The sequence below is a fragment of the Achromobacter sp. genome, from assembly GCF_057314935.1.
This window is the reverse complement of sequence record NZ_DBHKZA010000051.1, coordinates 1-47,724: the sequence shown is the minus strand read 5'-3', so window position 1 is coordinate 47,724 and position 47,724 is coordinate 1. Positions and strand designations below refer to the sequence as shown.

41 protein-coding genes and 1 pseudogene are annotated in these 47,724 nt (G+C 66.9%); 33 read left to right on the top strand and 9 right to left on the bottom strand.

The annotated features are described in order from the left end of the window. Positions 1 to 88: 88 nt before the first annotated feature. Entirely contained in the window at positions 89 to 1,429 is a 1,341-nt protein-coding gene (gene argG / locus ACO6D5_RS19020; protein ID WP_485826209.1) for an argininosuccinate synthase, read from the bottom strand. A 258-nt stretch (positions 1,430 to 1,687) separates the two neighbouring features. On the opposite strand from argG, the gene ACO6D5_RS19015 reads away from it, so the two are divergent. Genes ACO6D5_RS19015 through ACO6D5_RS18995 form a run of 5 tightly spaced genes read left to right on the top strand, consistent with a single transcriptional unit; the run spans position 1,688 to position 9,716 of the window. Then, a complete protein-coding gene (locus ACO6D5_RS19015; protein ID WP_485826208.1) occupies positions 1,688 to 3,187 on the top strand; it encodes an efflux transporter outer membrane subunit in 1,500 nt (499 codons plus the stop codon). A 4-nt stretch (positions 3,188 to 3,191) separates the two neighbouring features. Beyond that, the gene (locus tag ACO6D5_RS19010) at positions 3,192 to 4,370 is read left to right on the top strand and encodes an efflux RND transporter periplasmic adaptor subunit (RefSeq protein ID WP_485826207.1); all 1,179 of its coding nucleotides are present in this window, start codon (positions 3,192 to 3,194) and stop codon (positions 4,368 to 4,370) included. Further along, positions 4,367 to 7,576, top strand: coding sequence for an efflux RND transporter permease subunit (locus ACO6D5_RS19005; RefSeq protein WP_485826206.1), 3,210 nt, complete (start codon positions 4,367 to 4,369; stop codon positions 7,574 to 7,576). The genes ACO6D5_RS19010 and ACO6D5_RS19005 overlap by 4 nt, the downstream gene beginning before the upstream one ends. A gap of 30 nt (positions 7,577 to 7,606) precedes the next feature. After that, entirely contained in the window at positions 7,607 to 8,293 is a 687-nt protein-coding gene (locus ACO6D5_RS19000) for a heavy metal response regulator transcription factor (protein ID WP_315846706.1), read from the top strand. 22 nt (positions 8,294 to 8,315) lie between these two features. After that, a complete protein-coding gene (locus ACO6D5_RS18995; protein WP_315846707.1) occupies positions 8,316 to 9,716 on the top strand; it encodes a heavy metal sensor histidine kinase in 1,401 nt (466 codons plus the stop codon). On the opposite strand, the gene ACO6D5_RS18990 is transcribed toward ACO6D5_RS18995, so the two are convergent. Then, positions 9,713 to 10,621 carry a LysR substrate-binding domain-containing protein gene (locus tag ACO6D5_RS18990; RefSeq protein ID WP_315846708.1) on the bottom strand — a complete coding sequence of 303 codons (909 nt, stop codon included), beginning with the start codon at positions 10,619 to 10,621 and terminating at the stop codon, positions 9,713 to 9,715. The two genes, ACO6D5_RS18995 and ACO6D5_RS18990, sit on opposite strands and share 4 nt — an antisense overlap. A 96-nt stretch (positions 10,622 to 10,717) precedes the next feature. Between ACO6D5_RS18990 and ACO6D5_RS18985 the strand changes: the two genes are divergently transcribed. Genes ACO6D5_RS18985 through ACO6D5_RS18965 form a run of 5 tightly spaced genes read left to right on the top strand, consistent with a single transcriptional unit; the run spans position 10,718 to position 14,586 of the window. Further along, the gene (locus tag ACO6D5_RS18985) at positions 10,718 to 11,584 is read left to right on the top strand and encodes an amidohydrolase family protein (protein ID WP_315846709.1); all 867 of its coding nucleotides are present in this window, start codon (positions 10,718 to 10,720) and stop codon (positions 11,582 to 11,584) included. A 54-nt stretch (positions 11,585 to 11,638) separates the two neighbouring features. Further along, on the top strand, positions 11,639 to 12,592 hold the full coding sequence (locus ACO6D5_RS18980; RefSeq protein WP_315846710.1) for a tripartite tricarboxylate transporter substrate-binding protein: 954 nt from the start codon (positions 11,639 to 11,641) through the stop codon (positions 12,590 to 12,592). 2 nt (positions 12,593 to 12,594) lie between these two features. Further along, positions 12,595 to 13,125: a carboxymuconolactone decarboxylase family protein gene (locus tag ACO6D5_RS18975; RefSeq protein WP_485826205.1), complete on the top strand. Its 531-nt coding sequence runs from the start codon at positions 12,595 to 12,597 to the stop codon at positions 13,123 to 13,125. 12 nt (positions 13,126 to 13,137) lie between these two features. Next, the gene (locus tag ACO6D5_RS18970) at positions 13,138 to 13,701 is read left to right on the top strand and encodes a hypothetical protein (protein WP_485826204.1); all 564 of its coding nucleotides are present in this window, start codon (positions 13,138 to 13,140) and stop codon (positions 13,699 to 13,701) included. 33 nt (positions 13,702 to 13,734) lie between these two features. After that, complete coding sequence (locus ACO6D5_RS18965) at positions 13,735 to 14,586, top strand: alpha/beta fold hydrolase (protein ID WP_485826203.1); 852 nt, start codon at positions 13,735 to 13,737, stop codon at positions 14,584 to 14,586. A 73-nt stretch (positions 14,587 to 14,659) separates the two neighbouring features. On the opposite strand, the gene argF is transcribed toward ACO6D5_RS18965, so the two are convergent. Then, complete coding sequence (gene argF / locus ACO6D5_RS18960) at positions 14,660 to 15,601, bottom strand: ornithine carbamoyltransferase (protein WP_006224917.1); 942 nt, start codon at positions 15,599 to 15,601, stop codon at positions 14,660 to 14,662. A 66-nt stretch (positions 15,602 to 15,667) separates the two neighbouring features. Then, a pseudogene (locus tag ACO6D5_RS18955) lies at positions 15,668 to 16,840 on the bottom strand (acetylornithine transaminase); the annotation flags it as partial. A 261-nt stretch (positions 16,841 to 17,101) separates the two neighbouring features. Between ACO6D5_RS18955 and ACO6D5_RS18950 the strand changes: the two are divergent. Beyond that, complete coding sequence (locus ACO6D5_RS18950) at positions 17,102 to 17,392, top strand: DUF3579 domain-containing protein (RefSeq protein ID WP_006224915.1); 291 nt, start codon at positions 17,102 to 17,104, stop codon at positions 17,390 to 17,392. 122 nt (positions 17,393 to 17,514) lie between these two features. Here ACO6D5_RS18950 and ACO6D5_RS18945 read toward each other — a convergent pair whose 3' ends face one another. Beyond that, entirely contained in the window at positions 17,515 to 18,234 is a 720-nt protein-coding gene (locus tag ACO6D5_RS18945; protein ID WP_315847234.1) for an FCD domain-containing protein, read from the bottom strand. Positions 18,235 to 18,482: 248 nt separating this feature from the next. Here ACO6D5_RS18945 and ACO6D5_RS18940 point away from each other — a divergent pair, with 248 nt between their 5' ends. From ACO6D5_RS18940 to ACO6D5_RS18905, 8 genes are all read left to right on the top strand, one after another. Next, on the top strand, positions 18,483 to 19,220 hold the full coding sequence (locus tag ACO6D5_RS18940; RefSeq protein ID WP_485826202.1) for an aspartate/glutamate racemase family protein: 738 nt from the start codon (positions 18,483 to 18,485) through the stop codon (positions 19,218 to 19,220). Positions 19,221 to 19,321: 101 nt separating this feature from the next. Then, positions 19,322 to 20,899: an ABC transporter substrate-binding protein gene (locus ACO6D5_RS18935; protein ID WP_315847232.1), complete on the top strand. Its 1,578-nt coding sequence runs from the start codon at positions 19,322 to 19,324 to the stop codon at positions 20,897 to 20,899. A gap of 81 nt (positions 20,900 to 20,980) precedes the next feature. Next, positions 20,981 to 21,973 carry an ABC transporter permease gene (locus ACO6D5_RS18930; RefSeq protein WP_006224911.1) on the top strand — a complete coding sequence of 331 codons (993 nt, stop codon included), beginning with the start codon at positions 20,981 to 20,983 and terminating at the stop codon, positions 21,971 to 21,973. Continuing rightward, complete coding sequence (locus tag ACO6D5_RS18925; RefSeq protein ID WP_315847231.1) at positions 21,963 to 22,904, top strand: ABC transporter permease; 942 nt, start codon at positions 21,963 to 21,965, stop codon at positions 22,902 to 22,904. The genes ACO6D5_RS18930 and ACO6D5_RS18925 overlap by 11 nt, the downstream gene beginning before the upstream one ends. A 28-nt stretch (positions 22,905 to 22,932) precedes the next feature. Further along, entirely contained in the window at positions 22,933 to 24,126 is a 1,194-nt protein-coding gene (locus ACO6D5_RS18920) for an amidohydrolase family protein (RefSeq protein ID WP_485826201.1), read from the top strand. Beyond that, on the top strand, positions 24,126 to 25,613 hold the full coding sequence (locus ACO6D5_RS18915) for an amidohydrolase family protein (protein ID WP_485826200.1): 1,488 nt from the start codon (positions 24,126 to 24,128) through the stop codon (positions 25,611 to 25,613). The genes ACO6D5_RS18920 and ACO6D5_RS18915 overlap by 1 nt, the downstream gene beginning before the upstream one ends. Beyond that, a complete protein-coding gene (locus ACO6D5_RS18910; RefSeq protein WP_485826199.1) occupies positions 25,610 to 26,650 on the top strand; it encodes an ABC transporter ATP-binding protein in 1,041 nt (346 codons plus the stop codon). The genes ACO6D5_RS18915 and ACO6D5_RS18910 overlap by 4 nt, the downstream gene beginning before the upstream one ends. Beyond that, positions 26,640 to 27,626, top strand: coding sequence for an oligopeptide/dipeptide ABC transporter ATP-binding protein (locus ACO6D5_RS18905; protein ID WP_315847227.1), 987 nt, complete (start codon positions 26,640 to 26,642; stop codon positions 27,624 to 27,626). Before ACO6D5_RS18910 ends, ACO6D5_RS18905 begins: the two co-directional genes overlap by 11 nt. Positions 27,627 to 28,523: 897 nt before the next feature. On the opposite strand, the gene ACO6D5_RS18900 is transcribed toward ACO6D5_RS18905, so the two are convergent. The 3 genes from ACO6D5_RS18900 to ACO6D5_RS18890 form a co-directional block, all read right to left on the bottom strand. Beyond that, positions 28,524 to 29,801 (bottom strand): TRAP transporter large permease, encoded by a 1,278-nt coding sequence (locus tag ACO6D5_RS18900; RefSeq protein ID WP_485826198.1) that lies wholly within the window; start codon positions 29,799 to 29,801, stop codon positions 28,524 to 28,526. 36 nt (positions 29,802 to 29,837) lie between these two features. Continuing rightward, a complete protein-coding gene (locus ACO6D5_RS18895; protein ID WP_485826197.1) occupies positions 29,838 to 30,338 on the bottom strand; it encodes a TRAP transporter small permease in 501 nt (166 codons plus the stop codon). Positions 30,339 to 30,436: 98 nt separating this feature from the next. Further along, on the bottom strand, positions 30,437 to 31,411 hold the full coding sequence (locus ACO6D5_RS18890; protein WP_006224903.1) for a TRAP transporter substrate-binding protein: 975 nt from the start codon (positions 31,409 to 31,411) through the stop codon (positions 30,437 to 30,439). A gap of 102 nt (positions 31,412 to 31,513) precedes the next feature. Here ACO6D5_RS18890 and ACO6D5_RS18885 point away from each other — a divergent pair, with 102 nt between their 5' ends. The 9 genes from ACO6D5_RS18885 (at position 31,514) to ACO6D5_RS18845 (ending at position 40,407) form a co-directional block, all read left to right on the top strand. After that, positions 31,514 to 34,045 carry an ABC transporter permease gene (locus tag ACO6D5_RS18885; RefSeq protein WP_485826196.1) on the top strand — a complete coding sequence of 844 codons (2,532 nt, stop codon included), beginning with the start codon at positions 31,514 to 31,516 and terminating at the stop codon, positions 34,043 to 34,045. Then, entirely contained in the window at positions 34,045 to 34,467 is a 423-nt protein-coding gene (locus tag ACO6D5_RS18880; protein ID WP_485826195.1) for a group II truncated hemoglobin, read from the top strand. Before ACO6D5_RS18885 ends, ACO6D5_RS18880 begins: the two co-directional genes overlap by 1 nt. Continuing rightward, on the top strand, positions 34,457 to 35,191 hold the full coding sequence (locus ACO6D5_RS18875; protein WP_315847172.1) for a 3-deoxy-D-manno-octulosonic acid kinase: 735 nt from the start codon (positions 34,457 to 34,459) through the stop codon (positions 35,189 to 35,191). Before ACO6D5_RS18880 ends, ACO6D5_RS18875 begins: the two co-directional genes overlap by 11 nt. A gap of 145 nt (positions 35,192 to 35,336) precedes the next feature. Continuing rightward, positions 35,337 to 36,440 carry a polyamine ABC transporter substrate-binding protein gene (locus ACO6D5_RS18870; RefSeq protein ID WP_088590650.1) on the top strand — a complete coding sequence of 368 codons (1,104 nt, stop codon included), beginning with the start codon at positions 35,337 to 35,339 and terminating at the stop codon, positions 36,438 to 36,440. A gap of 6 nt (positions 36,441 to 36,446) precedes the next feature. Then, entirely contained in the window at positions 36,447 to 37,574 is a 1,128-nt protein-coding gene (locus ACO6D5_RS18865) for an ABC transporter ATP-binding protein (protein WP_485826194.1), read from the top strand. Then, the gene (locus ACO6D5_RS18860; RefSeq protein ID WP_035213161.1) at positions 37,571 to 38,491 is read left to right on the top strand and encodes an ABC transporter permease subunit; all 921 of its coding nucleotides are present in this window, start codon (positions 37,571 to 37,573) and stop codon (positions 38,489 to 38,491) included. Before ACO6D5_RS18865 ends, ACO6D5_RS18860 begins: the two co-directional genes overlap by 4 nt. Further along, a complete protein-coding gene (locus ACO6D5_RS18855) occupies positions 38,488 to 39,297 on the top strand; it encodes an ABC transporter permease subunit (protein WP_006224896.1) in 810 nt (269 codons plus the stop codon). The genes ACO6D5_RS18860 and ACO6D5_RS18855 overlap by 4 nt, the downstream gene beginning before the upstream one ends. Then, positions 39,294 to 39,653 carry a Spx/MgsR family RNA polymerase-binding regulatory protein gene (locus ACO6D5_RS18850; protein ID WP_485826193.1) on the top strand — a complete coding sequence of 120 codons (360 nt, stop codon included), beginning with the start codon at positions 39,294 to 39,296 and terminating at the stop codon, positions 39,651 to 39,653. The genes ACO6D5_RS18855 and ACO6D5_RS18850 overlap by 4 nt, the downstream gene beginning before the upstream one ends. 16 nt (positions 39,654 to 39,669) lie before the next feature. Continuing rightward, positions 39,670 to 40,407 (top strand): DNA-3-methyladenine glycosylase, encoded by a 738-nt coding sequence (locus ACO6D5_RS18845; protein ID WP_088590652.1) that lies wholly within the window; start codon positions 39,670 to 39,672, stop codon positions 40,405 to 40,407. Here ACO6D5_RS18845 and ACO6D5_RS18840 read toward each other — a convergent pair. Beyond that, the gene (locus ACO6D5_RS18840) at positions 40,404 to 41,105 is read right to left on the bottom strand and encodes a YrbL family protein (protein WP_315847175.1); all 702 of its coding nucleotides are present in this window, start codon (positions 41,103 to 41,105) and stop codon (positions 40,404 to 40,406) included. The genes ACO6D5_RS18845 and ACO6D5_RS18840 overlap by 4 nt on opposite strands. A gap of 108 nt (positions 41,106 to 41,213) precedes the next feature. On the opposite strand from ACO6D5_RS18840, the gene ACO6D5_RS18835 reads away from it, so the two are divergent. The 5 genes from ACO6D5_RS18835 to phoU all read left to right on the top strand — a co-directional run bounded on the left by ACO6D5_RS18835 (position 41,214) and on the right by phoU (position 47,628). Then, positions 41,214 to 42,650 carry a DNA recombination protein RmuC gene (locus ACO6D5_RS18835; protein ID WP_485826192.1) on the top strand — a complete coding sequence of 479 codons (1,437 nt, stop codon included), beginning with the start codon at positions 41,214 to 41,216 and terminating at the stop codon, positions 42,648 to 42,650. 129 nt (positions 42,651 to 42,779) lie between these two features. Continuing rightward, a complete protein-coding gene (locus ACO6D5_RS18830; protein ID WP_485826191.1) occupies positions 42,780 to 44,309 on the top strand; it encodes an amidase in 1,530 nt (509 codons plus the stop codon). Between the two features lie 21 nt (positions 44,310 to 44,330). Next, a complete protein-coding gene (locus ACO6D5_RS18825) occupies positions 44,331 to 45,992 on the top strand; it encodes an isovaleryl-CoA dehydrogenase (RefSeq protein WP_315847225.1) in 1,662 nt (553 codons plus the stop codon). Positions 45,993 to 46,032: 40 nt separating this feature from the next. Further along, positions 46,033 to 46,713, top strand: a complete 681-nt coding sequence (rpiA, locus tag ACO6D5_RS18820; protein ID WP_315847224.1) for a ribose-5-phosphate isomerase RpiA — start codon at positions 46,033 to 46,035, stop codon at positions 46,711 to 46,713. Positions 46,714 to 46,890: 177 nt separating this feature from the next. Next, positions 46,891 to 47,628, top strand: a complete 738-nt coding sequence (gene phoU / locus ACO6D5_RS18815; RefSeq protein WP_315847223.1) for a phosphate signaling complex protein PhoU — start codon at positions 46,891 to 46,893, stop codon at positions 47,626 to 47,628. Positions 47,629 to 47,724 lie beyond the last annotated feature (96 nt).

The window sequence follows — 47,724 nt, the reverse complement described above, 5'->3', positions numbered from 1 at the left end:
CATGAAAAACACCCCAAAGGTTGGATCGGTGTCCAACTTTTGGGGTGCAGTTCAGGTTCGCCGAGGGGCTTTTTTTCGGGCGGAAGAATTACTTCTTCTTGCCGTCGTCCTTCAACTGGGGCAGCGACGTGCCGCTGGAGGCCAGCAGGCCCGTCTTCACGTACGTGAAGAGCTTTTCGCGGGTGTCGACGATGTCGAGGTTGCGCATGGTCAGCTGGCCGATGCGGTCTGCCGGGGTGAAGGGGGCGTTTTCCACCTTTTCCATGGACAGGCGCTCGGGGGCGTACGTCAGGTTGGCCGATTCGGTGTTCAGCAGCGAATAGTCGTTGCCGCGGCGCAGTTCGATGGTGACTTCGCCGGTGATGGCGCGGGCGACCCAGCGTTGGGCGGTTTCGCGCAGCATGATGGCTTGCGGGTCGAACCAGCGGCCTTGGTACAGCAGGCGGCCCAGCTTGCGGCCGTTTTCGCGGTACTGCTCGATGGTGTCTTCGTTGTGGATGCCGGTGACCAGGCGTTCGTAGGCGATGAACAGCAAGGCCAGGCCCGGGGCTTCGTAGATGCCGCGGCTCTTGGCTTCGATGATGCGGTTTTCGATCTGGTCGCTCATGCCCAGGCCGTGGCGGCCGCCGATGCGGTTGGCTTCCAGCAGCAGTTCGACCGGGTCGCTGAATTCCACGCCGTTCAGGGCGACCGGTTGGCCTTCCTCGAAGCGGACGGTGACTTCTTCAGCCTTGACGGCCACGTCGTCGCGCCAGAACGCCACGCCCATGATGGGCTTGACGATGCGGATGCCGGAGTTCAGTTGCTCCAGGTCCTTGGCTTCATGGGTGGCGCCCAGCAGGTTGGAGTCGGTCGAATAGGCTTTTTCGGCCGACATCTTGTAGTCGAAGCCGGCTTGGCGCATGTACTCGGACATTTCCGAACGGCCGCCGAGCTCGTCGATGAAGCGCTGGTCGAGCCAGGGCTTGTAGATCTTCAGGTCCGGGTTGGTCAGCAGACCGTAGCGGTAGAAGCGCTCGATGTCGTTGCCCTTGAAGGTGCTGCCGTCGCCCCAGATGTTGACGTCGTCTTCCTTCATGGCGGCCACCAGCATCGTGCCGGTGACTGCGCGGCCGATCGGGGTCGTGTTGAAGTAGGTGATGCCGGCGGTCGAGATGTGGAACGCGCCCGCTTGCAGGGCAGCGATGCCTTCGGCCACCAACTGCGCGCGGCAGTCGATCAGGCGGGCGTTTTCGGCGCCGTAGGCCAGGGCCTTGCGCGGGATCTCGTCGTAATCGGACTCGTCGGGCTGGCCCAGGTTCGCGGTGTAGGCGTACGGGATGGCGCCGTTGTTGCGCATCCACAGAAGCGCTGCGCTGGTGTCGAGGCCGCCGGAAAAGGCGATGCCGACCTTCTGGCCGGTGGGAAGGTTCGGGAGGATAGTGGTCATTGTTTGAGGTGAGACGCCAACAGGACTTTGACAGCAACGAGCCGCCAAACAAGAAAGGTGACGGCATTTTAACTCTTTTGCCCGAGTGGGGCGGGTTGCCGGGCAGGCAGGCCGCGCGGATGCGCCGGACGGCCGGGTTCCGTCCCCGGTGGTGGCGCCGAACCTGTCCGAATTGTCAGGATCCGGACAGCGTGGGGTCCCGCAAGCCTTCCTACAGTGGGGGCGTACTGACTGTCGGCCGCATCGGCGGCGCTGAAAATGAACACTGGAAAGCGGATCGCGCCGCGCTGGGCGGTGGCCGGGCTGGCGGCCCTGTTGGGCCTGGCCGGCTGTGCGGCCGGCCCGGACTACCTGCGCCCCGCGATGGACCTGCCGGCCGGCTACAAGGAGTCGGGGCCATGGAAAACGGCCCAGCCCGGCGTGGTGGATGGGTCCCGGCCCTGGTGGGACGCCTATGGCGACCCGACGCTCAGCGGATTGATCGTGCAGGCCAATGCCGCCAACCAGACCATTCAGCAGGCCCAGGCGCAGTACCGGCAAGCGCGCGCCGCCGCCGACGCCGCCCGGGCGGGTTTCTGGCCCACCGCGGGCGTGAACGTGTCGGCGCAGCGGGCGCGGGCGAAGAGCAATGGCGTGACGGGAGTGTCCAACGGCTATGCCGCCGCGCTTGACGTGTCCTGGGAGCCCGACCTGTGGGGCGCGGTGCGCCGCCAGGTCGAAGCCAGCGATGCGTCGACCCAGGCCAGCGAGGCCAGCCTTGCCGCGGCCAGGCTCAGCATCCAGGCGGCTCTCGCGCAGGACTACCTGCAACTGCGGGCGGTGGACCGCGAGAAAGACCTGTACGCCCGCACGCTGGAAGCCTACACGCGCACGCTCAAGCTGACGCAAAGCCAGTACGACGCCGGCGTGGCGTTACGTTCGGACGTGGCGCAGGCCGAAGCGCAGTTGAAGACCGCGGAAGCCCAATCGATCGACCTGGATGCGACCCGCAGCCAGCTGGAACACGCGATCGCCATCCTGACGGGCCGGGCCCCGGCGCAGTTCAGCCTGCCGCCTGTGCCGGCCGGCCAACCCTGGATGTTCCAGGTGCCTGCCGTGCCTGCCGGCTTGCCGTCGGATCTGCTGGAGCGGCGGCCGGACATCGCCGCGGCGGAACGCGACGTGGCGTCGGCCAATGCGGGCATCGGGGTGGCGCGCGCGGCGTATTTTCCGTCGCTGGTGCTGTCGGCAAGCGGCGGCTTCGGCGCCGCCAGCTTTGCGCAATGGTTCAACGCGCCCGGCCGCGTCTGGTCGCTGGGCGCGCTGCTGGCCGAAACGGTGTTCGACGGCGGGTTGCGCAAGGCCCGCGACGCGCAGGCCGTGGCCGTCTTCGACGCCAGCGCCGCGCAATACAAGCAGACCGTGCTGGGCGCCTTCCAGGAAGTGGAGGACAACCTGTCCACCTTGCGCGTGCTGGACGACGAAGCGCGTGCGCAGGACGACGCGGTGACGGCGTCGCAGCTGAGCGAAAGGCTGGCCCTCGCGCAGTACCGGGCCGGCACGACCACGTTTCTGACCGTGGCCGTCGCCCAGGCGCTGACCCTGTCCAACGAGCGCGCCGCCGTGCAGCTGCGCGGCCGCCAACTGGTGGCCAGCGTGGCGCTGATCAAGGCCGTGGGCGGCGGCTGGAACGCCGATGCGCTCAATACCCCCGATGCGCAGGCGCTGGCGATTGCCGGCCAGCCGCAAGCAGCAAGCCAACCTACCGAGAACGAGTGAGTCCATGGACAAGGCGGTGACTTCCCCCAATCGACGCGCAGGATTGCGCGCAGGCGCCGTGGCGCTTGCCGTCGTGGCCTGCGTGCTGGCCGTCTGGCTGTTCCTGCGCGGCCGCGCCGCGCCGCCCGCCGCGCCTGAACCGGTGGTGCCGGTGGCGACCACGCCCGTGCGCCAGCAAGACGTGGCGCGTTACCTGACAGGCGTGGGCACGGTGACGGCGGCAGCCAGCGTGACGGTCAAGGCGCGCGTGGACGGGCAACTGGACAGCGTGGGCTTCGTCGAAGGACAGGACGTGAAGGCGGGGCAGGTGCTGGCCAATATCGACCCGCGCGCCTTGCAGGCCCAACTGGCCCAGGCGCAGGCGCAGCGGGCGAAGGACCAGGCGACGTTGTTGAACGCCCGCCTGGACCTGCAGCGCTACACCCGCCTGCAGCGCGAGGACGCGGCCACGCAGCAGACGCTGGACGCGCAACGCGCGCTGGTGGCGCAACTGGAGGCCGCGACGCAGACCGACGACGCGCAGATCAGCTATGCCCGCGTGCAGCTGGACTACACGCGCATCGTGGCGCCGATCGCGGGCCGGGTGGGCGCGCGGCTGGTGGACCCCGGCAACATCGTGCACGCGGCCGATGCGAACGGCCTGGTCGTGATCAACCAGATCGATCCCATCACCGTGCTGTTCTCGCTGCCTGAAGAGTCGGTGCCGGCGATCAACGCGGCCATGGACCGGGGGCAGCCGCTGCCGGTGGTGGCCTATGCGCGCGACAGCAATGAACCGCTGGAAACGGGAACGCTGGTCTTGCTGAACAACCAGATCGACACCGCCACCGGCACGGTGCAGCTCAAAGGCCGTTTCGACAACCCCCGCCACCGTCTGTGGCCGGGCTTGTATGTGAACGCCCGCCTGGTGCTGGACGCCAACGAAAGCGCGTTGACCGTGCCGGTGGCCGCCGTGCAGCGCAGCCAGACCGGCACCTACGTGTATGCGGTGGATGGCGATGGCGTGGCGCAGCCGCGTGCGGTGAAGGTCGAGCGGATGCAGGATGGCGTGGCCGTCATCCAGGACGGCTTGACCGCAGGGCAGCGCGTGGTGGTGGATGGACAGTACAAGCTGAAGCCGGGTAGCAAGGTGCGCGAGCTGGCGGCCGCTTCGGCCCCGGCCGCAGCGGGGAGCGCGAAATGAGCATCTCGGCCAGTTTCATCAAGCGGCCGATCGGCACGTCGCTGCTGGCGCTGGCGATCCTGCTGGTGGGGATCGCGGCATGGCCGTTGCTGCCCGTGGCGCCGCTGCCGCAGGTGGATTTCCCGACGATCCAGGTGCAGGCCAACCTGCCGGGAGGCAGTCCGGAGACGATGGCGTCCAACGTCGCGCAGCCGCTGGAGCGGCAGTTTTCGCTGATCGCCGGCCTGTCGCAGATGACGTCCGTCAGCGCGATCGGCAACACGCAAATCACCTTGCAGTTCGACCTGAACCGCAGCATCGATTCGGCGGCGGTGGATGTGCAGGCGGCCATCAATGCCGCCACCGGACAGTTGCCGGCGAATTTGCCGAACCCGCCGACGTTCCGCAAGGTCAACCCGGCCGATGCGCCCATCATGGTGATGGCGGTGCAGTCCGACACGCTGCCGCTGATCCAGGTGAACGATTTCGCCGACAACATCCTGGCCCAGCAGATCTCGCAGATTTCGGGAGTGGGGCTGGTGAACATCGGCGGCCAGCAAAAGCCCGCGGTGCGGATCCAGGTGGATCCGGGCAAGCTGTCGGCGTTGGGTCTGAGCCTGGAAGACATCCGGGGGGTGATCGCCACCACGACCGTCAACCAGCCCAAGGGCACGATCGACGGCGCGCGCCAGAGCTTCACCACCTACACCAATGACCAGTTGCTGTCGGCCGCGCAATGGAACGATATGGTGCTGGCCTACCGCAACGGCGCGCCGATCCGCGTGCGCGACGTGGGTGTGGCGGTGGACGGGCCCGAGAACACCAAGCTGGCGGGCTGGGCCTACGCGGGCAAGGCCTCGCCGCCCGACAACACGATCACCAACGGCCGTTCGATCGTGCTGCAGATCAGCAAGCAGCCCGGGGCCAACGTGATCGAGACCGTGGACCGCATCCGCGCGGCGCTGCCCCGGCTGGAGGCCTCGATCCCGCCGTCGGTGCACGTGAACACCATCATCGACCGCACCCAGACGATCCGCGCGTCGGTCACCGACGTGGAATTCACGCTGACGCTCACCATCATCCTCGTGGTGCTGGTGATCTTCCTGTTCCTGCGCAACGTGGCGGCCACGCTGATCCCGTGCGTGACGGTGCCGCTGGCGCTGATGGGAACGGCCGCCGTGATGTACGTGGTGGGCTTCAGCCTGGACAACCTGTCGCTGATGGCGCTGACGATCGCGGTTGGTTTCGTGGTGGACGACGCCATCGTCATGCTGGAGAACGTCTACCGGCATGTGGAGGCCGGCATGTCGCCGATGGAGGCCGCCTACAAGGGCGCCGGTGAAATCGGCTTCACCATCGTGTCGATCTCGGTGTCGCTGATCGCGGTGTTCATTCCGCTCTTGCTGATGGGCGGCATCGTCGGCCGCCTGTTCCGCGAGTTCGCCGTGACGGTGACGCTGGCCATCGTGGTATCGGTGCTGGTGTCGCTGACCCTGACGCCGATGTTGTGCTCGCGCTACCTGAAGGACCATCACGGCGAGCGGCATGGCCGCCTGTACCAGTGGTTCGAGCGGGGTTTCGACGCCATGCTGCACGGCTACGAGCGCGGGCTGAAGCTGGTGCTGCGGCACCAGTTCGCCACGCTGTGCGTGTTCCTGGCGACCGTCGCCTGCACGGTGGCGCTGTTCATGGTGATCCCGAAAGGCTTCTTCCCGCAGCAGGACACGGGCTTCATCTTCGGCTTTGCGGAGTCGGCGCAGGATTCGTCGTTTTCGCTGATGAACCAGCGCATGATCCAGATGGCCGACGTGATCCGGCAGGACCCGGATATTGCCAGCTTCGGGTTCAACGGCAGCCAAAGCACGTACAACACCGGCAACTTCTATATCGGCTTGAAGCCCAAGGATGAAGGCCGCAGCGCATCCGCCGACGAGGTGATCGCGCGGCTGCGTCCGCAGTTGGCCAAGCTGGAAGGCGTGACGCTGTTCATGCAGGCCGGTCAGGACATCAACGTGGGCGGGCGCTTGTCGCGCACGCAATACCAGTACACCCTGACGGATTCCAGCCTGGACGAACTGAACGTCTGGGCGCCAAAGCTGCTGACGGCGTTCCGGGGTCTGCCGCAACTGACCGACGTGGCGTCCGACCAGCAAAATGCGGCGGCCACGGCGTCCTTGACCATCGACCGCGCGCGGGCGTCGTCGTTCGGCATATCGCCCGCGCTGATCGACGCCACGATCTACGACGCCATCGGCCAGCGCCAGGTGGCGCAATATTTCACGCAGATCAACAGCTACCACGTGATCCTCGAGGTGACACCGAAGCTGCAGCAGGATCCCAGCCTGTTCGGGAAGCTGTACCTGACCTCGCCGCTGACAGGCCAGCAGGTGCCGCTGTCGACCTTCGTGAAGCTGGACACCGATAAGACGGCCTATCTGTCGATCAGCCACCAGGGCCAGTTCCCGGCCGTGACCATTTCGTTCAACCTGGCGCCGGGGGCGTCGTTGGGCGATGCCGTCCAGGCAATCCAGCAGGCGCAAAGCGGCATGGGCGCGCCGGCCAGCCTGGCGGGCGCGTTCCAGGGCACGGCCAAGGCCTTCGGCGATTCGCTGTCGACCCAGCCCTACCTGATCGCGGCGGCGCTGATCGCCGTGTACATCGTGCTGGGCCTGCTGTACGAAAGCTATATCCATCCGTTGACCATCCTGTCCACGTTGCCGTCCGCGGGCGTGGGCGCGCTGCTGATCCTGATGGCGGGGGGGTATGACCTGAGCGTGATCGCGCTGATCGGCATCATCCTGCTGATCGGCATCGTGAAGAAGAACGGCATCATGATGATCGACTTCGCGCTGACCGCGGAGCGCGAGCACGGGATGGCGCCGGCCGAGGCGATCTACCAGGCTTGCGTGCTGCGCTTTCGCCCCATCATGATGACGACCATGTGCGCGCTGCTCAGCGGCCTGCCGCTGATGCTGAGCCACGGCCAGGGGTCCGAGCTGCGGCGGCCCCTGGGGTACGCGATGGTGGGCGGCCTGATCGTGTCGCAGGCGCTGACCCTGTTCACGACGCCTGTCGTCTACCTGTACCTGGACCGCGCGCATTACTGGTACATGGAACGCAAGGCGGCGCGGGCGGCCAGGAAGGCGGCCAAGACGGCCAAGGCGAATGGGACGAGCGGGGCGAACCCGCCCGTGATCGCGCCGCCGGACGGACTTGAGTCAAAATAGGGGTCAACCGTAGGGCTTGCGGGGCGGCACATGAAAATCCTGATAGTCGAAGACGAACTGAAGACGGCGGATTACCTGCGCAAAGGCTTGGGTGAACAGGGCTGCGCCGTCGACGTTGCGCACAACGGCATCGACGGCCAGCACCTGGCGCTGGAACACGATTACGACGTGATCGTGCTGGACGCCATGCTGCCGGGCATGGACGGCTTTGCCGTGTTGCGGTCCCTGCGCACCGTGCGGCAGACGCCCGTCATCATGCTGACCGCCCGCGACGGCGTCGAAGACCGCATCCGCGGCCTGCACGACGGGGCGGACGATTACCTGGTCAAGCCTTTTTCCTTTCTTGAACTGCTGGCGCGCCTGCAGGCGCTGACCCGGCGCGGCCGTGCCCAGGAGCCCGTGCAGCTGCGCATCGGAGACCTGCAGATCGACCTGATCAGCCGCAAGGCCTGGCGGGCCGGCACGCGGCTGGACCTGACCGCCAAGGAATTCGCGCTGCTGGCCGTGCTGGCGCGCCGTCAGGGCGAGATCCTGTCCAAGACGGCGATCGCCGAACTGGTCTGGGACATGAACTTCGACAGCAACGTCAACGTGGTGGAAGTCGCCATCAAGCGCTTGCGCGGCAAGGTGGACGCCCCGTTCGGCCGCCGCCTGCTGCATACGATCCGCGGCATGGGCTACGTGCTGGAGCTGCGCGAGGACGGGGGCGGGCAATGAGGGGCGCGGGGTGAGGCGATCCTTGAAAACGTCGCTGAAGGCGCGGCTGCTGATCCTGTATGCGGTGGCGGCCGCAGCGACGTTTGCGCTGACGGGCGTGGCGCTTTACGGGGTGCTGGACCGCCAGCTGGATCGCATCCAACAGGACGCGTTGCGCACCACCGCGCAGGAAGTCGGCTATTCGCTGACCCGCAGCGTCGACCCCGAGCGCTGGGGGCGCTTCAAGACCAAGCTGGATACGTTGACGCCCGCCGACGGCAGCCTGCGCTTCTGGGTGCTGTCGGATGACCCCGCCTACGAATACGGCAAGGGGCTGGCCGACATCAGCAGCCTGGAACGCCACCCCGACGGCTTCGGCAAGATCACCTTGCCGGATCGCGAGGACGCCTTGCGCACGTTGACCGTCACGGTGGACGCGAACCAGGCCCGCCCGCAGGTGCGCCTGATCGTCGGCATGGACTCGGCGCCCTACGCCCATACGCTGCGCTATCTGCTGTGGGCGATGGCGGGCTTGTCGCTGACGGCCATCCTGCTGATGGCGTTACTGGGGTTCTGGGTGACGCGCGTGGGGTTGCGGCCATTGAACCGCCTGTCGGCCGAGGCCCGCGCCCTGCGGCCCAGCGCGTTGTCGCAGCGCCTGAGCATGGCGCAGTTGCCGGTGGAGCTGGAAGACCTGGCGACGTCCTTCAACGGCGCCTTGGCTCGCCTGGAGGATGCCTACAACCAGTTGGAGGCCTTCAATGCCGACGTGGCGCACGAGATGCGCACGCCGCTGACCAACCTGATCGGCCAGACGCAGGTGGCCCTGTCGCGCCGGCGCAGTTCGGACGACCTGCAAGAGGTGCTGCAATCCAACCTCGAGGAGCTGGACCGCTTGCGGGCCATGATCAACGACATGCTGTTCCTGGCGCGCGCCGACCAGGGCGAAGCCGCGACCGGGCGGATCCATGCGGTGCTGGCGGACGAAGTGGGCAAAACCGCCGAGTTCTTCGAATTCCTGTTGGACGAGGCCGGCATGCGGGTGCGCATCGACGGCGACCGCGAGGCCAGTGCGCTGATCGATACGGCCTTGTTCCGGCGCGCCGTGACGAACCTGTTGCAGAACGCGATCCAGTATTCCGCGCCGGGCGCGGAGATTGCGATCGACATCCTGCGGCACGGCGACAGGCTGGAAGTGGCCGTCAGCAATGCCGGGCCACCGATCGCGCCAGAGCATCTGCCGCACCTGTTCCAGCGCTTTTACCGCGTGGACGCGGCGCGCCGCGGCGACGGCGAGGAGCATAGCCACGGCCTGGGGCTGGCCATCGTGAAGGCCGTGGCCGCCATGCATGGCGGCGAGGTGTCGGCCAGCAGCGCGGACGGGACGACGCGCGTCGCGTTCAGCGTGGACGCGCAACCGCCGCGGCAGGCAGCGCACCGCTAGGCGGCGGGCGCGAACAGGCGGGCCAGTTCCAGTTTCTGGATCAAGAGGCCGGTGGCCGTGGCCAGGCGCGTGGCCGGCCGGTGGCGCGCGCTGGCCAGCACCAGGTTGTTGGTGATCCTGGGCGAACCGATGTCGCACAGCGACAACGCGTGTTCGGCGGCAGGGCCCCGGGCGGCCGAGCGCGGCAGGATGGCGTAGGCGTCGCCTTGCGCGGCGAGCTCCACGATGGTCTGCACGGCATCGACCTCGGCGGCCACCTTCAGGCGCACGCCTTGGGCGCGGCAGACGCTTTCCACCAGCGTGCGGATGGCGTTGGGCAGGCTGGGCAGCACCAGCGGATAGTCGCCCAACTGCGCCACCGCGACCCGGGCGGGCAGCGGCGGCTGGTGCCCGACGGCGGCCGCCAGCACAAGGTCTTCCCGAAACAGCGATTCATACGCCAGTTGGGGCGAGGGCGCCGGGTCGTACAGCAACGCCAGGTCGACCCGGCCGGCCAGCAGCCATTCGCGGACCTGTGCGCTCAGGCCTTCGGCCACGGCGATGGAGGCGTCCGGAAAGCTGCGGCGAAACGCCTGCACCAAGGGCGGGGTCAGCACGCGGGCAATGCGCGGCGGCAGTCCCACGACGACCTTGCCGGTCGGCGTTTCGCGCAACGTCTGCAAGTCTTCCTTGGCGCGCTCGGCCAGGGTCAGCAGGGCGCGGGCGTGTTCCAGGAACCGCAGGCCGGCTTCGGTGGGTTCGGCGCCGCGGCCGTTGCGGTACAGCAGATGCTGGCCCAGCTCCAGTTCAAGCAGGCGGACCTGCCGGCTGAGCGTGGGTTGCGCCACGTCCAGCATTTCGGCGGCGCGCGAGAAACTGCGCCGCTCGGCCACCCTGACGAAGTACTCGATCTGCTTGAGGTCCATCGGATATTTGGTTTATCTATATCTGAAATCAAAGATATAGCATTGTTTGGCGAGCCGCAATCCGGGACGATGTCGTTTTCCCCGCAGGAACCGCCCGTGCCCGATTGCCGTCCCCCGCTTGCGTCCCCCTCCCGCCCTCGCCGCGCCTTGCCGCCTGGCGCTTGCGACACGCATTGCCACGTCTTCGGACCGGGCGACGAGTTTCCATACGCCGAAGGCCGGTCCTATACGCCGCCCGATGCGCCGTACGCGAAGATGGCGGCGTTGCACGCCCATCTGGGCGTGGAGCGAGCCGTGGTGGTGCAGGCCAACTGCCATGGGGCGGACCATAGCGCCTTGCTGGATGCGCTGGCCCGAAGCGGCGGCCGCTACCGCGGCGTGGCGTTGCTGGGGGCGGATGCCACGGCGGCCAGCGTGAAGCTGTTGCATGACGGCGGCGTGCGTGCTGCGCGGTTCAATTTCGTGCCGCATCTGGGCGGCGCGCCCGAGCCGGCGGTGTTCGACCACGTCGTGTCCTTGATCGCGCCGCTAGGCTGGCACCTGTGCCTGCATGTGGACGGTGCGATGTTGCCGGACCTGTTGCCGCGCTTGCTGGCGCTGCCGGTGCCGTTCGTCGTGGACCACATGGGTCGGCTGAAGGCGGCCGACGGATTGGATTCGCCCGCGATGCGCGCGTTGCTGAGCCTGGCCGACGTGCCGCAGGCCTGGGTCAAGGTGTCGGGCATCGACCGCATCGCCTCGGGCCAGCGTCCGTTCGCCGAAGGCATCCCGTTCGTGCGCGCGCTGGTCGAGGCCTTGCCTGAACGCACCTTGTGGGGCACCGACTGGCCGCACCCGAATGTCGCGGGCGACATGCCCGACGATGGCGAACTGGTGGACACGTTCTTCGAAGCGTGTCCCGATGCCGCGCTGCGCCAGCGCGTGCTGGTGGACAACCCGGCGCGGCTGTACGGATTCATGTAGGCGGCGCGGCCGTCACGGCAAGCAAAAAAACATTCCATTCAACGAGGAGACACCATGTTCAAGAAAATTTTCTCGGCCACCGTGCTGAGCCTGGCCGCGTTCGGCGCGGCACACGCCGACGGCCCCGTCCGCCTGATCATTGCTTTCCCGCCCGGCGGTCCGGTGGATCTGGTGGGGCGAGTATTGGCCGAGCAGCTGGGCAAGGAACTCAAGCAGCAGGTCATCGTCGAGAACAAGGCCGGCGCCAACGGCAACATCGCGGCGGCCTATGTGGCCAAGGCGCCCGGCGACGGTTCGGTGCTGTTCTTGACCAGCGTCGGGGCGGTCGCGATCAGCCCGGCGTTGTACAAGGACCTGCCGTACGATCCGGTGCGCGACTTTGCGCCGGTCTCCAAGGTGGTGAACAACGCCACGGTGTTCGTGGTGAACCCGTCCAATCCGGCCACCGATGCCGCCGACTTCGTGGCGAAGTCGCAGGCGGCCAAGCAGTCGGTGGCGATCGGCTCGTCGGGCATCGGCAGCATTCCGCACCTGACCATGGAGATGTTCGCCGACGCCAGCAAGGCCAACGTGCTGCACGTGCCGTACAAGGGCGCCGCGCCTGTCATCAACGACGTGATGGGCAACCAGGTCGCCGGCTTCTTCGGCGACGTGCCGGGCCTGATCGGCCACATCCAGGGCGGCAAGCTCAAGCCGCTGGGCATCGCCGCGCCCACCCGCCATCCGCTGCTGCCGGATGTGAAGACGCTGGCCGAGCAGGGCATCGCCGGCGTGGAATCGAACAACTGGTACGGCATCGTGGCGCCGTCGTCCACGCCGGCGGCTACCGTCGACAAGCTGAACCAGGCCGTGCGTGCCGCCTTGGGCAACGAGGCCGTGCGCGCCAAGCTGGAGAAGTTCGGCGCCCAGGCCGCGGCCAGCTCGCCGCAGGAACTGGCCGCCTTGATCGCGTCGGACCGCGACAAGTGGACCGCGCTGATCCAGCGCAAGAACATCCGTCCGGAGTAAGCATGAGCGCAAGCCGAGTCTCACCCGTCGTGCCGGGCAGCCGCCCGGCGCTGGCCACGCTGGAGGCGCGCATCAGCGCCGCGCGCGGCCGGATATCGCCGCTGTACCAGGTGTTGCTGAACAGCCCCGCCGTGGTGGAAGGCTGGGAGGCCATGCTGACCGCCATCCGCCAGAAGACGTCGCTGGCGCCGCGCCTGCGCGAGCTGATCATCCTGCGTGTGGCGACGTTGAACAATGCGCCCTACGAGTTCGACGCGCACGTGCCGCACGCGCTGGCCGGTGGCATGCCGCAGGCGGTGATCGACGCGCTGCGCAGCAACCCGGCGCCGGAGACGGTGGAGGGGTTGGCGCCGGGAGAGGCCGAGGTGCTGGCGCTGACCGACGCGATGACGCGCGACATCGAGGTGCCCCACGCCGTGTTCGCGCCCTTGCGTGCCCGCTACGACGACACGCAACTGGTGGAATTGACGGCGACGGTCGGGGCGTACAACATGGTGTCGCGCTTCCTGGTGGCGTTGCGCGTCGGCCATTGACAGGAGAAGACAGTGCAGGAAACGGTATTGCTGGTATCGCTGGGCGAACGCTTCGACGAAGCGCGCGCGGCGGACATGGCCCAACGCTTGACTGAAGGGCTGGCGGGTGTCGCGGTCAGCGCGTTCGCCGCGGTGGAAGAAGAGGACACCTACGTGTACCTGCGTGGGGCGATCGAGGCGTTGCCTGAAATCCACGCGCGCCTGGCGGAAAGCTTTCCTGGCGCGCGGGCCCGCGTGCTGCACCAGACGCTGGACCTGCCGGGCGCGTCAGCCGGGCAGGATGCGCCCTGGCACTACATCGTGGAAACCGACGTAGTGCCCGAGGCCGAGGCGGACCTGAACGCCTGGTACGACCAGGAACATCTGCCCGGCCTGGCCTCGGTGCCGGGCACGGTGCGCGCGTTGCGCTATGAATGCCGGGACGAAGCGCCGCGCTACCTGGCCTGCTACGACCTGCATACCCGCGAGACCTTCGGCAGCCCCCCGTGGCTGGCCGTGCGCGCAACCGACTGGAGCAGCCGCGTGCGGCCGTCGTTCCGCAACACGCGCCGGACGATGTTCAAGAAGATCCTGTAAACGCAGCGGGCGGCAGACCCGATCGGAGGAGACATGATGATGAAACCATTGCTGGGCGGCCTGGCGCTGTCGTGCGCCGTCGTGGCGGCTTCACCCGCCTTGGCCGATGCGCCCCGGCACGTCAATGTGCTGGTAGGCAACGGCGCCAGTATCGAGGTGCTGGACCAGGGGCAGGGGCCCGCGCTGGTGCTGTTGCCGTCGCGCGGCCGCGGCGCGGAAGATTTCGATGAGCTGGCCGCGCGCTTCGAGCAGGCCGGCTACCGCGTGCTGCGTCCGCAGCCGCGAGGCATCGGCGGCAGCACGGGGCCGATGTCCGGCATTACCCTGCACGACCTGGCCGAGGATCAAGCCGCGGTGATCCGCAACGTGGCGCGCCAGCCGGTGGTGATGGTGGGCCATGCCTTCGGCAACTGGGTGGCCCGCACGACCGGCGTGGATCATCCCGAACTGGTGCGTGGCGTGGTCATCGTCGCCGCTGCGGCCAAGCAGTACCCCAAGGGCTTGAGCGAACATGTGGACCGCAGCGCCGAGCTGTCGCTGCCCGACGCCGAACGCCTGAAGTCCATCCAGTACGCGTTCTTCGCGCCCGGCAACGACGCCCGCGTGTGGTTGAACGGCTGGTACCCCGAGGTCAGCGAAAGCCAGCGCCTGGCCGGCAAGGCCACGCGCCAGTCCGATTGGTGGTCGGGCGGGGCCAAGCCCTTGCTGGACCTGCAGGCGGGGCTGGACTTGTTCAAGCCGCCCGCCACCCGCAACGAGATCAAAGACGAATTCGGCAGCCGGGTATCGGTCGTGGTGATCGACGGGGCAGGGCACGCCCTGGTGCCCGAGAAGCCTCAGGAAGTGGTCGACGCCATTGCGGCGTGGGAACGCACGCTGCGTTGATTGCCGCCAGCGCCAAAAGCCAAGGGCCTGGATACCGCAAGATATCCAGGCCCTTTTTCCGTGCCGGACCGTGTTATTTGATCTGGCCCAGCAGCAGGAACTCCATCAACGCCTTCTGCACGTGCAGGCGGTTTTCGGCTTCGTCCCAGACCACGCTTTGCGGGCCGTCGATGACTTCACCGGTGACTTCCTCGCCACGGTGGGCGGGCAGGCAGTGCATGAAGACGGCTTCGGCGTCGGCGGCGGCCATCATTTCGGCATCCACGCACCAGTCGGCAAACGCGGCGCGGCGTTCTTCGTTTTCGGCTTCGTAGCCCATGCTGGTCCAGACGTCGGTCGTGACGAGATGCGCGCCCTGGCACGCCTCCATCGGGTCCTTGAACTGGCGCAGCACCTTGGGCGACGGCGTGCCGATGCGCGAGGCCTCAAGCTCGTAGCCGGCGGGCGTGGACACATGCAGCGTGAAGCCCAGCATTTCTGCGGCGTGCAGCCACGTGTAGGCCATGTTGTTGGCGTCGCCCACCCAGGCGACCGTCTTGCCGGCGATGGGGCCGCGGTGCTCGATGTAGGTGAAGATGTCCGCCAGGATCTGGCAGGGGTGGAATTCGTTGGTCAGGCCGTTGATGACGGGCACGCGCGAGTGCGAGGCGAAGCGTTCGATGCGGGTCTGCTCGAACGTGCGGATCATGACGATGTCGACCATGCGCGAAATGACGCGCGCCGTGTCTTCGATGGGCTCGGAGCGGCCCAGTTGGGAATCGTTCGAGGTCAGGTTGATGACCGATCCGCCCATCTGGTACATGCCGGCTTCGAAGGACACGCGGGTGCGGGTGCTGGCCTTTTCGAACACCATCGCCAGCGTGCGGTCGTGCAGCGGCATATGGGGTTCGTAGCGCTTGAACTTTTCTTTGATCAGGCGTGCGCGGTCCAGCACGTAGGCGATTTCCGCGGACGAGAAGTCCTTGAACTGGAGAAAATGCCGCAACGGGCCGTTTTGAGTCGTGGGAGGAGTCATGGTGATGTCGCAGGTCATTGGGCCCCGGCCAGGCTCGTGGCCTGGGCGGGACGTGGAATTGGAGGTTTCGGCCAGGAACTGTTGGATGAGCGGAACCAGCGTGCTGACGATCTGGTCCGCCTCTTGCTGGTTCAGGATCAGGGGCGGCAGCATGCGGATGACGCGGTCGCGCGTGACGTTGATGAGCAGGCCGGCTTGCAGCGCGCGCAGGGCCAGCACGCCGCAGGGACGCGCCAGTTCGATGCCCAGCATCAGGCCGCGGCCACGGACTTCGACGACGCCGTCCATGCCCGCCAGGGCGCGCCCGAGCGCCGCTTTAAGGTAGGCGCCTACGGTGTGGGCGTTGTCCAGCAGGCGTTCGGATTCCAGGGCATCCAGCACGGCCAGCCCGGCCGCGCACACCAGCGGGCCGCCGCCGAAGGTGGTCCCGTGACTGCCTGGGGTGAAGACGCCCGCCGCGGGGCCGGCGGCCAGCATGGCGCCGATGGGCACGCCGCCCGCCAGGCCCTTGGCCAGCGTCATGACGTCCGGCGTGATGTCCGCCCATTGGTGGGCGAACCATTTGCCGGTGCGGCCGATGCCGGACTGTACTTCGTCGATCATCAGCAGCCAGCCGCGTTCGGTGCACAGGCGGCGTACTTCCTGCAGGTAGGCGATGTCGGAGGGGCGGATGCCGCCTTCGCCTTGCAGCACCTCCAACAGTACCGCCGCGGTGCGCGGTTCGGCGTCGCCGGCGGCGCGCACGGCGTCGATATTGTTGTAGGCCACCTGGATGAAACCCGTCGGCAGGGGTTCGAAACCCTTGCGGGCCTTGTCGCTGCCCGTGGCCGCCAGCGTGGCCAGCGTGCGGCCATGCCAGGACGAGTCCATGGTGATGATGTGGGCGTGCGTGTTGCCGCGCTGGTAGGCGTAGTAGCGCGCCAGCTTGATCGCGGCTTCGTTGGCTTCCGAGCCGCTGTTGTTGAACGCGACCTCCTGCATGCCGGACAAGGCCGCGAGGCGGGCGGCAAGCGCGGCCTGCTGCGGCACTTCATAGATGTTCGACGTATGGATGACGCGCGCGGCTTGCTCGCTGATGGCGGCGACGAGTTTCGGGTGGGCATGGCCCAGGCACGACACGCCGATGCCTGCCAGCGCATCCAGGTACTTGCGGCCGTTGGCATCCCACAACCAGACCCCCTGGCCGTGCGTGAACGCAACCGGCAGGCGGGCATAGATATTGGCCAGAGGCGAGGTCATTGCGGATCCTCCTGGGGGATTACCAAAAAAGCGCCCCTCGGGGGGCAGCAAGCCGAAGGTGCAGCGTGGGGCCCTTTGCCCCCGCGGGGGGCAGCAAGCCGAAGGCGCAGCGTGGGGGCCCTTTTTTGTGACGTTTTCTGTAAGAAACGTCATTTGGAAGAGGGCAAAGGATCAATCATATACAATTCGCGGCGCAGGGCGCATGTTTGATCACGCCGAAGATCCGGCTTTCGTGAAAGGCGCGCTGTAGTGAAAGAACTCATGGCAACTCGCGTCAGACAATTCGTAATTCATGGCGTTACCGAAAGCGGTAGCCGATTCCGCCCCAGCGATTGGGCGGAGCGGCTCGCCGGCGTAATGGCACAGTTCCGGCCCGCCGGCTGTGCCGGTAACCACCTCACCTATTCGCCCTACGTGCTGCCCGTCGTTATCGACGGCGTGCGCGGAGTCGTGGTCGACCTGCGTTTGCGCGACCTGGAACCGCTGGCGTACAAGTTCGTGGTGGATTTCGCTCGCGACAACAACCTCAAGACGGAAGAACGCGAAATCTAGGCCCCAGAACCGAAAAGCGCCCCGACCGGGCGCTTTTCTCATTCTCGGGGATCCTCTTGCGCGCCTGTCGGGCGGGTCCGCGCCTACGCGGTCCATCCTTGCCCCGCACCGCCGCGCCGCGTTCAGGTCCCGTAGCGGTCCAGGATCTTGCGGATGTCGCGCACGCCCGAGCCGTCCGTGGTGAGCAGCGCGCGCGCGGTGACCGACTCCAGATGGTGCTCCAGCAGATGCAGCACGTGCTTTTCGTCGCGCGCGCGCAGGCCTTGCACGATCTCCATATGCTCGCTGACCGCGCATTCGCTTGAATGCGGGCGGCCGTAGAGCGCCAGGATCAACGAGCAGCGCGACACGATCTCGTTCACATAGCGGGCGTACACCGCATTGCCCGACAGCTCGGCCATCAGGATGTGGAATTCGCCCGATAGCCGGATGGATTCGTTCGTGCTGTTGCGCTTGCGGGCCTCTTCTTCTTGCGCCACGTGCTGCGCCAGGCGTGTCAGCCCCGCTTCCGTGACGTGCTGCAGCAGCCGGCGGGCGACGTCGCGTTCCAGGCAGCGGCGCGCCTCGAAGATGTCGTGCGCCTCTTCCAGGCTGGGGCGCGCCACCGCGGCGCCCCGGTTGGGCCGCAGATCCACCAGGCCCTCGCTGAACAGGCGCGTCAACACCCCCCGCACGATCGTCCGGCTGACGCCGAAGCGTTCACCGATTACGTCCTCGGGCAGCTTGTCTCCGGGCAGCAGGGCTTGCTCGATGATGGCGCGGCGCAAATTTATGTATACGATTTCGCTGCGATTTATGTCTTTCTTGGCGGGCTCGTTAGCCGGCGGCGCGAGAGGTTTCATCTTCTTCTTAGGCTCCTGTGCATGCGCGTTTTCATTGTGTTGGAAAGGTCCGGCATCCTCTGCCGGCGCGCACGGCGGGGTGTAGGCAAGCATACTACACCGGGCGGTAAGGGTTAGCGATAGCTTGAAGGCAGCAACCAAGCGCGTACATTGTCGGCATAAATCGTATACAAATATTTATACAAAAATAGCCTGCCTCAGCAGAATTTTGTGGAGTGTTTGTATACAAACAGATAGAGGTTTGTTCCATGTCCGCCATGCCCGACGCCATCGCCACCGATCGGCCCGCTTCCACGCCATACCGCCTGCTGGTGGTCAACGGCAACACCACGTCCGACCTGACGGTCAGCCTGGCCGCGCAGGCACGGGCGTTTTTCGGCGGCGCCGCCGACGTGCATGCCGTCACCGCCGCGTTCGGACCGGCCTACATCGCCAGCCGCGTCGAGGCGGCCGTCGCCGCCCATGCGGTGCTGGAAACCGTTGAACGCGAAGCGGCCCGGGCCGAGGCCCCGTTCGACGCCTGTCTGCTGGCCTGTTTCGGCGAACCCGGCATCGGCGCCGTGCGCGAATGCCTGACCGTGCCGGTCGTGGGCATGGCCGAGGCCTCCATCATGGCCGCCATGCAGCGCGGCGACCGTTACGCCATCGTGACCGTGGGCCAGCGTTGGCCCGGCATGTTGCGCGAACAGATCCGCCAACTGGGGCTGGAGTCCCGCTGCGCCGCCATCATCGCCTTGCCCGGCAATGCGCTGGATTACGTATCGCGTTCGCCCGAGTCGGCGGCCGAGGTCAGCCGTGCGCTGGACGCCGCGGTGGCGCAGGGCGCCGACGTGGTGATCGTGGCGGGCGCAGCCCTGGCCGGCTACCTGCCCGCGCTGCCGCGCCGGCCTGCCGTGCCCATCATCGACTCCTACCGCGCCGCCCTGGCGCAGGTGCTGGCGCTGGCCTCGCTGGACCGGGCCCAGCGCCTGTGCGCGGCGGCCTGATCCGGCCGGCCCGATCCGTTTGCTTGACTCATTGCGCCGGGCTCGGTCCCGGCCACTTCAAACCGGTATTTCAGAACGATAGACAAGGGAGAGTTGCAGCCATGAAGACGTTGCTCAAATGGACCGCCGGGGCAGTGATCGCGCTGTCCGCCATCACCGGGGCCTCCGCCGCCAATACGCTGAAATGGGGCGCCGCGCGCGACCTGGATTCGCTGGACCCGTATTCCTACGGCAGCACCTTCAACCTGGCGTTCCTGAACCACGTGTACGAAGCGCTGATCCGCTACGACGACAAGTTCAACATCACGCCCGCGTTGGCCGAGTCCTGGGAGGCGGCGTCGCCCACCGTGCTGCGCTTCAAGCTGCGCCAGGGGGTGAAGTTCCACAACGGCGCGCCGTTCACCGCCGACGACGTGGTGGCTTCAATGACCCGCGTGTCGGACGACGCGTCGCCGCTCAAGGGCAACCTTCCCGCCTTCAAGGCGGTTCGCAAGGTCGACGATTTCACGGTCGACATCGAGATGACGCATCCGTACCCGCTGATGCTCAACGACCTGACCAACATCTTCATCTTCAACCGCCAGTGGCTGGTGGACAACAACAGCACCAAGCCGACCGACGCCGCAAAGAAGATCGAAGGCTACGCCACGCACAACGCCAACGGCACCGGCCCGTTCAAGGTGGAGTCGTACCGCCCGGATACACGGACCGTGCTGGTCGTGAACAAGGACTGGTGGGACAAGCCCCGGCACAATCTGGACCGCATCGAATTCACACCCATCGCGTCGGCCCCGACGCGGGTGGCGGCCCTGCTGTCGGGCGATATCAACTTCACGGAAAACGCGCCGCTGCAGGATCTGGACCGCCTGCGCGCCGCGCAGAACGTGAAGGTGCTGGCGGCGACCGAATTGCGCACGCTGTACTTCGGCTTCAACCTGGGCGACAAGCTCGTCGGCTCCAACATCACCGACAAGAATCCGCTCAAGGACCTGCGCGTGCGCCAGGCGCTGTACATGGCGCTGTCGCCCGATCTGCTGCAAAAGCGGGTGATGCGCGGCTTGTCGCGCACCACGGGCGCGCTGGTGGCCCCGTCCATTCCGGGCTATGAGGCCAGGCAGGAAGAGCGTCTGCCGTTCGATGCGGCGAAGGCCAAGAAACTGCTGGCCGACGCCGGCTACCCCGACGGTTTCACGCTGTCTCTGCTGTGCTCGAACGACATGTTCGTGAACGAGGAAGAGCTGTGCCAGGCGGCCGCCTCGATGTGGGCGCGGATCGGCGTGAAGGCCACGCTGGCCAGCGGACCGCGTTCGCTGCAGAACCCCAAGCGCTCGCGCGGCGAGTTCGACATCACCATCCACGGCTGGGCCAACGAGCCGCAGATCGATGCGTTGTCGATCCTGCTGCAAGTGATGCACAGCCGCACGGGTCCCGCGGGCGTCTTCAACTGGGGCCAGTGGGGCGACGCCGCGCTGGACGCGAAGATCGATGCCGCCGCCGCCGAGATGGACCGCCCGAAACGCATCCAGATGATGGCCGAGGTGTTGCAGACGCTGCACGACGACGTGCGCTTCCTGCCGCTGCACCAGCAGCCCATGGCCTGGGCGGTGGGCGCCAACGTGGGCGAAGTGCTGCAGATGCCGGACAACAAGGCGCGGCTGTGGAACGTGCGCATGCAGTGATGCGTGCGTAAGCGGGCCGCGGCGCGCCAGCTTCGGGCGCTGCGGCCCAGAGTCTGACATCGGGTCTGAAGGGAGCCGCACATGCTGGCATTCATTGTTAGACGGGTTTTCAACGCGGTTGGCGTGATGCTGGCGGTGGCGTTGCTGGCCTTCGTGATTTTCCGTTTCGTCGGCGATCCCGTCGACATGATGCTCAACGAGCAGGCCTCGCAAACGCAGCGCGACGAACTGCGCGAGCGGCTGGGCTTGAACGCGTCGGTGGGCATGCAGTTCGTGCACTTCGTGACCAATGCGGCCCAAGGCGAGTTCGGCATTTCCTACCGCAACCAGCAGGACGTGTTCGCGCTGGTGGCCGAGCGGTTTCCCGCCACTTTCGAACTGGTGATGATGGCCACGCTGCTGTCGCTGGTCATCGGCGTGCCACTGGGCGTGCTGACCGCCATCTACCGCAAGTCGCGCGTGGCGCAGGCCCTGCAGTTCGTGTCCATCCTGGGCATTTCACTGCCCAGTTTCGTGGTGGGCATCATGCTGATCCTGATCTTCTCGGTGCAACTGGGCTGGCTGCCCGGTTTCGGCCGCGGCGACACGGTGAAGATCGGGTGGTGGTCCACGGGGCTCTTGACGCCCTCGGGCCGCGCCGCGCTGGTGCTGCCTTCGATCACGCTGGCGCTGTTCCAGATCACGCTGATCATGCGGCTGGTGCGGGCCGAGATGCTTGAGACGCTGCGCACCGAGTTCATCAAGTTCGCCCGGGCCCGCGGCCTGCCGGACCGCGTGGTGCATTTCCGGCTTGCACTGCGCAACTGCCTGATGCCCGTCATTACCGTGACGGGCATGCAGATCGGCAACCTGATCGCGTTCGCGCTGATCACGGAAACCGTCTTCCAGTGGCCGGGCATGGGGCTGCTGTTCATCCAATCGGTCATGTTCGTGGATATTCCCGTCATGGCTGCCTATCTGGTGATCGTGTCCTTCATCTTCGTGGCGCTGAACACGCTGGTGGACATGATGTACGGCGTGGTCGATCCGCGCCTGCGCAGCCAGCACGTCAAAGGAGGCGCCAATGCTCACTAAACCTTTTTCGGGCGGCGCGCAGAGCCGGCTGTCCCGTTTCCTGCAAAGCGACCTGTGGTGGAGCCTGCGGCACGATTACGTCGCCCTGGGCGCGGGCATCGTGCTGCTGGTGGTGGTGCTGCTGGCCGTGTTCGCGCCGTGGATCGCGCCGCAGAATCCCTATGACCTGGCGCAGCTGGATCTGCTGAACGCCGAGCTGCCGCCCTTCTGGGTAGAGGGCGCCGACCCGCAGTTCCTGCTGGGCACGGACACGCAGGGCCGCGACGTGTGGTCGGCCATCCTGTATGGCTCGCGCATGTCGTTGGTGATCGGCCTGGCGACAGTGGTGCTGTCGCTGGCGATTGGCCTGCTGGTGGGGTTGGCGGCCGGCTATTTCGGCGGCTGGATCGACAACGCGCTGATGCGGGTGGGCGATACGTTGTTGAGCATCCCCACGATTCTTGTCGCCATCCTGGTGACGGCGGTGTTCCGGCAACTGCTGCCGCCGGGCCTGCGCGAAACGCTGTCGTCCGTGATCCTGATCCTGGCCATCTCCATGACCAACTGGGTGCAGTACGCCCGCACGGTCCGGGCGTCGGCGCTGGTCGAACGCGGCAAGGAATACGTGCAGGCGGCGCGCCTGATCCGGGTCAGCCCGCTGCGCATCATGCTGACGCACATCCTGCCCAACACGCTGACGCCCGTCATGGTGACCGCCACGCTGAATCTGGGGCTGGCCATCCTGATCGAGGCCACGCTGAGCTTCCTGGGCGTGGGCATGCCGCCCACCGAGCCGTCGCTGGGCACGCTCATCCGCCTGGGTAACCAATTCCTGTTTTCGGGGCAGTGGTGGGTGGTGGTCTTCCCCGCGCTGTATCTGAGCCTGATCGTGCTGGTGGTGAACCTGCTGGGCGACTGGCTGCGCGATGCCCTGAATCCCCGTTTGCGCTGAAGGCGCATCGTTTCAATAGAGGTCAAGCATGGAAAACGCAACGCTGTATACCCAGGTGCGCCCGGCGGGCGGCGAGCTGACGTCGGTGCTAGTGCGCGATGGGCGCATCCAGGCGCTGGGCGGCGCGGCCCCTGAGGGCGTGCCGGTGGTGGATGGCGGCGGCGCCCTGTTGCTGCCGGGGCTGATCGACGCCCACGCGCATCTGGACAAGACGATGTACGGCATGCCCTGGTACCGCAACGAGGTGGGGCCGCGGCTGATCGACAAGATCGAGAACGAGCGCACCGAGAAAAAGCGCCTGGGCATCGACCCGTACCGGCAGTCGGCGCGGCAGATCGTCATGTCGATCGCCGACGGCACCAGCCATATCCGCAGTCATGTGGACGTGGATACGGACATCGGGCTGGGCGCCATCGAAGGCGTGATGCGCGCCCGCGAGCAGTACCGCGATCAGATCGACGTGGAAATCGTGGCCTTCCCGCAAAGCGGCCTGCTGATCCGCCCGGGCACGCTGGAACTGATGGACGAGGCCTTGCGCATGGGGGCGGAAGTCGTTGGCGGGCTGGACCCGGCCGGCATGGACCGCGATCCCAAGGGGCATTTGGACGCCATCTTCGGCCTGGCCGACAAGCACGGCAAGCCGATCGACATCCACCTGCACGAGGCCGGCGAACTGGGCGCGTTTTCGATGCAGATGACGATCGACCGCGTGCTGGCGCTGGGCATGCAGGGCAAGGTGACCCTGTCGCATTCTTTCTGCCTGGGCATGACCGACACGCAGGCGGTGCAGGCGTTGACCGAGGGCCTGCTGGAGGCGGGCGTGCACATCATGACGACGGGATCCGCATCGCGCCCCGTACCCAACGTGGCGCGCTTGCGCCAGGCGGGCGTCACGGTCTGTACCGGCAACGACGGCATGCGCGACACCTGGGGCCCCTACGGCAAGCCCGACATGCTGGAACGCACGATGCTGGTGGGCTTGCGCAACAACTTCCGGCGCGACGACGAACTGGCGCTGGCGCTGGACGTGGCCACCTACGGCAACGCGCGCGTCATGGGTCTGGCGGACTACGGCCTGGCACCGGGTTGCCATGCGGACTTCGTGCTGGTGGACGCCGAAACGGTGGCGGAAGCGATCGTGTCGCGGCCCGTCCGCAAATTGGTCGTCAAGCGGGGCCGCGTGGTCGCCCGCGACGGCCACGCGCTGGCGGAGGCGCCCTGATGCGCGCCGCCGAAGGCCCGATCCTGCTGACCGCCCGCTGGGTGGTCGGCCATGAAAACGGGCGGCACTGCCTGTACGAGAACGGCGAAGTCGTCTTCGAAGGCAACCGCATCGTCTATGTGGGCCATCGTTATCCGGGGCAGGTCGCGCGCCGGCACGACTACGGCCGCGCGATGATCGGTCCCGGCTTCGTGGACCTGGACGCGCTGTCGGACCTGGATACGACCATCCTGGGTTTCGACAATTCGCCCGCCTGGCGCAAAGGCCGCATCTGGCCGGACACATACATGAAGCAGGGGCCGTACGAGATGTACACCCCCGCCGAACTGGCCTTCCAGAAGCGCTACGCCTTCGCGCAACTGATCCGCAACGGCATCACCACCGCGTTGCCCATCGCATCGCTGTTCTATCGCGTCTGGGGCGAAACCCGCGACGAGTTCCTGTCGGCGGCCAATGCCGCCGGCGAACTCGGGCTGCGCGTGTACCTGGGGCCGGCGTATCGCAGCGGCCATACCTATGTGGATGGCGACGGCAAGATCCGCTGCCATTACGACGAGGCGCGGGGCATGGCCGGCCTGGCCGAGGCCGTGGCGTTCTGCGATGAGATCGAAGGCCGCCACGGCGGCCGCGTGCGCGCCATGCTGTCGCCCGACCGTATCGAAACGTGCACGCCTGGCCTGTTGCGCGCATCGGCCGCTGCAGCGCGCGAGCGCGACATCCCGATCCGGCTGCATTGCTGCCAGTCGCGCCTGGAATACGACCTGGTGCTGGAGCAGCACGGCATGAGCCCGCCCGAATGGCTGCAAAGCCTGGATTTCCTGTCCGAACGCGCGTTGCTGCCGCACGGCACCTACGTGTCCGGTTCGCGCCATATCGACCGCCCCGGGCGGGACATCGACATCATTCGCGACGCGGGCGCCAGCATCGTGCATTGCCCGTTGGTGTCGGGACGCCACGGCGCAACTCTGGAGTCGTTTGCGCGCTACCGCAAGATGGGCGTGAACATCGGCATGGGTACCGACACGTGGCCGCCCGACATGGTGTTGAACATGCAGGTGGGGATGATGCTGTGCCGGGTGGCGGAAGGCTCCACCGAGGCCGTGCGCTCGGAGGACTATTACGACGCCGCCACGGTGGGAGGCGCCGATGCCCTGGGGCGGCCCGACCTGGGCCGGCTGGCGGTGGGCGCCAAGGCCGACATCGTCGTGTTCGATTTCTCGCATGACCGCAACGGCCAGATGATCGATCCGGTCCAGACGCTGATGGTCAGCGGCAGCGGACGCGACGTGTCGCAGGTGATCATCGACGGCCGCTTCGTCATGGTGGACGGGCATATCGCGGGCTTCGACGCGCGCCTGGCGCAAGAGCAGGCGCAAGCGCAGTTCGACGGCGTGATCGCCCGCTACCCCGACCGTACCTGGGGGCACCCCCCCGTCGACCAGATTTTCTCTTCCAGCTATCCGCGTCCCGTAAGGAGCCCGTCATGATGGCAACCGTACCGCGCCCGGCGGCGCCCGCGGCCAGCGCCGCACCCGCCACGACCCCGACTTTGTCCGTGCGCGGACTGTCGGTGGAGTTCCCGACCCGCCACGGCATCCTGGTGGCCACGCGCGACATCAGCTTCGACATCCAGCCAGGGGAAATCCTGGGCATGGTGGGCGAGTCCGGCGCGGGCAAGTCCTTGACCGGCATGGCGGTGATCGGCCTGCTGGAACCCCCGGGCCGCCTGGGCGGCGGCGAGATCCACCTGGCCGGCAAGCGCATCGACAACCTGCCGCCCAAGGCGCGCCAGCGGTTGCGCGGCAAGGAGATAGGCGCGATTTTCCAAGACCCGCTGACCAGCTTGCATCCGTTGTTCACGGTCGGCGACCAACTGGTCGAAACCATCCGCCATCACGACAAGTCCTCGGCCGCCGCGGCGCGCGCCCGGGCGCTGGAGCTGCTGTTGGCCGTGGGGATTCCGGCGGCCGACAAGCGCATCGACCACTATCCGCACCAGTTCTCGGGCGGCATGCGCCAGCGCGTGGTGATCGCGCTGGCCCTGGCGGCCCGGCCTGCGCTGATCATCGCTGACGAACCGACGACCGCGCTGGACGTATCCGTGCAGGCGCAGATCACGGCGTTGCTGCGCCGGCTGTGCCGCGAGCAAGGCACGTCGGTGCTGCTGGTGACCCACGACATGGGCGTGATCGCCGAGACCGCCGACCGCGTGGCCGTGATGTACGCGGGCCGCGTCGTCGAGATCGGCCCGGTGCTGGACGTGCTGCGCCGCCCCGGCCACCCCTACACCCAGGGCCTGATGAACGCCATTCCGGGCCTGCGCCAGCGCGCTGCCCGGCTGAACCAGATCGACGGCGCCATGCCGCGCCTGCACGCGATGCCCGATGGCTGTGCGTTCCATCCCCGCTGCGCCCACGCCGGGCCGCGCTGCGCGCAGACGCGCCCGCCGCTGGCCGCATCCCCCACGGGTGCGACCGTCAGCGCCTGCTGGCTGCATCAAGGAGGAGTCGCTCATGCCGCGTAACGATGACCTGTTGCTGCGGGCCGAAGACCTGGCCTGCTGGTTCGACGTGTCGCCGCCCTGGCTGGAACGGACGCTGTCGCGCCAGCCCGAGCAAACACTGAAGGCGGTGGACGGCGTGTCCCTGGCTGTGCCCCGAGGCACCACGCTGAGCATCGTGGGCGAATCCGGCTGCGGCAAGTCCACGCTGGCGAAGCTGCTGGTGGGCCTGGTGGCCCCCACACGCGGCAAGCTGGAATACGGCCGCAACCGGGCCGGCGGCGTGTTGCACCCCCAGATGATTTTCCAGGACCCGTACGCCAGCCTGAACCCGCGCTGGCGCGTCGGCAACATCGTGGCCGAACCGATCATCACGCTGGGCTTGCGCGCCACGCCTGCCGACACGCGCCGCCGGGTCGACGAGCTGCTGGAACTGGTCGGCCTGTCCGCCAGCGACGCCGGCCGTTTTCCCCACGAATTTTCGGGGGGCCAGCGTCAACGCATTTCGATCGCGCGCGCCTTGGCGACCGAAGCCGAGTTCCTGGTCTGCGACGAACCCACCTCCGCGCTGGACGTGTCGGTGCAGGCGCAGATCCTGAATCTGATGGGCGACCTGCAAAAGGAATTCGGCCTGACGTACGTGTTCATCAGCCACAACCTGTCGGTCGTGCGCCACGTGTCCGACAGCGTGGCGGTGATGTACTTGGGCAGGATCGTCGAGCAGGCGGCCGCCGACCAGTTGTTCGATTCGCCGCAGCATCCGTATACGCGGATGTTGCTGGACACGATTCCGGACCTGGAAGATCCCAGGCGCGACCGGGAACCCATGGGCGGCGAAGTGCCGAACCCGATCCAGCCACCGGCAGGGTGCACGTTTCATCCCCGCTGTCCGGATGCCCGGGATGAATGCCGCGTCGACGTGCCGGAGGTGAGTAGCGTGGGTGGACGGCAGTTACGGTGTCATGCTGTTCGGTGGGAGAGGAGGGCGGTGGCGGCTTAGGCGTTGGGAGGGCGGTTGTGGGTGTTCTTTTGACGTCTGGCGCGTGGGTGGCCTGGGGCGCGCGGGGCAACGATTGCGGTCCGGAGCCTTCGCTCCGGACTGCCCCGTTGTCATCCTTGTGGCGGCCTGCGGCCGCTGCCTTCGGATTCCCTCGGGCTTATCGACGCCCCGCGCGCCCCAGGCCACCCACGCGCCAGACTCCAGCAGTTGTGCCCTGACGTCAGCCGGGGAGAACGGCTTGCTTGGGGTTCCCACCAACGTCGGGGTGGTGGTGGAAGATCTTGCGAGGCCCGCTCCATGCCGGCCGCGCGGGCGGCCTCGTGGAGCTTACGCAGCGTCTTGCGTCGTAGCGCTTTGCGCTTCGCGTGTGGGTGACGCTGCTGATCGTGTTCGTCAGATGAACGGCAGTGCTTGGGCGGCACGACGGCCTTCCTACTAGACGGGGGGCGCGCGTACGGGTCCCGCCAAGCAAGCGGCTGCTCGCCGCGCGCCACCCGTCGCTCCACCTCTCCCAAATGAATGCGGGAACCCTTAAGAAACGGCCCTCCACCCGCGCGCAAGCGACCATCGCGCCAACATCTTCAGAACGCGTATGCCGACTGTGCCCGCCTGCGCGGGCGCAGTCGGCGGGCCCCGCAGCACTCGTCAGTCATCCCATCCCTGGCAGCGGACCAAGCCAAGACGTTATCAGCCCGTCGGCGCTATCGCCGTGGCGGCGCGCAACCTTGATGCGCCCGAGGGAATCTGAAGGCCGCGGCCGCAGGCCGCAACGAAGATGACGATGGGGTAGTCCGGAGCGAAGGCTCCGGACCGCAATCGTGGGCGCGCGTCGCCACGGCGATAGCGGCGGCGGGCGACCTACGAAGCTAGCAACCACGACCTACGAAGCCCCCAACATCACTTCCCGTAAACCAGATCCCTCAACCCCAACGACAGCCCCGGCCAATAAGTAATCACCATCAAGCAGACGATCACCACCCCGACAAACGGAATCAACGGCTTGATCAACCGCTCCAACGGCAACTTCGCCACTGCGCATGCCGCAAACAGGTTCACCCCGAACGGCGGCGTGATCATCCCCAGCGCCAGGTTCACCACCATGATGATCCCGAAGTGCACCGGCTCCACCCCGAACTTCAGCGCCACCGGCAGCAGCAACGGGGCCAGCACCACGATCGAAGCCGACGTCTCGATGAACATGCCGATCACGAACAGCGCCGCGTTCACGCCCATCAGGAACGAGAACTTGGTGTCGAAGATCTGCGACAGCCATACGCCCAAGGCATCCGGGATGCCTGCGCGGTTCAGCAGGAAGCTGAAGACGCCCGCGTTGGCGATCACGAACATGATCACGGCCGTGGACACCACCGACTTGTGCAGCGTCGCCGACAGTTGCTTGAACGTCAGGCGGCGGTAGATGAACTTGCCCACTACCACCGCGTACATCACCGCCACCACCGAGGCCTCGGTCGGCGTGAAGACGCCGCCGTAGATCCCGCCCAGGATGATGACGGGCATCAAGAGCGCCAGCCAGGCGTTCTTGAACGCCGGCCACAGGGGCTGGCGGCCTTCGCCGTCGCGCTTGCCCAGGTTGTTGCGCTTGGCATAGAGCCACACGTAGAACATCAGCGCCACGCCGATCAGGATGCCGGGCATGACGCCGGCGATGAACAATTCGCCGGTGGAGGTGTCCGTGGACACGGCGTACAGGATCATCGGGATCGACGGCGGGATGATCACGCCGAGTTCCGCCGCGCTGGCCTGCAAGGACGCAGCGAACGGGGCGGGGTAGCCGTGCCGGATCATCGCCGGGATCAGGATCGCACCTACGGCGAAGGTGGTGGCCACGCTGGAGCCGGCGACCGCCGCGAAGATCATGCAGGTCAGCACGCAGGTGCAGGCCAGGCCGCCCTGGATGCCGCCGACCACGCTCTTGGCGAATTCGACCATGCGTTCGGAAATGCCGCCGGCTTCCATCAGGTTGCCGGCCAGGATGAAGAAGGGGATGGCGACCAGGGGGTACTTGTCCAGCGCGGCGAACAGCTGCTGGGCGACGACCACCCAGGGCAGGCCGGTTGAACCGACGCCCGCCAGGCTGGCCAGCCCGATCGACACGGCGACCGGTACGGACAGCCCGAAGAAAATCAGCATCGAGACAATCATTAATTGGGACATGGCGATATCTGCTGCTCAGGTTCGATGGGGGACGGCTCAGCCTTGCGCGTCGTTGCGCACGGGCACGTCTTCTTCTTCGCCGGCGCACCAGCGGGCCAGCACGGCGATGGCGGCCAGCGTCGCGCCAACCGGGATCGCCAGATAGATCCACGAAATCGAAATATCCAGGCTGGGCACGGTTTGGAACCGGACGCGGTAGGTCATGTTGCCGCCGATCCAGGCCAGAAAACCCAGAAAACCGGCGCAAATCAGGCCGATGATGGCTTCGAGAGCGCGCCGTTTCGTGCCGCCCAGCAGGTTGCGCAGCAGCTCCACGCTGATCATGGCGCCGTGGCGGAAAGCCAGGGCCACGCCCAGCAGCACGGTCCAGATCAGGAGGGCGCGGGTCAGCACCTCGCTCCAGTCGGCGGGCGAATGCAGCACGAAGCGGGCAATGACCTGGTAGAAGGCGGCCGCGGCGGCGGCCACCAGCAAGAGTTGGGCAAGGACCGAAACCAGCTTGAACAAGCCGCGGTCGAAAGCGCATAGCAAACGCATGATGAATCCCGGTAGCGAGGGGCGCAAAGGACTTTGGGGGATGGCAAGCGGCGGGATATCGATCCCGCCGCAGCGCCGAACCGGGGCGGTGGCCCGGCTTACTTGGTGTCGCGGATCGAGTCGATCAGCTTCTTGTCGAACTTCTTGTAGTACTCGGGGTAGGCCGGCTCGACGGCAGCGGCGAACGCGGCGCGATCCACCTCGGACACCTGCATGCCTTCCTTCTTCAGTTGCTCGACGCCCGTCTTCTCGATGTTGTCGACATAGCCACGCATGGCCAGGGCGGAGTCCTTGCCGGCCTTGTCGAAGTTGGCCTTGTCGGCGGCCGACAGGCCGTCATAGACGTTGGCCGACATCAGCACCAGGGCGGGGCCATACACGTGGCCCGTCAAGGACAGGTACTTCTGCATTTGCGACAGCTTGGCCGAAGTAATCACCGACAGCGGGTTTTCCTGGCCGTCGATGGTGCCTTGCTGCAGGGCGGTGGCCACTTCGGGCCAGGCCATGGGCGTGGGCAGGATGCCGATCTGGCGGAAAGCCGTGATGTGGATGGGGTTTTCCGTGGTGCGGATCTTCAGGCCCTTGGCGTCGGCCGGCGTCTTGACCGGGCGCACGTTATTGGTCAGGTGGCGGAAGCCCTGTTCGCCCCAGGCCAGCGCGACGATGCCGCGGCTGGGAAACTTGGCCAGCATGTCCTGGCCGATCTTGCTGTCCAGCACCGTGCGGGCGTGCTGCAGGTCACGCAGCAGGAAGGGGATATCGAAAACCCCAGTCTCGGGAACAAAATTGAGGGTGGCGCCTGTCGAAACGATGGCCAGGTCGATGGTGCCGATCTGCAGGCCCTCGATGACTTCCCGTTCGCCGCCCAAGGCGCTGTTGGCGAATTGCTGTACCTTGTACTTGCCGCCGGACGAGGCCTCGATGGACTTGGCCATGGCGTCGGCGCCGGCGCCGTAGTGTGAAGAGGTCGACAGGGCGTAGGCCATCTTCAGGGTGGTCTGGGCTGCCGAGGGCAGCGAGGTGGCGGCCGCGCAGGCGGCCAGGATCGTGGCCGCAAGCCAGGATTTACGCATTGTCTTCTCCGGTTTTGAGTATCTTTATGGGCGGCTTTGCCTCCCGCCCCGGGATGATATCGGGATTCAGTTCCGTTTCAGACGGTTAGTTAACATAGATGAATGATGGATTTCCCTGATATGTCACAAGCCAAGCGCCCCGGTTTCTGGTCCACCCTGCGCCTGGGCGCCAGGATGATGATGCGCGATGCCCGGGCGGGCGAACTGCGCCTGCTGGTGCTGGCGCTGGTGGTGGCGGTGGCTGCGGTCACCAGCGTGGGCTTCCTGGCCGATCGCGTCGGACGCGCGCTGGAACGCGATGCCGGCCAGATGCTGGGCGCCGACCTGGTGCTGGACGCCGACGAACCCGTGCCTGCCGCGTTCCTGGACCAGGCGCGCGAGCGCGGCCTGGCGCTTTCCAGCACCTGGCAGTTCCCGTCCATGGTCGGGGCGGGCGACGGCGCGCAACTGGCGGCGTTGAAGGCGGTAGAGCCGGGCTACCCGCTGCGCGGGGCCCTGCGAGTGGCCGAGGCCCCGTTCGCCGCGGACGCGCCGACCCGCGACATCCCGCCTGAGGGCGCCGTCTGGGTGGACGCCCAATTGCTGTCGCTGCTGAACCTGAAGGTGGGTGACACCCTGAACGTGGGCGACGCGCATCTGCGCATCGACCGCGTGATCACCTACGAACCCGACCGTGGCATGCAGTTCGTCAATGTGGCGCCGCGCGTGCTGCTGCGCGCAAGCGACCTGCCGGCCACCGGCCTGATCGCGCCAGGCAGCCGCATCGGCTATGCCATGCTGGTTGCCGGCCAGCCCGACGCGGTGGCCGCGTATTCAGCCTGGCTCAACCAGAACCTGAAGCGCGGCCAGAAGGTCGCCACGCTGGAGTCCGGCCGGCCGGAGGTGCGCCGCACGCTGGACCGCGCGCAGCGCTTCCTGTCGCTGGTGGCGCTGCTGGCCGTGCTGATTTCGGCGGTGGCGGTGGCGCTTGCCGCCGGCCGCTACATGACCCGGCACCGCGACGGGATCGCCGTCATGCGTTGCCTGGGCGCCGTGCAGTCGCAGGTTTCGCGCATGCTGACGCTCGAGTTCACGCTGGTCGGCCTGTTTTCTTCCGCCGCGGGCTGCCTGTTGGGCTATGCGGTGCACCAGGTGCTGGTGATGCTGCTGGGGTCGTTGATCGACACCCAATTGCCCGCGCCGTCCGCCATTCCCGCCTTGCAGGGCCTCTTGACCGGGCTGTTGCTGCTGCTGGGGTTTGCCTTGCCCGCCCTGGCGCAGTTGCGCCACGTGCCGCCGGCGCGGGTGCTGCGGCGCGACGCCGACACGATCAGCGCCCGCAGCGCATTCGGCTACGCGCTGGGCGCCACGGGCTTTGCCCTGCTGATCTGGTGGTTCGCGGGCGACGCCAAGCTGGGCGGCGTGGTGGCGGGGGGATTCCTCGGCGCCTTCGCCGTGTTCGCGCTGGTGGCGTGGCTGTGCATCCTGGGCCTGGCGCGCGTGCGCGGCCTGGCCTCGGGGCTGCCCGCGTTGCGTTTCGCGCTGGCCGGGGTGGTGCGCCGGCGGGCGGCCACCATCACGCAGGTCTGCGCGCTGGCGGTCGGCCTGATGGCGCTGTTGCTGCTGACGATGACGCGCACCGACCTGATCCAGGGCTGGCAGCGCACCATGCCGCCGGACGCGCCCAACCGTTTCCTGATCAACGTGCAGCCCGACCAGCGCCAGGCCGTGACCGATGCGCTGACTCGCGAAGGCCTGGGCCGCATCAACTTGTCGCCGATGGTGCGCGGGCGGCTGATCGCCATCAACGGCAAGCCCGTCGGGCCGGACGACTACGAAGAACCTCGCGCCAAGCGGCTGGTGGATCGCGAGTTCAACCTGTCCTATGGCGACGAGTTGCCCTCGTCCAACAAGATCGAGCAGGGCCGCTGGCTGGCGCCCGGTTCGTCCGAGGTGTCGCTGGAGTCGGGCCTGGCCAAGACGCTGGGCCTGAAACTGGGCGACAAAATGACCTTCGACGTGGCCGGCCAGCAGGTCGAGGCGGCCGTGTCCAGCACCCGGCGCGTGGATTGGGATACGATGCGCGTCAATTTTTTCGCCATCCTGACCCCGGCGGCGCTCGCCGACATGCCCCAAAGCTGGATCACTTCTTTCTACCTGCCGCCTGAAAAGGCGGCGGTGCTGCCCGCGCTGGTGCGCGAATTCCCGAACCTGACCGTGTTCGACGTGGGCGCCATCCTGCAGCAATTGCAGTCCGTGCTGAATGAAGTGGGCAAGGCGGTCCAGCTGCTGTTCCTGTTCACCCTGGCGGCCGGCGTGCTGGTGCTGTCGGCGGCGCTGACGGCCACCCGCGACGAGCGCATGCGCGAAGCCGCGGTGTTGCGGGCGCTGGGCGCCACGCGCAGCCAGCTGGCGCGCTCCCAGCGCATCGAGCTCTGGGCCGTGGGCGGCCTGGCGGGCCTGCTGGCGGCTGCCGGCGCCACCGCGATCGCTTGGGTTTTATCAACCCAGGTGTTCGACTTCACCATTACCCTCAGCCTCTGGCCGTGGCTGGCGGGCATCGGCGCGGGTATGCTGGGCGCCTGGGCGGGCGGCGCCCTGGCCCTGCGCGGCGTGTTGCGTACGCCGCCGCTCGTCACCCTTAGAGAAACTTGATGACGTCCCGCGTCCAAACCATTACTGAACCCGTGGAAAATACCCGCAGCGTTTTTGACCTTCTTGGCGGCGAGCCCGGCGTGCGCGCGCTGGTCGACCGTTTTTACGACCTGATGGACATGGAGCCCGACCTGAAGGAGCTCCGCGCCGCGCACGGCCCCAGCCTGGACCAGACGCGCGACAAGCTCTTCTGGTTCCTGTGCGGCTACTTCGGCGGCCCCGACCACTATATTGAACGCTTCGGCCACCCCCGCCTGCGCGCGCGCCACCTGCCGTTCTCGATCGGCGAGATCGAGCGCGACCAGTGGGTGACCTGCATCGGACGCGCCATGGAAGACCAGGGCATCGCCCCGCCGCTGGTGGAGCGCTTGCTGGAATCGTTCTATGGCGTCGCCGACTGGATGCGCAACCGTGAAGGCTGAGGATACGCGGGGAGGCGCCCAGCGCCAGGCCTGGCCAGGGCCGCTTGCCGGCGCCATGCTCAGCGACGCGTCGCGCCTGGCCGGATCGGGCCCGGAAATCTTCAACCCGGCCCATTACGGAGACCGGGCCCGCCCCGTGGACGCGGGCGGCCGCCAGGCGGCCTGGTTCGTGCAGGGGCAGGGCTGGCAGGGGGTGCTGCGGCGCTACCGCCGCGGCGGCATGATCGCCCGCGTCAGCCGCGACGCCTACCTCTGGAACGGCGAAGACCGCACCCGCAGTTTCCGCGAATACCGGCTGCTGGCCGCCATGCGCGCCCAGGGCCTGGCCGTGCCCGCGCCGCTGGCCGCCGCCTATTGGCGCCAAGGTCCCATCTACCGCGCCGCCATCGTGGTGGAGCGGATTCCGGGCGTGCGCCCCTTGGCCCACGCGCTGGCCGAGCCGCTCTGGGGCGCGGTGGCTGACGCCATCGTCCGCATGCACCGCGCGGGCGTCTGGCACGCCGACCTGAACGCCTTCAACATCCTGATCGGGGGCGACGGCCAGGTCTGGCTGATCGATTTCGACCGGGGCACGTTGGGATCGCTGTCGGAACGGCAGCGCCAAGGCAACCTGGACCGCCTGCGCCGGTCGCTGGTCAAAGTGGCGGGCGAAGAGGGCGACCGCTTCTGGATGAAGCTGCGCGACAGCTACTGGACCGCCTGGGGCATCGGCGTCCAGCCTTGATCCGGGCCCAGGCGCCTATTTGCCGCCATCGGGCCCTAATTGCGTCGACCCGCCCGCAAAGTTGGGCGGGCGAGCGCCAAAAGGCTTTATGATTTCGCCTTTTGGTAGTCCTGTCATACACGGCATACAGCAAAGGGGGCTCGTAATGGAACTAAGGGCGGGAATGCGCTGGGCGCTAGGCGCGGTGTTGGTCGCGGCATCGGCATCGTCGGCGGTCGCGCAGAACAAGGTCGTCAACGTCTACAACTGGGCCGAATACACGGCGCCGGACACCATTCCGGGTTTCGAAAAGGAAACCGGCATCAAGGTCCGCTATGACGTCTACGACAGCAACGACACGTTGCAGGCCAAACTGCTGGCCGGCAAGTCGGGTTACGACGTCGTTGTCCCGTCCACCCATTACGCCTCGCGCCAGATCGAGGCCGGCCTGTTCCAGAAGCTGGACAAGTCCAAGATCCCGAACTGGAAGTACCTGGACCCGGAAGTGATGGCGCTGGTGGCGACCGTCGATCCCGGCAACGAGTACGCGATCCCCTGGGGCTACGGCACGAACGGCCTGGGCTACAACGTCACCAAGGTCAAGCAGATCATGGGCGACAACGTCGACCTGGCCAATTGGGACATGATCTTCAAGCCCGAAAACGCCGCCAAGCTGAAAGAGTGCGGCATTTCGATGCTGGACGAGGCCGCGCAGGTATTCCCCGCGGTGTTGAAGTATCTGGGCAAGGATCCCAACAGCACCAATCCGGACGACTACAAGGCCGCGCTGGATGTCTTGAAGCAGATCCGCCCGTACATCCGCCAGTTCAGCTCCTCGGGCTATATCGACGAACTGGCCGTGGGCGACCTGTGCATGGTCTACGGTTTTTCGGGTGACGTCATGATCGCCCGCAAGCGCGCGCAAGAAGCCAAGAAGACGTATGAAGTGAACTACTTCATCCCGAAGGGCGGCGCGCCCGCGTGGTTCGACCTGATGGTCATCCCGAAGGATGCCCCGCATCCTGAAGAAGCCCTGGCGTTCATCAATTACATCGAGACGCCGAAGGTGCATGCGGCCATCACCAACACCATGTTCTACCCCAACGCCAACAAAGAGGCGCGGCAGTACGTGGTGAAGGACGTGGCCGACAACCCCATGATCTACCCGCCGGCGGAAGTCTCCAAGACCCTGTACGTGATCAAGGCGCTGCCCTTGAACGTACAACGCCTGCAAAACCGGATGTGGTCCGAGCTGAAGTCTGGAAGATAAGTCATCATGAGCGATAGCCGTTACTCGGCGCCGCATACGGTAGATCCGGACGAATTCGTCCGGGTCTCCGATGTGGTCAAGATTTTTGGCGATGTGGTCGCCGTGCGTTCCGTCAACCTGTCCGTCAAGCGCAACGAGATCTTCGCGCTGCTGGGAAGCTCCGGCAGCGGCAAGTCCACCTTGCTGCGCATGCTGGCGGGTTTCGAGGAAGCGACATCCGGGCAGATACTGCTGGACGGCGAAGACATCACCGGCGTGCCGCCGTACCGGCGTCCTGTGAACATGATGTTCCAGTCCTATGCGCTGTTCCCGCACATGACGGTCGAAGCCAACGTGGCGTTCGGCCTGAAGCAGGAAGGCGTGGACCGAGCCGAAATCCACGACCGCGTGTTCGAAGCCCTGGACCTCGTCCAGATGGCGGGCTATTCGCGCCGCAAGCCGAACCAGCTGTCGGGCGGCCAGCAGCAGCGCGTGGCGCTGGCGCGCAGCCTGGTCAAGCGGCCCAAGCTGCTGCTGCTGGACGAGCCCATGTCGGCGCTGGACAAGCAGATCCGCCAGAAGACGCAGATCGAACTCGTGAAGATCCTGGAGCAGGTCGGCGTGACCTGCATCATGGTCACCCACGACCAGGAAGAGGCCATGACCATGGCGCACCGCCTGGCCGTCATGACCGAAGGGCAGATCGTCCAGTGCGGCACGCCGCAAGACGTCTACGCGTTCCCGAATTCGCGCTTCGTCGCCAGCTTCATCGGCTCGACCAACATGTTCACCGGCACCATCGTGGTCGACGAGCCCGACCACGTGGCGATCGAATGCGCTGAACTGACGCGGCCGCTGTTCGTGAACCATGGGGTCTCCGAACCGCTGGGCATGGAAGTGCACGTCTCCATCCGGCCCGAGCGCCTGGTGGTGTCGCGCGAGCAGCCCGAAGGCGAATACAACTGGGCCCATGGCATGGTCAGCCACATGGCCTGGATGGGCAGCTACGCGCTTTATCAGATCCGCCTGGATTCCGGCAAGACGGTCGAGGCCAGCGTGCCCAGCCTGCTGCTGGCCCAGATGGACGCCCCGGGCATCGACGAAGAGATCTTCGTCAGCTGGGACGCCGACAGCGCGACGGTGCTGGCGTCATGATGCGGTTTTCGCCCCGCGACTGGTTGCCGTCGGGCCGGGCGCTGGCGGTGGTGCCGCCGTTCGCCTGGCTGGTGCTGTTCCTGCTGCTGCCTTTCCTGCTGGTGCTGAAGATCAGCTTTGCCGAAGTGACGTTCGGCATCCCGCCCTATACGGCGCTGGCGGAATTCAAGGACGAGGCGGTGCAGTTCAGCCTGCACCTGCGCGGCTACATCCTGCTGTTCACCGACAGCCTGTATTTCAAGACCTACCTGAGTTCGGTGAAGATCGCCGGCATCACCACGCTGATCTGCGTGTTGATCGGTTACCCCATCGCGTACTACATCGCCCGGTCTTCGCCGCGCGTGCGCAACCTGCTGCTGCTGGGCGTGATCCTGCCGTTCTGGACGTCGCTGCTGTTGCGCGTGTACGCCTGGGTCGGCATCCTGCGCAACGACGGCCTGCTGAACAACCTGCTGCAAAGCCTGGGGCTGATTTCCAGTCCGCTGGAAATCTACCGCACCGACGTCGCGGTCTACATCGGCATGGTCTATGCGTACCTGCCGTTCTTCATCCTGCCGCTGTACGCGACGCTGGTGAAGATGGACCTGCGCCTGCTGGAGGCGGCCTACGACCTTGGCGCTAAGCCCTGGCAGGCGTTCTGGCAGATCACCGTGCCGCTGTCGCGCCAGGGCGTGATCGCCGGGGCCATGCTGGTGTTCATTCCGGCCGTCGGCGAATACGTGATCCCGGAAATGCTGGGGGGCGCCAATACATTGATGATGGGCCGCGTCATGTGGAACGAATTCTTCAATAACGCCGACTGGCCGATGGCCTCGGCGGTGACCTGCGTGATGGTCCTGCTGCTGCTCGTGCCGCTGGTCTACTTCCAGTACAACCAGGTCAAGCAGCAGGAACAGGCTGGCGGAGGCCGCAAATGAAGGGCCCCAACAAGACATTGCGCGCCGTGGTGCTGGGGCTGGGGTACTTCTTCCTGTATGTGCCCATCGTCAGCCTGATGGTGTTTTCGTTCAACGAGTCGCCTACCGTCACGTCGTGGGCGGGTTTTTCCTTCCGCTGGTACCACGCGCTGTTCAATGACGACGCGCTGCTGCGGTCGGCCTGGCTGTCGTTCCGCATCGCGGCGATGACGGCGACGGCGGCCGTCATCATCGGCACGTGGGCCGGCTACGTGTTGGGCCGCATGGGGCGCTTTCGCGGGTTCTCGCTGTACGTGGGCATGCTGAGCGCGCCGCTGGTCATCCCCGAAGTCGTGCTGGGTATTTCGCTGCTGCTGATGTTCGTGGAACTGCGGGGCAGCCTGGGCTGGCCGGCGGAAAACGGCATCTTCACGATCTGGGTCGGGCACGTGACGCTGTGCATGGCGTTCGTGGCGGTCGTCATCCAGACCCGGATCCGCGACCTGGACCGGTCGCTGGAAGAGGCGGCGCTGGACCTGGGCGCCACGCCCATCACCGTGTTCTTCAAGATCACGCTGCCGCTGATCGCGCCAGCGCTGGCCTCGGCCTGGCTGCTGTCGTTCACACTGTCGCTCGACGACGTCGTTCTGGCGTCGTTCCTGTCCGGCCCCAGTTCCAGCACGCTGCCGATGGAAGTGTTCTCGCGCGTGCGCCTGGGCCTGAAACCCGAGATCAACGCGCTTGCCACCTTGTTCATCCTGGCGGTGGGCACCTGCGTGATCCTGGCCAACCGCCTGCAATGGCGCAAGGAGTCCGAATCCAAATGAAGCCACAAACCACCCTGTATGGCCTGACCAAGTGCAGCACCTGCATCAAGGCGCGCGACTGGTTGTCGGCGCATGGCGTCGAGCACGCGTTCGTCGACTACCGCGATGATCCCGTGCCGGCCGACACGCTGAAGGCGTGGTCGGAAAAAGTCGGCGGCTGGGAAAAGCTGGTCAACCGCACGTCGATGACGTGGCGCAACCTGCCCGAAGACCGCAAGACCGCGCACACCGACGCCCAATGGAGCAAGCTGATCGCGGAATACCCCGCGCTGGTGCGCCGCCCCGTCACGGTCACGCCGGACGGCGAGGTCACCGTGGGTTTCAGCGAAAAGCGTTACGGCGCACGGTTCGCCTGACACGACGCCCGCGGCGATGGCATCCCCCATCCAGGCATCGGGCAGCGCCGGTTCGGCGTTGCCCGATGCCTTTTTTGACCGCGACGCATCCGAACTGGCGCGCGATCTGCTGGGCAAGGTCATCCGCCATCGCGTGGACGGCCTGTGGCTTGCCGTGCGCATCATCGAGACCGAAGCCTACTATCTGGAAGAAAAGGGCAGCCACGCCTCGCTGGGCTACACCCACAAGCGCCGGGCCCTGTTCATGGACGGCGGCGTGATCTACATGTATTACGCGCGGGGCGGCGATTCGCTGAACTTCAGCGCCGCCGGCCCCGGCAACGCCGTGCTGATCAAATCAGGCCATCCGTGGACGGACGCGCGCTCCGGCCCCGAAGCGCTGGCGCGGATGCAGCAGCTCAATCCCGACGCGCAAGGCCAGCCGCGTCCGCCGTCGCGCCTGTGCGCCGGACAGACGCTGCTGTGCCGGTCGTTGGGTTTGAAAGTTCCGGAGTGGGACGCGCGCCGTTTCGATCCGGACGCGCTCTATGTCGAGGACGTGGGCGATTCGCCCCAGGCATTGATCTGCACCACGCGGCTGGGCATCCCGCCCGGACGGGACGAGCATCTGCATTACCGCTATGTGGATCCCGCCTACGCCGCGGTCTGCACGCGCAACCCGTTGCGGCGGGGGCAACGCGCCGGACACGACTACGTATGGGTGGACCGCCAGGGCATCGTGTTGCCCGAAGACCCGCGGCCGAACGCGCGCTAGGCGCCGCCGGCGCCCTGGATGCGCTCGCGCAGCGCATCCCGCATTTCCTTGTACTTGCGCGCGATGCGCTTGCGGTTCAGCGACTTGCTCCACGCGTAGAGCGGGATCAGCGGCAGCACGCCGAATCCGTCGATCAGGTACAGGCCTTGCTTGCCGTCGGCGTTCTGGCCACAGGCGATATTGCTGGCCGACACGTCATGCAGCACGACGTGGGCGTCGGCCAGATCCGCGAAGAACTCGTCGAGCTGCCCGAAAAAAACGTCGTCGACCAAGCCTTGCTGGGCCAGATCGGCCACCGTGGGGGCGATATTGCCCGCCGGGTCGGTGATCTTCTCGACCAGCAGGCCCAGTCCCAGCGTGGTCTGCGCCACCCCCAGGATGCGCGCCATGGGCACCTGCCACACGCCGGAGGGGCGGGTGGTCGTCGTGACGTATTCGGCCAGTTCGTTCAGATAGACGCGGTAGGCGCTTTCACGCTGGTACTGCTTGTACCAGCGCTTGAATGGCCGGGCTTCGAGATAGACGGCGCGGGCGCGCATGTCCATCACTTTGACGAGCAAAGACGGCGCGTGGGGGTGCTGGAAAATGTGGCGGTCGCCGCCCGTCGCAAGCGGACGCTCGGCGTTCAGATCCAGCGGTCCGAAAACCGACTGGAACGACACCGCGGGTCGACAGGATGGAAGATCAGCGGGATTCAAATGAGATCGTGCGGTGGTTCAGAGTTGGGGGCAGTTTAATCCCGTTACGCGCCGGCTGGACCGAAGCGGGCGTCAAACTTGATGTCGTTTGGTTACAACGCGGCGCTGATGCGTCCTACAATTCCGCCTTTGGAGAGGCCTCTTTTGAACGACATACTGCTTTGGATCGCCGCCGGTGGCGCGGTGTTGGCTTGCCTGGCGGCCGTGCTGGCGTGGCTGCGGCCTCCCGACCGCGACGCCAGGCTGGACGCGCTGCTTGAAGGCCTGGAGCGCACCGAGCGCGCCCTGCGCGCGGACATCACGGAAGGCCAGCGCGGCTTGCGCAGCGAATTCGCGGAATCCACCCGCGCATTGCGGCTGGAGTTGTCGCAATCGCATGGCGACCTGCGCGCCGGATTGTCGCGCGACGCCCAGGCCTCGCGCGCGGAATCCGCCGAGTCCCTGGCGCGTTTCGCCGCCGGATTCGGCGAGCAGCTGCAGGGGCTGATCCAGATCAACGAACGCCGCCTCATGGAGGTGCGCGCCACGGTGGACCAACGCCTGCAATCGTTGCAGACGGACAACAGCGCGAAGCTGGACGAAATGCGCCGTACCGTGGATGAAAAGCTCCATGCCACGCTGGAGCAGCGCCTGGGCGAGTCCTTCAAGCTGGTGTCGGACCGGTTGGAGGCCGTGCATAAGGGCCTGGGCGAAATGCAGGCCCTGGCGGCCGGCGTGGGGGACCTGAAGCGGGTGCTGACCAACGTGAAGTCGCGCGGCACCTGGGGCGAAGTGCAACTGGCCCGGCTGATCGAAGACAACATGACGCCCGACCAATACGCCAGCAATATCAAGCCGGTGCCGGGCAGCGATGCCGTCGTCGAATTCGCCATCCGCCTGCCGGGCCGGGGCGACGGCGGCGAGCCGGTCTGGCTGCCGATCGACGCGAAATTCCCCAAGGAAGAATACGAGCGGCTGATGGACGCCCAGGAAGCGGCGGACGCCGAAGGCGTGAAGGCGGCCGGCGCCGCCCTGGGCCGCGCGGTCGAAGTGCAGGCAAGGCTGATCGCCAGCAAGTATGTCGCGCCGCCCCATACGACCGACTTCGCCATCATGTTCCTGCCCACGGAAAGCCTGTACGCCGAAGTGCTGCGGCGCCCTGGCCTGCTGGACAAGCTGCATGACCTGCGCATCAACGTGGCCGGGCCCAGCAATCTGGCCGCCTTGCTCAACAGCCTGCAGATGGGCTTTCGCACGCTGGCCATCGAGCAGCGCTCGTCCGAGGTCTGGCAGGTGCTGCGCGCGGTCAAGACCGAATTCGGCAAGTTCGGCGAAGCGCTGGCCAGCGTCAAGAAGACGCTCGACACGGCCAGCAACAAGATCGGCCAGACCGAAGTGCGCACCCGAGCGATGCTCCGTAACCTGAAAAGCGTCGAAGCCTTGCCCGAGGCGGAAGCCTTGCGCTTATTGGGGGCAGGGACGGATGCCGAGGCGGAGGGCGAGGCCGACAGCGACGTGAACGAAGACGCCGACGTCCCTCGCACGCCCGCCAGCGGCGCGATCTGATCCGTTTCTCCGGGCAGCGCACGTCTCGTTGAAGGGGCGAGGGTCGGCCTGCGAGCTTGTTGCCCAGGCGGACTGTCGATATCCTGGCATGTGCGGCAAGTTGCCGTCGAACCCTGGAGCATCGCAAGCATGAGCACCGCTGAACGCCATGATTCCTCTTTCCTCGACGCGACGGCGCTGGGCGCCGATATCGCCCAAGGGGTCACGACCGCGCTTGCTGCGATGCAGCAGGCGGTGGACCGGGTAGCGGCGCGCAATCCCTCGATCAACGCAGCCTGCGGCATGCAGCCCGAAACCGGGCTGCGCCTGGCCCAGGCGCTGGACGACGAACTGGCCGGGCTGACGCCCGAGCAGCGCGTGGCGCAATTGCAAAGCCGGCCCTTTTTGGGCGTACCTACCTTGCTGAAGGACCTGGGCACGGCGGCGTTGGGCTTGCCCAGCGCGATGGGTTCGGTGCTGTACGGCCACGTCGACTGGAATGTCGATGCCGAAATCGTCAAACGCTACCGCCGCGCGGGCCTGATTCCGTTCGGCCGCAGCACCAGCGCCGAACTGGGCCTGAGCCCCACCACCGAATCGCCGGCCTACGGGCCCCCCACGCAGAACCCCTGGAAAGCCGGCCACAGCGCCGGCGGATCCAGCGGCGGCGCGGGCGCGGCGCTGGCAAGCGGCATGGTGCGGATCGCGCACGGCAGCGATGGCGGCGGCTCCATCCGCATCCCGGCCTCGTGCTGCGGCGTGCTGGGCCTGAAGCCGTCCCGTGGGCTCATGCCGTTGGGGCCGCTCAAGGGCGAAGGCTGGGGCGGCCTGGCGACCGAACACATGATGACCCTGTCGGTGCGCGATTGCGCCGCGTCGCTGGACATCAGCGCGGGCGCCGACGTGGGGGCGCCCTATGCGGCGCCGGCGATACCGGCCGAGTCCTACCGCGCCGTGGCGGCGCGGGTCTCGGCCGATCCGCACGCGGCACCCCGCCGCCGCATCGCGTTCCTCAACACCACGTACGAGGGCGGCGCGATCCATCCGGAAGTGGCTGCCGCCGTGGACGAGGCCGCGCGGCTCTTTGCCGGGCTGGGCCACGAACTGGTCCCGGCCGCGCCGCCGGTGGGATCCGAGGAAGTGCTGTCGCCGATGTTGCCGCTGATCGCCAGTGCCGCGGCCAACGCCATCGACACCTTTGTGGCGGCGCGCGGCCGCCGGCTGGCGGCCGATGAATTGCAGCCCACCACCCTGGGCGCCCGCGAATACGCCCGCGCCATTTCTGGCGCGCAGTACGTGGCCTGCGTGGATACCTGCCACGAAATCACCCGCCGCATCGGACGCTTCCTGCATCGGGACGGCGCGCAGGGCTATGACCTGTTCCTCAGCCCCGTCCTGGCGCAGCTGCCGGCGCCCATTGGCCGCTATGCCATGGACAACGCCGACTACCTGGCCTACCGTCTGGGCAAGAAGGGCGTGATCGGTTATTCGCCGTTCGCACCGCTTGCCAACCTGACCGGCATGCCGGCGATCTCCATTCCGTTTGCCGTGTCGTCAGAGGGCCTGCCGATCGGCATCCAGGTCATGGGCCCGCTGGGCAGCGAAGCCTTGCTGCTGGAGCTGGCGGCGCAGGTCGAGGCCCTGCGGCCCTGGGCGCTGGTGGCGCCGATGGCCAGATAGCGGAGTTTGCACGGAGCAGCCATGTCATCGTTCGCGACGCATACCGTACAGAATCAGGTTCCGCCCCTGGAAGACTATTCCCTGTACGACACCGACCCCGCTTTACGCGAGGCGGTGCGGCGCGAGGGGGCTGAAAGCTGGGCGGGCGACCTGGCCGCGCATGGCGCCTGGCTGGGGCGGGCGCAGACGCTGGCCGCTGGCGCCGAGGCCAACCGTTGCCCACCCAGGCTGGTCGGCTACGACCGCGGCGGCCACCGTATCGATCACGTGGAATTCCATCCCGCCTGGAACCTGCTGATGAGCGGCATCCTGGCCCGCGGCCTGCACAGCCGCGCCTGGGCGCAACCAGTGCCGGGCGCGCAGGTGGCGCGGGCCGCCGCCTACCTGATGCAGGGGCAGGTGGAAGCCGGCACGCTGTGCCCCACCACCATGACGTTTGCCGCAGTGCCCCTGCTGCAGCGCGAACCGGCGGGCGCCATCGACTTTGCCGGGCAGTGGCTGCCCGCGCTGTATTCGCGCGAGTTCGACGCGGCCGATGCGCCGCTGTCCGCCAAGCGCAGCGCATTGATCGGAATGGGGTTGACCGAAAAACAGGGCGGCTCCGACTTGCGCGCGGTCAGCACGCGCGCCGTGCCCCTGGGCGCGCCGGGCCGGGGCAACGCCTACGAACTGGTGGGCCATAAATGGTTTTTCTCCGTGCCGCAGGCGGACGCGCACCTGGTGCTGGCGCAAACCGATGAAGGGTTGAGCTGCTTCTTCGTGCCGCGCTGGATTCCAGACGGCCCGCGCAACGCCATCCGCGTGCGCCGGCTGAAAGACAAATTGGGCAACCGCAGCAACGCCAGCGGCGAAGTGGAATTCGAAGGCGCATGGGGCGTCATGGTGGGCGAGCCCGGGCGGGGCCTGGCCGTGTTGCTGGAAATGGCTGCGACGACCCGGCTGGACTGCGTGCTGGGCAGCGCCGCGCTGCTCAGGCAGGCGCTGGTGCAGTCCCTGCATCACGCGCAGCATCGGCTTGCCTTCGGCAAGCCGTTGATCGAGCAGGCGCTGATGCGCAATGTGCTGGCCGACCTGGCGCTGGAAAGCGAAGCGGCCATGGTGCTGGCGCTGCGGCTGGCGCGGGCGGTGGACGCGCGGGCCGACAGCCGGGCGCGCGCCCTGGTGCGCGTCGGCACGCCCGCAGCCAAGCTGTGGATCTGCAAGCGCGCCATTCATGCGGTGGCAGAATGCATGGAGGTCTGGGGCGGCAACGGTTATGTGGAAGAAGGGCCGATGCCGCGGATGTATCGGGAAACGCCGGTCAATTCCATCTGGGAAGGGTCTGGCAACGTCATGGCGCTGGACGTGCTGCGGGCGCTGCAGCGCGAACCCGAAGCCTTGCCCGCGCTGGAGCAGGAATTCGCGCAGGCGGCCGGGCGGCATCGCGCATTCGACGACGCCGTGGCGCGCTGGCGGGCCTTGCTGGCCGATCCGGCGCACGCGGAATTCCAGGCGCGTCGTGTCGCAGGCGGGCTGGCGCGGCTGTGGCAGGCCGCCTTGCTGATCCAGCATGCGCCCGAACCCGTCGCGCAGGCCTTCGTCGCCAGCCGCCTGCAAGCGGACGGCGGTATTTTCGGAGAACTGGCGGCTGGCGCCGACACCCACGCGATCCTGTCGCGGGCCTGGCCTGCGGTCGCATGCTAAATTTCCTGGCTTGACCAACCTTCCCGTAGTTTTCTCCGCCATGCTCTCCCAACAAGAACTCAAGCAACAAGCCGCCGACGCCGCCCTGGAATTCGTCGAACAGGTCGCCGGCCCGGACGCCATCATCGGCGTGGGCACCGGCTCTACCGCCGACCTGTTCATCGATGGCCTGGCGCGTTTCAAGGGTCGCATCGCCGGCACGGTCGCCAGCTCTGAGCGCAGCGCGGCCCGCCTGGCCGGCCACGGCCTGAAGGTACTGGACCTGAATGACGTGACGACCATGCCGATCTACGTGGACGGCGCCGACGAGATCGACGCCAATCTGCACATGATCAAGGGCGGCGGCGGTGCGCAGACCCGCGAAAAGATCGTGGCGTCGGTGGCCGAGCGCTTCATCTGCATCGTTGACGAATCCAAGCTGGTCCAGACCCTGGGCAAGTTCCCGTTGCCGCTGGAGGTCATTCCCATGGCGCGCGCCGCGGTGGCCCGCGCCCTGGCGGCCATGGGCGGCCAGCCGCGTCTGCGCGAAGGGTTCGTCACCGACAACGGCAATATCATCCTGGACGTGGCGGGCCTGGCCATCACCGACGCCCGCGCGTTCGAAGCCCGCGTGAACAACCTGCCGGGCGTTGTCACCTGCGGCCTGTTCGCGCTGGCCGGCGCCGACGTGGCGCTGTTGGCCACCCAGAACGGCATCCGCCGCCTGGATCGCGCCGCGTAAGCGTCCCCGTCCCCCGCGCAGTCTGTGTGGTGCCCCGTTTGCCCGCCTTGCGGGCGACGGGGGCTCGATTCATAATCTTGTCACACTTGGGTCATAACCTTGCCGGTTGTGCAGGCCCATCTCGTAATTCTCTTATTTCGGGGCAATGCAATGAGATCAACCACGCAGGGAGCCCGGATGACGGAGCATACAAACAAGCAGTTCGACGCCGATCTGGAAAGCGTCCGTTCGCAGTTCTTGCAAATGGGCGGCTTGGTGGAAGCCATGATCCAGGAAGCGATCGACGCGCTGGCCACGGGCGACCTGTCGCTGGTGGAGAAGGTCCGTGAGCGGGAAAAGGAAGTCAACCGCCACGAAGTCGAAATCGACGAAAGCATCAGCCGCATCCTGGCCCGGCATCAGCCTACCGCCATCGACCTGCGCATGCTGATGGCCGTGTCCAAGATGCTGACCGACATGGAGCGCTCCGGCGACGAGGCCGAAAAGGTCGCGACCGTCGCCCGTCGCATACACGAGGCCGAACTGCGCCACATCCCGGTGATCGAACTGCGCCACATGGCCGCCAATGTGCGCACCATGCTGCACCAGGCGCTGGACGCGTTCGCCCGCCTTGACCCGATCCAGGCCGCCGCCGTCGTGCGCAGCGACAAGGAAGTGGACAAGGAATGGAAGGGGGCCTTGCGCCACCTGATCACCTACATGATCGAAGACCCGCGCACCATTTCGCGCGCCATCGACATGATCTTCATCGCGCGCGCGCTGGAACGCATTGGCGACCACGCCAAGAACATGTCCGAGCGCGTGATCTACATGGTCAAGGGCGCCGACGTGCGTCACACCGGCGTGAAGAACACCGAGCGCCTGGCGCGCGGTGAGGACGGTTCGGAAGACGACGAGCAGCAGCCGGGCCTGTAAGCGCCAGATCGCCATCCGCGACCGCTAAAAAAACCCCAGCGCAGCTTGCCCTGGGGTTTTTTCTTGCCTGATCGGGCTGGCGCCTGCGCGGACCAC

What these genes read in the sequence shown, in the direction of transcription:
- argG (WP_485826209.1), bottom strand. Translation starts at nt 1,429, where the DNA reads ATGACCACTATCCTCCCGAACCTTCCCACCGGCCAGAAGGTCGGCATC.
- ACO6D5_RS19015 (WP_485826208.1), top strand. Translation starts at nt 1,688, where the DNA reads ATGAACACTGGAAAGCGGATCGCGCCGCGCTGGGCGGTGGCCGGGCTG.
- ACO6D5_RS19010 (WP_485826207.1), top strand. Translation starts at nt 3,192, where the DNA reads ATGGACAAGGCGGTGACTTCCCCCAATCGACGCGCAGGATTGCGCGCA.
- ACO6D5_RS19005 (WP_485826206.1), top strand. Translation starts at nt 4,367, where the DNA reads ATGAGCATCTCGGCCAGTTTCATCAAGCGGCCGATCGGCACGTCGCTG.
- ACO6D5_RS19000 (WP_315846706.1), top strand. Translation starts at nt 7,607, where the DNA reads ATGAAAATCCTGATAGTCGAAGACGAACTGAAGACGGCGGATTACCTG.
- ACO6D5_RS18990 (WP_315846708.1), bottom strand. Translation starts at nt 10,621, where the DNA reads ATGGACCTCAAGCAGATCGAGTACTTCGTCAGGGTGGCCGAGCGGCGC.
- ACO6D5_RS18980 (WP_315846710.1), top strand. Translation starts at nt 11,639, where the DNA reads ATGTTCAAGAAAATTTTCTCGGCCACCGTGCTGAGCCTGGCCGCGTTC.
- ACO6D5_RS18975 (WP_485826205.1), top strand. Translation starts at nt 12,595, where the DNA reads ATGAGCGCAAGCCGAGTCTCACCCGTCGTGCCGGGCAGCCGCCCGGCG.
- ACO6D5_RS18965 (WP_485826203.1), top strand. Translation starts at nt 13,735, where the DNA reads ATGATGATGAAACCATTGCTGGGCGGCCTGGCGCTGTCGTGCGCCGTC.
- argF (WP_006224917.1), bottom strand. Translation starts at nt 15,601, where the DNA reads ATGACTCCTCCCACGACTCAAAACGGCCCGTTGCGGCATTTTCTCCAG.
- ACO6D5_RS18950 (WP_006224915.1), top strand. Translation starts at nt 17,102, where the DNA reads ATGGCAACTCGCGTCAGACAATTCGTAATTCATGGCGTTACCGAAAGC.
- ACO6D5_RS18945 (WP_315847234.1), bottom strand. Translation starts at nt 18,234, where the DNA reads ATGAAACCTCTCGCGCCGCCGGCTAACGAGCCCGCCAAGAAAGACATA.
- ACO6D5_RS18940 (WP_485826202.1), top strand. Translation starts at nt 18,483, where the DNA reads ATGTCCGCCATGCCCGACGCCATCGCCACCGATCGGCCCGCTTCCACG.
- ACO6D5_RS18935 (WP_315847232.1), top strand. Translation starts at nt 19,322, where the DNA reads ATGAAGACGTTGCTCAAATGGACCGCCGGGGCAGTGATCGCGCTGTCC.
- ACO6D5_RS18930 (WP_006224911.1), top strand. Translation starts at nt 20,981, where the DNA reads ATGCTGGCATTCATTGTTAGACGGGTTTTCAACGCGGTTGGCGTGATG.
- ACO6D5_RS18925 (WP_315847231.1), top strand. Translation starts at nt 21,963, where the DNA reads ATGCTCACTAAACCTTTTTCGGGCGGCGCGCAGAGCCGGCTGTCCCGT.
- ACO6D5_RS18920 (WP_485826201.1), top strand. Translation starts at nt 22,933, where the DNA reads ATGGAAAACGCAACGCTGTATACCCAGGTGCGCCCGGCGGGCGGCGAG.
- ACO6D5_RS18915 (WP_485826200.1), top strand. Translation starts at nt 24,126, where the DNA reads ATGCGCGCCGCCGAAGGCCCGATCCTGCTGACCGCCCGCTGGGTGGTC.
- ACO6D5_RS18910 (WP_485826199.1), top strand. Translation starts at nt 25,610, where the DNA reads ATGATGGCAACCGTACCGCGCCCGGCGGCGCCCGCGGCCAGCGCCGCA.
- ACO6D5_RS18905 (WP_315847227.1), top strand. Translation starts at nt 26,640, where the DNA reads ATGCCGCGTAACGATGACCTGTTGCTGCGGGCCGAAGACCTGGCCTGC.
- ACO6D5_RS18900 (WP_485826198.1), bottom strand. Translation starts at nt 29,801, where the DNA reads ATGTCCCAATTAATGATTGTCTCGATGCTGATTTTCTTCGGGCTGTCC.
- ACO6D5_RS18895 (WP_485826197.1), bottom strand. Translation starts at nt 30,338, where the DNA reads ATGCGTTTGCTATGCGCTTTCGACCGCGGCTTGTTCAAGCTGGTTTCG.
- ACO6D5_RS18890 (WP_006224903.1), bottom strand. Translation starts at nt 31,411, where the DNA reads ATGCGTAAATCCTGGCTTGCGGCCACGATCCTGGCCGCCTGCGCGGCC.
- ACO6D5_RS18885 (WP_485826196.1), top strand. Translation starts at nt 31,514, where the DNA reads ATGATGGATTTCCCTGATATGTCACAAGCCAAGCGCCCCGGTTTCTGG.
- ACO6D5_RS18880 (WP_485826195.1), top strand. Translation starts at nt 34,045, where the DNA reads ATGACGTCCCGCGTCCAAACCATTACTGAACCCGTGGAAAATACCCGC.
- ACO6D5_RS18870 (WP_088590650.1), top strand. Translation starts at nt 35,337, where the DNA reads ATGGAACTAAGGGCGGGAATGCGCTGGGCGCTAGGCGCGGTGTTGGTC.
- ACO6D5_RS18865 (WP_485826194.1), top strand. Translation starts at nt 36,447, where the DNA reads ATGAGCGATAGCCGTTACTCGGCGCCGCATACGGTAGATCCGGACGAA.
- ACO6D5_RS18860 (WP_035213161.1), top strand. Translation starts at nt 37,571, where the DNA reads ATGATGCGGTTTTCGCCCCGCGACTGGTTGCCGTCGGGCCGGGCGCTG.
- ACO6D5_RS18855 (WP_006224896.1), top strand. Translation starts at nt 38,488, where the DNA reads ATGAAGGGCCCCAACAAGACATTGCGCGCCGTGGTGCTGGGGCTGGGG.
- ACO6D5_RS18850 (WP_485826193.1), top strand. Translation starts at nt 39,294, where the DNA reads ATGAAGCCACAAACCACCCTGTATGGCCTGACCAAGTGCAGCACCTGC.
- ACO6D5_RS18845 (WP_088590652.1), top strand. Translation starts at nt 39,670, where the DNA reads ATGGCATCCCCCATCCAGGCATCGGGCAGCGCCGGTTCGGCGTTGCCC.
- ACO6D5_RS18835 (WP_485826192.1), top strand. Translation starts at nt 41,214, where the DNA reads ATGCGTCCTACAATTCCGCCTTTGGAGAGGCCTCTTTTGAACGACATA.
- ACO6D5_RS18830 (WP_485826191.1), top strand. Translation starts at nt 42,780, where the DNA reads ATGAGCACCGCTGAACGCCATGATTCCTCTTTCCTCGACGCGACGGCG.
- ACO6D5_RS18825 (WP_315847225.1), top strand. Translation starts at nt 44,331, where the DNA reads ATGTCATCGTTCGCGACGCATACCGTACAGAATCAGGTTCCGCCCCTG.
- rpiA (WP_315847224.1), top strand. Translation starts at nt 46,033, where the DNA reads ATGCTCTCCCAACAAGAACTCAAGCAACAAGCCGCCGACGCCGCCCTG.
- phoU (WP_315847223.1), top strand. Translation starts at nt 46,891, where the DNA reads ATGACGGAGCATACAAACAAGCAGTTCGACGCCGATCTGGAAAGCGTC.